Annotated in this window: 53 protein-coding genes and 1 pseudogene (2 of these 54 only partly in view); 31 read left to right on the top strand and 23 right to left on the bottom strand. The window is 71.9% G+C overall.

What is annotated here, in order from left to right:
• Window positions 1–870, top strand: the 3' portion of a protein-coding gene (locus AB0L45_RS30135; RefSeq protein ID WP_365845472.1) for a serine hydrolase domain-containing protein. The gene continues 585 nt to the left of window position 1, outside the view; 870 of the gene's 1,455 nt are visible here — the last part of the coding sequence; its start codon lies off the left edge, out of view; it ends in the stop codon at window positions 868–870.
• Window positions 871–1,059: 189 nt separating this feature from the next.
• On the opposite strand, the gene AB0L45_RS30140 is transcribed toward AB0L45_RS30135, so the two are convergent.
• The 7 genes and pseudogenes from AB0L45_RS30140 to AB0L45_RS30170 all read right to left on the bottom strand — a co-directional run.
• Complete coding sequence (locus AB0L45_RS30140; RefSeq protein ID WP_365845473.1) at window positions 1,060–1,794, bottom strand: DUF4328 domain-containing protein; 735 nt, start codon at window positions 1,792–1,794, stop codon at window positions 1,060–1,062.
• 159 nt (window positions 1,795–1,953) lie between these two features.
• Complete coding sequence (locus AB0L45_RS30145) at window positions 1,954–3,471, bottom strand: transferase (RefSeq protein WP_365845475.1); 1,518 nt, start codon at window positions 3,469–3,471, stop codon at window positions 1,954–1,956.
• Window positions 3,472–3,586: 115 nt separating this feature from the next.
• Complete coding sequence (locus tag AB0L45_RS30150) at window positions 3,587–4,492, bottom strand: methyltransferase domain-containing protein (protein ID WP_365845477.1); 906 nt, start codon at window positions 4,490–4,492, stop codon at window positions 3,587–3,589.
• Complete coding sequence (locus tag AB0L45_RS30155; protein ID WP_365845479.1) at window positions 4,470–4,592, bottom strand: hypothetical protein; 123 nt, start codon at window positions 4,590–4,592, stop codon at window positions 4,470–4,472. Before AB0L45_RS30155 ends, AB0L45_RS30150 begins: the two co-directional genes overlap by 23 nt.
• 91 nt (window positions 4,593–4,683) lie before the next feature.
• Window positions 4,684–5,259, bottom strand: a complete 576-nt coding sequence (locus tag AB0L45_RS30160) for a restriction endonuclease (RefSeq protein ID WP_365845481.1) — start codon at window positions 5,257–5,259, stop codon at window positions 4,684–4,686.
• 177 nt (window positions 5,260–5,436) lie between these two features.
• Window positions 5,437–6,096 carry a LysR family substrate-binding domain-containing protein gene (locus AB0L45_RS30165; protein WP_365845640.1) on the bottom strand — a complete coding sequence of 220 codons (660 nt, stop codon included), beginning with the start codon at window positions 6,094–6,096 and terminating at the stop codon, window positions 5,437–5,439.
• Window positions 6,097–6,111: 15 nt separating this feature from the next.
• Window positions 6,112–6,324: pseudogene (locus tag AB0L45_RS30170) on the bottom strand (LysR family transcriptional regulator); the annotation flags it as partial.
• Between the two features lie 544 nt (window positions 6,325–6,868).
• On the opposite strand from AB0L45_RS30170, the gene AB0L45_RS30175 reads away from it, so the two are divergent.
• From AB0L45_RS30175 to AB0L45_RS30220, 10 genes are all read left to right on the top strand, one after another.
• Window positions 6,869–7,651 carry an alpha/beta hydrolase gene (locus AB0L45_RS30175; protein WP_365845483.1) on the top strand — a complete coding sequence of 261 codons (783 nt, stop codon included), beginning with the start codon at window positions 6,869–6,871 and terminating at the stop codon, window positions 7,649–7,651.
• The gene (locus AB0L45_RS30180; RefSeq protein ID WP_365845485.1) at window positions 7,648–9,222 is read left to right on the top strand and encodes an amino acid adenylation domain-containing protein; all 1,575 of its coding nucleotides are present in this window, start codon (window positions 7,648–7,650) and stop codon (window positions 9,220–9,222) included. Before AB0L45_RS30175 ends, AB0L45_RS30180 begins: the two co-directional genes overlap by 4 nt.
• Window positions 9,219–9,482 (top strand): acyl carrier protein, encoded by a 264-nt coding sequence (locus tag AB0L45_RS30185; protein WP_365845487.1) that lies wholly within the window; start codon window positions 9,219–9,221, stop codon window positions 9,480–9,482. The genes AB0L45_RS30180 and AB0L45_RS30185 overlap by 4 nt, the downstream gene beginning before the upstream one ends.
• Entirely contained in the window at window positions 9,479–10,639 is a 1,161-nt protein-coding gene (locus AB0L45_RS30190) for an acyl-CoA dehydrogenase (protein WP_365845489.1), read from the top strand. The genes AB0L45_RS30185 and AB0L45_RS30190 overlap by 4 nt, the downstream gene beginning before the upstream one ends.
• A gap of 44 nt (window positions 10,640–10,683) precedes the next feature.
• Window positions 10,684–11,874, top strand: coding sequence for an acyl-CoA dehydrogenase family protein (locus tag AB0L45_RS30195; protein WP_365845491.1), 1,191 nt, complete (start codon window positions 10,684–10,686; stop codon window positions 11,872–11,874).
• Entirely contained in the window at window positions 11,868–12,386 is a 519-nt protein-coding gene (locus AB0L45_RS30200; RefSeq protein ID WP_365845493.1) for a flavin reductase family protein, read from the top strand. The genes AB0L45_RS30195 and AB0L45_RS30200 overlap by 7 nt, the downstream gene beginning before the upstream one ends.
• A 79-nt stretch (window positions 12,387–12,465) precedes the next feature.
• On the top strand, window positions 12,466–12,882 hold the full coding sequence (panD, locus tag AB0L45_RS30205) for an aspartate 1-decarboxylase (protein WP_365845495.1): 417 nt from the start codon (window positions 12,466–12,468) through the stop codon (window positions 12,880–12,882).
• A 31-nt stretch (window positions 12,883–12,913) separates the two neighbouring features.
• The gene (locus AB0L45_RS30210; RefSeq protein WP_365845497.1) at window positions 12,914–13,648 is read left to right on the top strand and encodes an SDR family oxidoreductase; all 735 of its coding nucleotides are present in this window, start codon (window positions 12,914–12,916) and stop codon (window positions 13,646–13,648) included.
• A gap of 72 nt (window positions 13,649–13,720) precedes the next feature.
• Window positions 13,721–14,533, top strand: coding sequence for a phytanoyl-CoA dioxygenase family protein (locus AB0L45_RS30215; protein ID WP_365845499.1), 813 nt, complete (start codon window positions 13,721–13,723; stop codon window positions 14,531–14,533).
• On the top strand, window positions 14,530–15,636 hold the full coding sequence (locus AB0L45_RS30220) for a zinc-binding dehydrogenase (RefSeq protein WP_365845501.1): 1,107 nt from the start codon (window positions 14,530–14,532) through the stop codon (window positions 15,634–15,636). Before AB0L45_RS30215 ends, AB0L45_RS30220 begins: the two co-directional genes overlap by 4 nt.
• A 158-nt stretch (window positions 15,637–15,794) precedes the next feature.
• Here the strand turns inward: AB0L45_RS30220 and AB0L45_RS30225 are convergent, their stop codons facing one another.
• Window positions 15,795–16,616 carry a helix-turn-helix transcriptional regulator gene (locus tag AB0L45_RS30225; RefSeq protein ID WP_365845503.1) on the bottom strand — a complete coding sequence of 274 codons (822 nt, stop codon included), beginning with the start codon at window positions 16,614–16,616 and terminating at the stop codon, window positions 15,795–15,797.
• Between the two features lie 160 nt (window positions 16,617–16,776).
• Between AB0L45_RS30225 and AB0L45_RS30230 the strand changes: the two genes are divergently transcribed.
• Window positions 16,777–18,084 (top strand): MFS transporter, encoded by a 1,308-nt coding sequence (locus AB0L45_RS30230; RefSeq protein WP_365845505.1) that lies wholly within the window; start codon window positions 16,777–16,779, stop codon window positions 18,082–18,084.
• 91 nt (window positions 18,085–18,175) lie between these two features.
• On the opposite strand, the gene AB0L45_RS30235 is transcribed toward AB0L45_RS30230, so the two are convergent.
• Together AB0L45_RS30235 and AB0L45_RS30240 are read right to left on the bottom strand one after the other, a co-directional pair.
• Window positions 18,176–19,144, bottom strand: a complete 969-nt coding sequence (locus tag AB0L45_RS30235) for an NAD(P)-dependent alcohol dehydrogenase (protein WP_365845507.1) — start codon at window positions 19,142–19,144, stop codon at window positions 18,176–18,178.
• 213 nt (window positions 19,145–19,357) lie between these two features.
• Window positions 19,358–19,831: an ArsI/CadI family heavy metal resistance metalloenzyme gene (locus AB0L45_RS30240; RefSeq protein WP_365845509.1), complete on the bottom strand. Its 474-nt coding sequence runs from the start codon at window positions 19,829–19,831 to the stop codon at window positions 19,358–19,360.
• An 84-nt stretch (window positions 19,832–19,915) separates the two neighbouring features.
• Here AB0L45_RS30240 and AB0L45_RS30245 point away from each other — a divergent pair, with 84 nt between their 5' ends.
• A complete protein-coding gene (locus AB0L45_RS30245; protein WP_365845511.1) occupies window positions 19,916–20,350 on the top strand; it encodes a metalloregulator ArsR/SmtB family transcription factor in 435 nt (144 codons plus the stop codon).
• Complete coding sequence (gene arsB, locus AB0L45_RS30250; RefSeq protein ID WP_365845513.1) at window positions 20,347–21,468, top strand: ACR3 family arsenite efflux transporter; 1,122 nt, start codon at window positions 20,347–20,349, stop codon at window positions 21,466–21,468. The genes AB0L45_RS30245 and arsB overlap by 4 nt, the downstream gene beginning before the upstream one ends.
• Before the next feature lie 183 nt (window positions 21,469–21,651).
• Here arsB and AB0L45_RS30255 read toward each other — a convergent pair whose 3' ends face one another.
• Complete coding sequence (locus AB0L45_RS30255) at window positions 21,652–22,347, bottom strand: SDR family NAD(P)-dependent oxidoreductase (RefSeq protein WP_365845515.1); 696 nt, start codon at window positions 22,345–22,347, stop codon at window positions 21,652–21,654.
• Window positions 22,348–22,720: 373 nt separating this feature from the next.
• Here AB0L45_RS30255 and AB0L45_RS30260 point away from each other — a divergent pair, with 373 nt between their 5' ends.
• The 4 genes from AB0L45_RS30260 to AB0L45_RS30275 all read left to right on the top strand — a co-directional run bounded on the left by AB0L45_RS30260 (window position 22,721) and on the right by AB0L45_RS30275 (window position 27,249).
• Window positions 22,721–23,611, top strand: a complete 891-nt coding sequence (locus AB0L45_RS30260; protein ID WP_365845517.1) for a LysR family transcriptional regulator — start codon at window positions 22,721–22,723, stop codon at window positions 23,609–23,611.
• A gap of 242 nt (window positions 23,612–23,853) precedes the next feature.
• Window positions 23,854–24,894: a vWA domain-containing protein gene (locus AB0L45_RS30265; RefSeq protein WP_365845519.1), complete on the top strand. Its 1,041-nt coding sequence runs from the start codon at window positions 23,854–23,856 to the stop codon at window positions 24,892–24,894.
• 196 nt (window positions 24,895–25,090) lie between these two features.
• Window positions 25,091–25,981, top strand: a complete 891-nt coding sequence (locus AB0L45_RS30270; RefSeq protein WP_365845521.1) for an AraC family transcriptional regulator — start codon at window positions 25,091–25,093, stop codon at window positions 25,979–25,981.
• A gap of 59 nt (window positions 25,982–26,040) precedes the next feature.
• Window positions 26,041–27,249: an epoxide hydrolase gene (locus tag AB0L45_RS30275; RefSeq protein ID WP_365845523.1), complete on the top strand. Its 1,209-nt coding sequence runs from the start codon at window positions 26,041–26,043 to the stop codon at window positions 27,247–27,249.
• Window positions 27,250–27,258: 9 nt separating this feature from the next.
• On the opposite strand, the gene AB0L45_RS30280 is transcribed toward AB0L45_RS30275, so the two are convergent.
• The 4 genes from AB0L45_RS30280 to AB0L45_RS30295 all read right to left on the bottom strand — a co-directional run bounded on the left by AB0L45_RS30280 (window position 27,259) and on the right by AB0L45_RS30295 (window position 29,482).
• Entirely contained in the window at window positions 27,259–27,402 is a 144-nt protein-coding gene (locus AB0L45_RS30280; protein ID WP_365845525.1) for a hypothetical protein, read from the bottom strand.
• 44 nt (window positions 27,403–27,446) lie between these two features.
• The gene (locus AB0L45_RS30285; protein ID WP_365845527.1) at window positions 27,447–27,803 is read right to left on the bottom strand and encodes a histidine phosphatase family protein; all 357 of its coding nucleotides are present in this window, start codon (window positions 27,801–27,803) and stop codon (window positions 27,447–27,449) included.
• 42 nt (window positions 27,804–27,845) lie between these two features.
• Window positions 27,846–28,559, bottom strand: a complete 714-nt coding sequence (locus tag AB0L45_RS30290) for a phenylalanine--tRNA ligase beta subunit-related protein (RefSeq protein ID WP_365845529.1) — start codon at window positions 28,557–28,559, stop codon at window positions 27,846–27,848.
• Window positions 28,560–28,645: 86 nt separating this feature from the next.
• A complete protein-coding gene (locus AB0L45_RS30295) occupies window positions 28,646–29,482 on the bottom strand; it encodes a DMT family transporter (protein ID WP_365845531.1) in 837 nt (278 codons plus the stop codon).
• 116 nt (window positions 29,483–29,598) lie between these two features.
• On the opposite strand from AB0L45_RS30295, the gene AB0L45_RS30300 reads away from it, so the two are divergent.
• Window positions 29,599–30,198: an XRE family transcriptional regulator gene (locus AB0L45_RS30300; protein WP_365845533.1), complete on the top strand. Its 600-nt coding sequence runs from the start codon at window positions 29,599–29,601 to the stop codon at window positions 30,196–30,198.
• A gap of 70 nt (window positions 30,199–30,268) precedes the next feature.
• Here the strand turns inward: AB0L45_RS30300 and AB0L45_RS30305 are convergent, their stop codons facing one another.
• The 5 genes from AB0L45_RS30305 to AB0L45_RS30325 form a co-directional block, all read right to left on the bottom strand.
• Complete coding sequence (locus tag AB0L45_RS30305) at window positions 30,269–30,739, bottom strand: peptidoglycan-binding domain-containing protein (protein ID WP_365845535.1); 471 nt, start codon at window positions 30,737–30,739, stop codon at window positions 30,269–30,271.
• A gap of 263 nt (window positions 30,740–31,002) precedes the next feature.
• On the bottom strand, window positions 31,003–31,347 hold the full coding sequence (locus AB0L45_RS30310) for a hypothetical protein (protein WP_365845537.1): 345 nt from the start codon (window positions 31,345–31,347) through the stop codon (window positions 31,003–31,005).
• A 130-nt stretch (window positions 31,348–31,477) separates the two neighbouring features.
• Entirely contained in the window at window positions 31,478–32,743 is a 1,266-nt protein-coding gene (locus AB0L45_RS30315; RefSeq protein ID WP_365845539.1) for a cytochrome P450, read from the bottom strand.
• A gap of 126 nt (window positions 32,744–32,869) precedes the next feature.
• A complete protein-coding gene (locus AB0L45_RS30320; protein ID WP_365845541.1) occupies window positions 32,870–37,432 on the bottom strand; it encodes an amino acid adenylation domain-containing protein in 4,563 nt (1,520 codons plus the stop codon).
• A 124-nt stretch (window positions 37,433–37,556) separates the two neighbouring features.
• Entirely contained in the window at window positions 37,557–38,030 is a 474-nt protein-coding gene (locus AB0L45_RS30325) for a pyridoxamine 5'-phosphate oxidase family protein (protein WP_365845543.1), read from the bottom strand.
• A 418-nt stretch (window positions 38,031–38,448) separates the two neighbouring features.
• On the opposite strand from AB0L45_RS30325, the gene AB0L45_RS30330 reads away from it, so the two are divergent.
• Both AB0L45_RS30330 and AB0L45_RS30335 read left to right on the top strand, forming a co-directional pair.
• Window positions 38,449–39,039 carry a hypothetical protein gene (locus AB0L45_RS30330; RefSeq protein WP_365845545.1) on the top strand — a complete coding sequence of 197 codons (591 nt, stop codon included), beginning with the start codon at window positions 38,449–38,451 and terminating at the stop codon, window positions 39,037–39,039.
• Between the two features lie 179 nt (window positions 39,040–39,218).
• A complete protein-coding gene (locus tag AB0L45_RS30335) occupies window positions 39,219–39,857 on the top strand; it encodes an SRPBCC family protein (RefSeq protein ID WP_365845547.1) in 639 nt (212 codons plus the stop codon).
• Window positions 39,858–39,912: 55 nt separating this feature from the next.
• Here the strand turns inward: AB0L45_RS30335 and AB0L45_RS30340 are convergent, their stop codons facing one another.
• Complete coding sequence (locus AB0L45_RS30340; RefSeq protein ID WP_365845549.1) at window positions 39,913–41,046, bottom strand: amidinotransferase; 1,134 nt, start codon at window positions 41,044–41,046, stop codon at window positions 39,913–39,915.
• A 316-nt stretch (window positions 41,047–41,362) separates the two neighbouring features.
• Window positions 41,363–41,866 (bottom strand): ATP-binding protein, encoded by a 504-nt coding sequence (locus AB0L45_RS30345; protein ID WP_365845551.1) that lies wholly within the window; start codon window positions 41,864–41,866, stop codon window positions 41,363–41,365.
• A gap of 196 nt (window positions 41,867–42,062) precedes the next feature.
• Between AB0L45_RS30345 and AB0L45_RS30350 the strand changes: the two genes are divergently transcribed.
• Together AB0L45_RS30350 and AB0L45_RS30355 are read left to right on the top strand one after the other, a co-directional pair.
• Complete coding sequence (locus tag AB0L45_RS30350; protein WP_365845553.1) at window positions 42,063–42,305, top strand: DUF397 domain-containing protein; 243 nt, start codon at window positions 42,063–42,065, stop codon at window positions 42,303–42,305.
• Window positions 42,306–42,395: 90 nt separating this feature from the next.
• Window positions 42,396–43,310: a helix-turn-helix transcriptional regulator gene (locus AB0L45_RS30355; protein WP_365845555.1), complete on the top strand. Its 915-nt coding sequence runs from the start codon at window positions 42,396–42,398 to the stop codon at window positions 43,308–43,310.
• Window positions 43,311–43,367: 57 nt separating this feature from the next.
• Here AB0L45_RS30355 and AB0L45_RS30360 read toward each other — a convergent pair whose 3' ends face one another.
• A complete protein-coding gene (locus tag AB0L45_RS30360; protein ID WP_365845557.1) occupies window positions 43,368–44,183 on the bottom strand; it encodes an SAM-dependent methyltransferase in 816 nt (271 codons plus the stop codon).
• Between the two features lie 459 nt (window positions 44,184–44,642).
• On the opposite strand from AB0L45_RS30360, the gene AB0L45_RS30365 reads away from it, so the two are divergent.
• The 8 genes from AB0L45_RS30365 to AB0L45_RS30400 all read left to right on the top strand — a co-directional run.
• Window positions 44,643–45,884, top strand: coding sequence for a glycosyltransferase 87 family protein (locus tag AB0L45_RS30365; protein WP_365845559.1), 1,242 nt, complete (start codon window positions 44,643–44,645; stop codon window positions 45,882–45,884).
• A 246-nt stretch (window positions 45,885–46,130) separates the two neighbouring features.
• Window positions 46,131–47,138 carry an alcohol dehydrogenase catalytic domain-containing protein gene (locus AB0L45_RS30370; RefSeq protein ID WP_365845561.1) on the top strand — a complete coding sequence of 336 codons (1,008 nt, stop codon included), beginning with the start codon at window positions 46,131–46,133 and terminating at the stop codon, window positions 47,136–47,138.
• A gap of 53 nt (window positions 47,139–47,191) precedes the next feature.
• Window positions 47,192–48,466: a DegT/DnrJ/EryC1/StrS family aminotransferase gene (locus AB0L45_RS30375; protein WP_365845563.1), complete on the top strand. Its 1,275-nt coding sequence runs from the start codon at window positions 47,192–47,194 to the stop codon at window positions 48,464–48,466.
• Between the two features lie 69 nt (window positions 48,467–48,535).
• Window positions 48,536–49,696 (top strand): 2-deoxy-scyllo-inosose synthase, encoded by a 1,161-nt coding sequence (locus AB0L45_RS30380; protein WP_365845565.1) that lies wholly within the window; start codon window positions 48,536–48,538, stop codon window positions 49,694–49,696.
• A 72-nt stretch (window positions 49,697–49,768) separates the two neighbouring features.
• Window positions 49,769–51,016 carry a glycosyltransferase family 4 protein gene (locus tag AB0L45_RS30385; RefSeq protein ID WP_365845568.1) on the top strand — a complete coding sequence of 416 codons (1,248 nt, stop codon included), beginning with the start codon at window positions 49,769–49,771 and terminating at the stop codon, window positions 51,014–51,016.
• Window positions 51,013–52,827, top strand: a complete 1,815-nt coding sequence (locus tag AB0L45_RS30390; protein WP_365845570.1) for an ABC transporter ATP-binding protein — start codon at window positions 51,013–51,015, stop codon at window positions 52,825–52,827. Before AB0L45_RS30385 ends, AB0L45_RS30390 begins: the two co-directional genes overlap by 4 nt.
• The gene (locus AB0L45_RS30395) at window positions 52,827–54,719 is read left to right on the top strand and encodes an ABC transporter ATP-binding protein (RefSeq protein ID WP_365845572.1); all 1,893 of its coding nucleotides are present in this window, start codon (window positions 52,827–52,829) and stop codon (window positions 54,717–54,719) included. Before AB0L45_RS30390 ends, AB0L45_RS30395 begins: the two co-directional genes overlap by 1 nt.
• An 18-nt stretch (window positions 54,720–54,737) precedes the next feature.
• On the top strand, window positions 54,738–55,292 hold the start of the coding sequence (locus tag AB0L45_RS30400) for a GMC family oxidoreductase (RefSeq protein ID WP_365845574.1). 1,086 nt of this gene lie beyond the right edge of the window; the window shows 555 of its 1,641 coding nt (coding positions 1–555); it begins with the start codon at window positions 54,738–54,740; its stop codon lies off the right edge, out of view.

Consider the following 55,292-nt stretch of genomic DNA (forward strand, 5'->3'; position numbering starts at 1 on the left):
AAGGTCTGGGACCAGGCGCTCGACGACCTGCTCCTGACCCCGCTCGGCCTCACGCACACCGTGACCCTGCCTGAGCAGGCGCTACGGTTCCGCGCGGCGATGGGACACCTGGGCGAGCCGGGCCGGATGCCGGAGGTGGCACCGCAGTGGGACCTGATGCCGCGCTCGGCGGGCCCCTACGGCCGGGTCATCGCCAGCGCCGGAGACCTCGCCCGGCTGGCGCGGATGCACCTGGCCGGCGGCGTGGCCGAGGACGGTACGCGCGTGCTCGACCAGGAGGCCGTCGCGCTGATGCAGCGCCGGGTGGCGGACTGCCCCGACAAGTGGTCGGTCAGTTCGGACGGTTGGGGCCTGGGCTGGACGCTGTACGACTGGAACGGCGTGGCGGGCTACGGCCATGACGGCGCGTCCATCGGGCAGTACGGCTACCTGCGCGTGGTGCCGTCGGCAGGCGTCGCGGTCGCGCTGCTGACCAACGGCGGCGGGGCGCGGGAGGTGTACGCCGCCCTCTACCGCGAACTGCTCGCCGAACTCGCCGGCGTGACCATGCCCCGGCCCTTCGCCCCGCCGGCCCAGCCGCCCGCGGTCGACTTCGCCCCGCTGACCGGCACCTACCGACGCGAGGGCGTCCTCATCACCGTGACCGAGCGGAACGGCGCGGGCCACCTGCTGTACGAATTCGTCGACGGCATGAAGGACTTCTCGCAACCCCTCCAGATCGATCTGCTGCCGGTGACACCGACGGTCTTCGCCGGTACGGGAGTGGGCGCGGCGTTCAGTGAGGACTACATGCCCGTGGTCTTCGCCACGCTGCCCGACGGCACCGGCTGCGTCTACATCGGCATGCGCTGTGCTCCCAAGGTCGCGTAAGCCGGTTGCGGCAGCCGAGTTCAGGTGAGCTGCTTCCGAGTTCAGCTGAACTGCTTCGCCGGGACGCCGGCTCGGCCGAGCGGGCTCCGCTCGATCGTCGTACGGCGACAGGGTACTTCGAGGGATCCTCGGCCCTCAGGCCCCAACCCCCAGGCCCAGGCCCCTGCCGCTACTCGACGAGCCCTTTTCTCACCCCGTGTTCCGGACATGCCCCTGGGTCTGCCACGCGGTGATGCGCCTGATGATGAGGACGACCAGCAGGCCGGCAGCCAGGTAGAGCCCCGTGAGCAGGGTGGACAGGTACGCGTTGGTCAGCACGTCCTGCTCGTCGGCGAACTGCGCGGCCATGCGCCATTGGATCGGTTTCACGATGAAGGTCGCGGCTGCGAACAGTACCCACCAGGCGGTGACCAGGGTGACAGGGGCGGAGCGCCGGGGAGCGCCGGCCCGCCAGATGTCCGACACGACCTGGTACGGCACCCACAGGTTGGCCACCGGGGCGACCCAGCCGCCCACCACCCAGCTCCGGGACCGGCGGTGCGCGGCGGCGCCGCTGGTCAGCTCGGCGTTGAGCCGGGCCCGTCGCAGCCAGACGATGAACACCACACCGGCCGCGAGCCAGATCAGGAACGACGGCCAGGAGGCCAGGGTCGCGAGGGTGTCGGTGTCGGTGGCCTCGACTTCCGCGGCCGTCACCCGACCGGCCAGGTAGTCGTGGACGACGAGGTACAGACGCCAGTTGCCCGCCGTGACCACCGCGTCGCGCACCACAGCCAGCGAGATCAGTACCGTCGCGGCTGTGGCCGCACCGGACAGGGCCTTGAACTGCCCCGCGCCGGCCGGGTTCACGGCTGCCGGCGTGCCCTGCTGAGACACACCCTGCGGCGCGCTCCGCTCCGGGATGCCCTGCTGGGAACCGTCCATCGTCTTCCCCCGAAGATCGTTGGGCCGCTTCGTGTCGCCTGTGCGCCGTGTGCGAGGGGCAGGGTGGCGTGAAGCGCTGCCCCGTTGTTTCCCCAGTTTCCCGGGACATCATGCGCGACTGCCGTCACGCAGTGGCGCTGTCGGAGGCCGGACAGCCGCCTATCGGATGCCGAACAGCTGGAGCGTCCGGACCGCCGGCCAGGCCAGCAGGCCCAGGGCCGTGACCAGAGCCATCCCCTTCCACAGCGACTTCTGCGTCGCGAGGACGGTCCGGACAGTCATCGTCCGTCGCCGCACTCCTACGGCCGCCATGGCGGCCTTCAGAGCGCGGGCCAGGTAGTGCGCGGGGGTGAACTCGGTCGTCGCTGCCACGACGGCCCTCCAGAACGACACCGCGCGGCGCACGAGCGCGTTCCGCCGGGACGTGGCACGGGGCGCCGGCCCCACCGGGTGCACATGCGGCGTCCAGTCGGGAGCGAAGGTGATGACGGCGGAGGTCCAGACGTCGCTTCCGACCACTTCGTCCAGCCGGGACGGGACCGGCAGGTGTTCGTCGAGCCGTTCGGCCGCCTCGCGCGGTCCGCACGGTGCCAGCAGGACGAGCTTGTGCGCGGGCTGGGTGGCGCGGGCCTGCCCGAGCTCCCACCACAGTCCCTCGCCCGGGCCCAGGCGCAGCACGATCAGCTGCGACAGTTCCATCAGCCGCAGCACCGTGGGCTGCCAGTCGTCGAGCGGCAGGTAGAAGCGCGCCGCTCCGAGTCGCGGCAGCGGTTCCCCGGGCCTGCCCACCGTGATCACCGGGCCGACGGCACCCAGGGCCCCGGCGAGCTGTTCCTCCCGCGAGTGCAAGCTGATGTACGAGCCCGCGTCGTCGACCTGGGCCGCGGCGTCGTCGTCGGCGAAACTGCGCAGGTAGAGCACGGGTTCACGGCCGTCGGCCAGCAGCGCCTGGACCGCGCCGCGGGCCGAGCGCGGCCGGGCCCAGCGCAGGATGACGACCCCGGCTCCCAGCGCGGCCAGGCCGCCGATGAGCAGCAGTACGAACGCCGGCGGCGACAATGCGGTGCCCTTGCGCTGCGCCGCACCGGCGACGAGGAAGCCACCCGCGAACAGCCCGTACCCGAGGCCGTCGGCCGCGAGGAACACCGGCCGCCGCCACCACGGCCGGCGCGGCGCGAACCGGCCGACCACCTCGATGATCGCTGCGGCGCCCGCCCGGCGGCGACGCCGCAGCCACAGCGCCGGCACGCACAGCACCACGGCCGCCGCCGCCCCGTACAGCGCGGCCGCGTCCGACGAGCCCCGCTCCCGGCTCAGCCCCGCCCGTTCCCTCTCGACGTCGGCAGCCAGCCCGGCGACACGCTCACGGGCAGGCGGGAACCGGCCCTCCAGCGCATCGCGAGCGGAAGCGGAGACCAGCAACCGGCTCTCCCCCGCAGGGACGTTCTGGTCGAACCACGCGGCGCTCCGGCGGATTTGGGCGCGTGCCGATGCGTCCCCGGCGGCGTAGTACTCCACTGCGGCGGTGAACGCGGCCGCCTGTGCGGGGGCGTCTCGGAAGCGGTCGTAGGCCTGCCGGTCCATGGCCGCGGTGACCGCCAGGTGCAGCGCGACGTAAGCCGCGACGACCGCGGCCGACGTGACGAGCCGAGCCGACGTCCGTTCCCCCGTAGGCATGTGGCCCCCGCCTCGCCTGTTCACAGTGCTCGGTGCCCGCCCCGGCCGGGTCCGCGGCGCGCTGCGCAGGTCCGGGACCGTACGCAGGCGTCTGACGCCGCAGGGGACTTGCCGGTCAGGGTGTGCGGATACGTTGTCCTTCGGGGCCGGCGGTGACCTGGTAGTCGCTCCACAGGGGCCAGCCCAGTTCACTGTAGGGCCGCCGCTCGCGCTGGCCACGCACTTTCATGAAGTCCAGGCCGCCCACCATCCGGCCGGTGGCGTTGCCGCGGCCGTCGCACACCAGCCGGCACAGGCCGTCGCAGTGGAACGGGGTGTCGACCGGGGTGACGATCACGCCGCCCGGGCGGACCTGGCGCAGCCAGGCCTGGGGGATCTCGCGGACGGCGGCGGTGGACAGGATGCCGTCGAAGGGCGCCGCCGGCGCGTAGCCCTGTTCGCCGTCGCCGGTGACGACGGTCGGTGTGATGCCGAGGTGGGCCAGTTTGCTCTCGGCCTGTTCGGCGAGGGCCGCGTCGATCTCGACGGTGCAGAGGCCGGCGGCGCCGACGCGGTGGGCGAGCAGGGCGGTGTTGTAGCCGCTGCCCGTCCCGATCTCCAGGATCCGTCCGCCGGGGCGCGGGTCGAGGTGGTGCAGCATGCTGATGACGGCGGCGGGACACGAGAGGGAGCTGGTGAAGTCGCCGCAGTCGCTCGGTCCGTCCTCCGGCCGGATCTCGCCGAAGGCGATCTGGGTGATGAGCGGGGACAGCGGCCGGTAGACGCGCTTGAGCCACGCGTGGGGCCGCTCGGCGCGGTCCAGCACGGTGAAGCGGCCGTCCTGCCGGGTGGTGGTCCAGTAGCGGTCGGGGACGAAGTGCTCGCGCGGGGTGTCGAGGAAGGCCTGCCGCAGCCAGGGGCGGTCCTGGAAGTAGCCCGGCCCGTAGGTGTCGATCGTCGCCGCGCACTGCCTGCGCAGTTCGGCCGCGTCCGGCCGGCGAGGGGGGCGAGGAGGGGTCTCAGGACTGGTCTGCGTCGTCATCGCGGTCTTCGTCGTCGCCTTGCGGCGCGGGGTTGCCCGGATCGCCGGGGCTGGAGTACAGGCCGCCGACCTGGCCGTCGCCCTCCTGGCGGTGTTGCATGGCTGCTCTCTTCCCGCTGGAAGTGGTTACGGACAGTGTCCTCGGCCCGCCGCGTGCGCACCAGACCCCCCAGCGGTGATCCGGGGGCGCCTCAGTCGTCCGGGTCGATCTTGCGGTGGTTGCCGGACCGGCCGATGTCGAGGTCCAAGAAGGCTGTCAGCGGGGTTCCGCCGTTCCAGAACCCGAGCAGGTTGACGTCGATGAGTACCAGGTGGTGTCTGGCGGCGAAGGCGCGTGCCTGTTGCGTGAAGACGCACGAGGTGACGAAGACGGGGACGTCGGCGCCGTGTTCGTCGCGGGCGGTGCCGTTGAAGGTCTGCAGGTCGCGGCTGCCGACCGAGCGGTGCTTGGCGTACCGCTTGCACTGGACGACCAGTTTTCTGCCGTCGGGCAGGAGGCCGGTGACGTCCGCGCCGAGGTCGCCGGAGCCGCCGACCCGCCGCACCTGGGTGCAGCCGTCGCGGCGGCACAGCCCGGCCACGTACTCCTCGAACTGCCGGCCGCTCATCTTCCACACCGCGGCCAGCGACCGCCGCGCCGCGCGGCGTTCTTCTTCCTGCTGCCGCGCCCGCTCAGCGCGTGCCTCCCGACGCCCGGCACGCACCAGGCCCGCGACGGCCACGGCCACCGCCGCGCCGGCCACGAGCAACAGCACCAGCGTCACCATGCGGTCCCCCTTCGACGATGCGCACGCTGCCGCTTCCTCCCCCGTGCGTACGGAAGTATCCACCCGGGCCGTCGGCGCCCGCGCGCTGTCGCTGCCCTCGGCCCGGGACGCCCGTGCCGAGGCCGGCTGACGCGTGCTGTCCCGTGACGAGAGCGCACCCGTCAGCCGGCTTCGCCCTCACATCTGCAGTTCGTCGGCCGCCCGCCAGGCCTGGTCGGCGAAGCGCGCGGCTTGCGGGTGGGCGCCGTGCGAGGGGTGGGCCAGGTAGGCGGGGACGGTGGGTGCGCCGGTCAGGGGGACGAGGCGGACGGAGGGGTGGGTGTAGCGGCGGGCGGCGGAGACCGGTGCCGTGCCGACGCCGAGGCCGACGGCCACCTGCTCCAGCCACTCGTCGAAGTTGCGGCACTCGGCGCCGACCACCGGCCGGCGGCCGGCGGGCCACATGTCGGGGAAGGTGGTGCCGCTGACGGTGTTGATGATCAGCGGCAGGTCGGCGAGCTCCGCCCAGTCGAGTGCGGTGCGTTCGGCCAGCTGCCAGCTCGCGGGCACGGCCGCGATACGGGGCTCCTCGTAGAGGAGGACGCTGCGCAGCCCCTTCGGCAGCGGCGTACTGCGCAGCAGGCCCAGATGCGTCTGGCCGGTGTCGAGTCCGGCATGGGGGGTGTCACAGCGGACGAAGGCGACTTCGACCCCGGTCTCCTCCGTGAACCGGGTGGCGAGTCGCGAGAAACCCTCGGGTAGACCCCAGTTGAACCCGATGCGCAGTTTCTCCCCATTCTGTAATTCCTGCAGCACCGAGTCGAGCCGGCGCAGCAGCGGGGCGACAGCCTCCTGCAACGTCCTCCCTTTGTCGGTCAGCTCCGTTCTGCGTGTGCTGCGTTCGAAAAGCCGCACCCCCAGGGACTCCTCAAGGGCCCTGATGTTGCGGGTCAGGGTCGGCTGAGAGAGATGCAGACGATGACTGGCGGCCGTAAACCCTCTTTCTTCGGCTACGGCCAGAAAACACCGCAAATGACGCAGGTCGATGCTCATTCGTCGAGTGTATAAGTGATGCAGCAATGGCATTTCTCCAGCCTCGGCAAAGTGCCTAGTCTTCTTGGTGTCGCCGAGCGGACGGCACGCCCCGGGAAGCCCGGGCGCAGGCCAGGCAGCGTCGGCGGGCAGCCATGTACTTAACGGGGGTTAACGTGCGGGAACACTGGTGTGCGCCGTCAATCGGCGTAGCGCAAAAGTTGCTCAAAGAAGAAGCAAAGAGTTCCGCGTCCGAGCGGACCACTCGCCGGGCGTCCGCGCCCAGAGGCCCTTTCTTTGCAGCCGCCGACAAGGCTTCGTAAATCAGTTGCCGGCCGCCACTCATTGCTGATTCAGGGTGCGGTACGGAGTATGGGCGATTCGTTGTGATGCGGTGCGAAGCGTCGTCGCGCACGGGCACCGCAACACCAACCCGCCGGTAACTGCCACCCGCTCATAGTTGCTTTCTCAACTTCTGTTGCCGTCTTTCCGGCCCGTCCTGCGTTCCGCCCGCGTCACAGCAGGTCGTCGCGGGTCAATGCCGACCGGACTCTCCGGAATGCCCGTTTTCTGTCGTACCACCGAGAAGGGTTTTGCTGTGCCGGTAATCGAGCTGCGCAACGGTCCTCTTGAACATGTCGTCATCGACGGTGACCCCGGCCTGGCGCCCCTGGTCTTCCTGCACGGCGGGCTCGGCTGCCTCGCCGCCTGGGGACGCTTCCCCGCCCGGCTGGCCGCCGCGACCGGGCGCCGCGCGCTGGTGTACTCCCGCCACGGCAACGGCGGCAGCGGCCCCGACCCGGAGCCCCGCACCCCCCGCTACATGCACGAGCACGCCCAGCAGGTACTGCCCGAACTGCTGGACGCGCTCGGCATGCACCGCCCCGTCCTGGTCGGCCACAGCGACGGCGCCTCCATGGCCCTGCTGTACGCCTCGGCGCACCCCGTCGAAGCGGTCGTCGGGATGGGCCCGCACATGTACTTCGAGGACGAGAACCGCGTCGGCATCGAGAACGCCCGCGCCTCCTACGAGGCCGGTCCGCTCGCCAAGAAGATGGCCATGGTGCACGACGACCCCCGGGGCGTCTTCGACCGCTGGAGCGGGGTCTGGCTCTCCCCTGCCTTCCGCAGCTGGTCCATCGAGAACGACCTCGACGTCACCGCGCCGGTGCTGATGATCCAGGGCGACGCGGACGAGTACGGCTCGATGGGCCAGGTCGACGCCGTCGAGCGCGCGGTCAGCGGCCCGTTCCGGCGTCTGGTGCCCGAAGGCTGCGACCACTACCCGCACCTGGTCTGCCCGGAACTCGTCACCGAGACCGTCTGCGGCTTCCTCGCCGAGCACACCGAGGAGAGCCGGTCCGTGGAGGCCGCCCGATGACCGCCCGGACACCCGTACGCCTGGACGCCCTGCTGGCCCGCTCCGCCCGGGTCCACCCCGGCCGCACCGCCCTGGAAGGGGCCGGCGAGAGCTGGACGTACGCGCAACTCGACAGCGCCGTCGACGCGTTGGCGGCCAGGCTGACCGCCGACGGTGTCGCGCCGGGCGACCGGGTCGGTGTCTACGCCCCCAAGGCCCCCGCCACCGTCATCGCCCTGTACGCGGCGCTGCGGGCCGGCGCGGTGGCCGCGCCTCTGGACGTGGCCGACCCACCGGAACGTACGGCCCGCATGATCCGTAACGCGGGGCTGTCCCTGCTGCTGACCACCGACCGCGCCCTGCCCGGGGCCCAGCGCGCCGCCACCCGCGCCCGCTCCGGTGCGCCGGCCGGCGAAGCCCCCTTGGAGCACGGCCTGCACCGGCTGCGGATCCTGGCTCCCGAGGAGCGGCCCGAGCCGCTGCCCGCGCCCACCGACTCCGGCGGCTACATCCTCTTCACCTCGGGCAGCACCGGCTGGCCCAAGGGCGTGCTGCTCTCGCACGAGAACGTCGCGCACTACGCCCTGTGGGCCGCCGGCGAGTTCGGCCTCACCCCGGAGGACCGGATCGGCTCGCAGGCCGCCCTCACCTTCGACCTGACCACCTTCGACCTGTTCAGCGCCGCCGCCGCGGGAGCCTGCACGGTCCTGATGCCGGACGTGCTGCGGGCCTTCCCGCGCGATGTCGTCGGATGGCTGACCGAGCAGCGCATCACCGCCTTCATGGCGGTGCCCTCCCTCTACCACAACATGCTCCAACAGGGCGGTATCGCCGACGCCCCACCGCCCTCCCTGCGCATCGCGGCCTTCGGCGGCGAGGCGTTCGCCCCCGAGCTGCTGGAGCGCTATCTGCGGCTGCTGGACGGGGTGCCCTTCTACAACCTGTACGGGCCCACCGAGACGAACGCCTGCACGTACTACCGGGTGCCGGCCGACTGGACCGCCGACCAGGAGCTGCCCATCGGGCGCGGCATCGGCGGCGTCCACATCGAGGTGCTCGACGAGGACGGCCGGCCCACCGACGGCGAGGGCGAGATCCACATCGCGGGCCCCGTCGTCTTCCAGGGCTATCTGCGCGGCGGCGCGCCCGAGGACCCCACCGTCACCGTCACCTTCCGCGACGGTGTGGCCCGCCGCGCCTACGCCAGCGGCGACCTCGGCCGGATCACGTCCGACGGCCGGGTCTTCCTGCGCGGCCGGCGTGACCACCAGGTCAAGAGGCGGGGTCACCGTATCGACCTGATGGACGTGGAGAACGCCGTCCTGGAGCTGCCGCAGGTGGCCACCGCCGCGGTCGTCGCCAAGGACGGCCCGTACTCCGGCCAGATCTGGGCCTACGCCCAGACCGACGCCACCGAACGCGAGGTCCTGGCCGCGCTGCGCGACGTGCTGCCCAAGCGGATGCTGCCCGACCGGATCGTTTCGCTCGCCAACCTGCCCACCACCACCAGCGGCAAGGTCGACCGCCGTGCGCTGAGCGCCGCCGCCGATCCCGCCGCCGGCCCCGTACTCCCTGAGGAGATCACCGTATGAACAGCGTCGAAGAACTGTGCACCCTGATCGGCAGCCGCATCAGCTGGGGCCGCGGCGAGGACGCCGGCTCCCTGAACGCGGACACGCCGCTGCTCGAAATGGGTCTGGTCGACTCGCTGGCGATCATGGAGATCGTCGCGGCGCTGCACAAGGAAGCCGGTATCACCCTGCCCGACACCGAGATCGTCGCCGCCAACTTCCGTACGCCGAAGGCGCTCTGGGCCGCCATCGAGGATCTCTCCGGCGAGGGCCGCAAATGAGCGCGGTGGCCACCGCGGCGCTGCGCACCGGCGCACCGGAGACCGAGCAGCTCGTCGACACCTACCGTGACCTGGCCGCACCGGTGGTCGAGCGGATCGCGGACGCGGACTTCACCACCCAGTGGCAGGCCATGGCCGACCTCGGGGTGCTCCGGCTCGCCTCGCCGGACGCCACGGCGCCCGGCCCGGTCACCCGGTCGCTCGCCATGATCGAGGGCATCGGGCTGGCCGGCATCGACCCCGGGCTGTGTTACGCGCTGGCCTCGCAGATCTTCGGCATGCAGTTCCCGCTGCGGGACGCCCTCGGCGCGGACGTCTGGCGCGCGGTCGCCGACGTCCAGCAGGGCCGGGAACTGCTGTGCCACGCGCTGACCGAGCGCGGCGGCGGAAGTGACCCGTTCTCCATGCAGACCCGCGCCCGGCGCGACGGGGACGGCTTCGTGCTCGACGGCGCCAAGACGTTCATCACCGCCGCGCCCGTGGCCGACCGGGCGATCGTCTTCGCCCGTACCTCCGAGGGGCGTTCGCCGTTCGCGCTGTCCGCCTTCCTCTTCCCGCTCGACCTGCCGGGGATCCGCCGCGGCGAGACGTTCACCAAGACCGCGCTGCCCACCGTGCCGATGGGAGAACTCCTCTTCGAGGGCGCCCGGCTGCCGGAGAGCGCGCTGCTCGGCGAAGAGGGGTCGGGGCTGGCGGTGATGGCTTCCACCACCGCCTGGGAACGCTCCGTCATCCTCGGTTACGCCCTCGGCCCGATGCAGCGCCTGCTGGCCCGTACCGTCGACTGGGCCAGGGACCGCGACCACTTCGGCCGCCGGATGGGAGCGAGTCACCAGGTCGCGGGCCGGGTCAGCGACATGGCACTGGCGCTGCACCGGTCCCGCGTCCAGCTCTACGCGATGGCCGCCCGGCTCGACGCCGGTACACCCGCCCGGCAGCTGGCCGCCGAGGCCGCGCTGACCAAGATCTCCGTGTCCGAGGACTACGTACGGATGACCGAGCACGCCACCGCGCTGTCCGGCGTCCGGGCCTTCCTCCCCGGCTTCGACCTCGCCGCCGACCTGGCCGGCCCCATGGCGGCCCTCACCTACGCCGGTCCGAACGACCTGCTGCGGGTGGGTGTCGCACGGCAACTCGGCTTGCCTGTCGAGAACTGACCGGCCGTGACCCGACCGGCCGCCCACCGACCCGAAGGATTTCGATGGCGTTGCTGACCCCCCTCGACGACCTCCTCAAACTCGCCGCGCAGACGGGCGAACGGATCGCCCCGCTCGCCGCCGGCACCGACGCCGGACGCGACACCGGCCACGAGGCCTACCGCATCCTGCGCGAGTCCGGCCTGCTCGCCCTGCTCGTCCCCCAGGAGGCGGGCGGCGCCGGCCTGGGCTTCGGTGACTACTGGCGGGTGCTGGCCGAACTCGGCTCGTACCACGGCGCCGCCGCCCTCGGTTTCAACATGCACCACGTCGTCATCGGCGCGCTCGCCGATGCCGCCGGCACCCGGCTGCCCCCGGCCGCCGAGGCGTTCCGCGCCTGGATGCTGGACGAGGTCGTCAACGGCCGCAAGCTGTTCGCCTCCGCCACCTCCGAAGCCGGCCGCGGCGCCAAGCTGCGGGGCATGCGCACCCGTTACCGTCTCTCCGAGGACGGCACGCACTACATCCTGAGCGGCAAGAAGTCCTTCGTCTCCCTGGCGGGCGCCGCCGATTACTACGTCGTCGCGGCGGCCGCCGAGACCGGCGACGAGGACACCGGCGAGGTCTCGCACTTCGTCGTCGCCGCCGACGATCCCGGCGTGAGCTTCGAGACCGTGCAGCACATGTCGGCGATGTACGGCACCAGCACCGCCCCGATGACGCTGGACGAGGTCGCGGTGCCCCGCTCCCGTCTCTACCTCGGCGTCGAGGGCATGTCCCTGTTCAAGGTCGTACGCGAACCGCACTGGATGGTCGCCGGCTACACCGGCGCCTACCTCGGTATCGCCGAGGCAATCTTCCGGCACACGGTCGAGCATGTCACCGCCTCCCCCGCCCGCGCCGACTCACCCGTCGTGCAGCAGGAGCTGGGCCGGATGTCCGCCCGGCTGCGGGCCGCCCGTGCCCTGGTGCACGAGGCCGGTGACCTGGTCACCGCGCAGCGCGGCAGCCTGGAGGCCAACGCCATGGTGCACGCCGCCAAGTACGTCGTCGGCGAGGTCGGCCCGCAGCTCGCCCAGGACGCGCTGCGGCTGTGCGGCTCGGCCGCCGTCAGCCGCAGTCACCCCTTGGAGCGGCTGATCCGTGAGGCCCAGTTCGCTCATGTGATGCCCGCCAAGCCGATGGAGTGCCTGGAGTACCTGGGCAAGGCCGCGGTCGGCGTCAACCTCTACAACGCCCAGGCGTTCGCATGGTGACGCCCGTCCAGGACGCGCCCACGGTGACCCGCGACGCCTTCCGGGCCCTGATGGGCTCCCACCCCAGCGGCGTCGCCGTCATCACCACCGCCGATGTGCAGGGCACGCCGTACGGCTTCACCTGCACCGCCCTGTGCTCGGTCTCCCTGGACCCGCCGCAGCTGCTGGTGTGCGCGGGCAACAACGGGAGCACCCTTCCGGTCCTCGCCGCCCGCGGGGCCTTCACCGTCAACCTCCTGCACAGCGCCGGGCGGCGCGCGGCCGAGGCGTTCGCCGGGCCCGCCGCCGAACGGTTCAGTTCCGTCCCCTGGCAGCCCGCGCCCGCCACCGGCCTGCCGGTGCTGCCCCAGGACGCGCACACCACCGCCGAGTGCCGCGTCACCCGGCTCATCCCGGCCGGTGACCACACGATGGTGATCGGCGAGGTGCTGGCCACCCAGACCCACGCGCCGGCCACCGAGGAGGCGCCGCTGCTGTACGGCATGCGCCGGTACGCCACCTGGCCGGCCTGACCGGGCCGCGCCGCGCCGGCCGGCCCCGCCCGGAGCCGCGCCGGACCACCACTCATCCCACCGAATGTGAGGATTCCGCATGTACCGCACCCTGATGAAGTCGAAGATCCACCGCGCCACCGTCACCCAGGCCGACCTGCACTACGTCGGCTCGGTGACGGTCGACAGCGACCTGATGAAGGCCGCCGACCTGATGGCCGGCGAGAAGGTCGACATCGTCGACATCGACAACGGCGCCCGGCTGTCCACGTACGTCATCGAGGGCCCGGCCGGCTCCGGCGTCATCGGCATCAACGGCGCAGCGGCCCGGCTCATCAGCCCCGGCGACCTCGTCATCCTCATCGCCTACGCCGCCATGACGGACGCCGAGGCCGCCTCCTTCGTCCCGAACGTCGTCTTCGTCGACGAGCACAACACCATCGCGGGCGTGGGCGGCGACCCGGCCGAGGTCCCCGAGGGCTCGGGGCTCAAGCGCGGCGACCTCGTCGCCAACTGACCGTCCGCCCAGCACATCTCAGGGAGTTGTCATGACGATCTCCGTGGTGAGCGGCGGCACCCGCGGCATCGGAAGGGCGCTGAGCCTGCGGCTCGCCGCCCTCGGCCATCAGGTGATCGCCCTCTACCGGGGCGACGACCTCGCCGCGCGGGAGACCACGAAGGCCGGCGACGGCCGGATCGAGACGCTGCGCTGCGATCTCACCCGGCCCGAGGAGATCCGGTCGGTCTGTGACGGGATCACCGACGCGTACGGCGCCCCGTCCGTCCTGGTCAACAACGCCGGGGTGAACCGCGACCGGCCGTTCCTGTCGATGGCCGCCGAGGACTGGGACACGGTGCTGGCCACCAACCTCTCCGGCCCCTTCCACCTCACGCGGGCCCTGGCGCCCGCGATGGCGGAGGCCGGGGGCGGCAGCATCGTCAACGTCGCCTCCACCACGGCGATCCGGCCCCGTGCGAACGGCGCCAACTACTGCGCGAGCAAGGCGGGCCTGCTCCAGCTCACCAAGTGCCTGGCCCTCGAACTCGCCCCGCGCATCCGGGTGAACGCCCTGCTCCCCGGATTCACCGACACCGAAGAGGTCACCGAGCGCTACCGCCTCGACGACCCGGAGCGGCTGGCCGCCATCCTGGACACCATCCCCGGCGGCCGGCTCGGCTCGGCCGAGGACATGGCCGACGCCCTCGAATTCCTGGTCACCGCGCGCAGCGGCTATGTCACCGGACAGCAACTCATCGTCGACGGCGGGCACTTCATGGGGTGATCCCCCACCACCGGTCTCCTCGCGCCCCGGCCCGCCCCGACGGATTTCCTCACCTCTCAGGAGAAGAAGCACATGCGACTGACCCAGCAACAGGCCGACCAGTATCACGAGCAGGGCTTCCTCCTGCTCGAATCCCTCCTCGACCCCCAGGAGGTGGAGACGCTTCGCGCGGCGCTGGAGCGCGACGTGAAGGTACCCGGCCCGCAGGTGGTGACCGAGGACGGCGGCACCGAGGTGCGCGCGGTCTACTCCTCGCACCAGCGGCAGCCCGAGTACGCCGGTCTGATCCGTGACCCGCGCATCCTGGAGCCGGTCCGGCAGCTGCTCACCGAGGACGTCTACATCTACCAGTTCAAGATCAACGCCAAGCCGGCGTTCGGCGGCGAGAAGTGGGCCTGGCACCAGGACTTCCTCGCCTGGCGGCTCGCCGACAACCTGCCCGCCCCGCGCCAGGTCAACATCGGTGTCTTCCTCGACGACGTCACCGAGTTCAACGGTCCGGTCATCTTCCTGCCCGGCTCGCACCGCAACGGCCTGGTCCACGAGGGCCGCTCGGCCGCCGCCAAGTCCGAGCAGCACCTCGACCCGGACGACATCTCCCTGTCGCCGCAGCAGCTCGCCGAACACGTCGACCGGCACGGTATGACCAGCCCCAAGGGCCCCGCCGGGTCCGTCGTCCTGTTCTCCCCGGAGATCGTGCACGGCTCGTCCCCCAACATGTCGCCCTTCGCCCGCCGGCTGCTGATCGCCACGTACAACGACACCGCCAACCTGCCGCGGCCCACGGGCCGGCCCCGCCCGGACTACGTCGTGTGCCGCGACACCGAGCCGCTGCGCCCGCTGGCGGCCCCGTTCTCCCAGGCCCTGGGCACGGTGATGGCATGACACAGCGCACCGGACGCGCCGTCGTCCTGGAGGAGTTCGCCCAGCCGCTGCGGCTGCGGGAGTTCCCGCTGCCCGCGGCCCCCGACGGCGGCATGATCGTCGCCTGCGGGTACGGCGGTGTCTGCGGCACCGATCTGCATCTGCAGCAGGGCCACTTGGACATCCCGCTCCCGCTCGTACTCGGCCACGAAGGGCTGGGGGTCGTACGGGAGCTGGGCGCCGGCACCCACCAGGACGCCACCGGGGCGCCGCTCGCGGCCGGCGACACGGTGATGTGGGCCTCCTCCATCGCCTGCGGCGTCTGCCCGCCCTGCCGGCTGCACCGCGAACCGACCCTGTGCGAGCGGCGCCGCACGTACGGCGTCAACCGTGCCCTGACCGACGGCCCGGAACTCTCCGGGGCCTGGGCCGACCACATCGTGCTGCAGCCCGGCACCACCGTGGTCAAGGTGCCCGACGGTACCGACCCGCTCGCCGCCATGTCGCTGGCCTGCGCCGGGCCCACCGTGGCGCACGCGCTGTACGAGAGGCGGCCGGTGCGGCTGGGCGAGACCGTGGTGGTGCAGGGCAGCGGGCCGGTCGGGCTGGCGGCGGCCGCGTTCGCGCAGCTGGCCGGGGCCGCCAAGGTCGTCGTCATCGGCGGTCCGGCCGGCCGGCTGGACCGGGCCGCCGCGGCCGGCATCGGCGATGTCCACCTGAACATCGCCGACACCGCCGACACGGCTGAGATCCTGCGCGAGGCCCGGGCCGCCGCCGGCGGGGACGGCGCCGACCTGGTGATCGAGTGCGCCGGAGTGCCGGCCGCCGTCGGGCAGGGCCTCACCCTGGCCCGCCGGGGTGGCAGCTACCTCATCATCGGCCAGTACACGGATGCCGGGGACACGCTGATCAATCCGCACCAGATCGTCCACCGGCAGCTCGACGTCGTCGGCTCCTGGGCCTTCACCGGCGCCCACCTGGTCGAGTACGTACGGCTGCTGCCGGCCCTCACCAGCCGGTTCGACCTGGCGAGCCTGGTCACGCCGTTCCCGCTGGAGCAGCACGCCGAGGCGCTGACGGCGGTCGGTGACGGGTCGGTGATGAAGGCGGTGCTGACTTCCTGATTTTCCGGGAGCCGGTGGTCGGCTCCCGGCGCACCCGTCGCGCGGTGGCGGGTGGAGGTGAAGGTGGCGGCCCGACAGCAGCTTCGAGCGCGGTCGGGCCGTCACCGCTGCCTGCTTCCCCGTTCCTCCGGGAGCCGGCCCGCGGGGCCGGCTCCGGCTCACCCGACGAGCGTTCCCAGCGCCTCTTTGGTCGCGTCGTTGTCGGGAAGGTAGGCCAGCAGGTGGTGGCCGGGCTCGTCGACGGCGGCGAGCTTGACGTACCGCAGCTGCAGATCGCCGGCCACCGGATGCCGGAAATGCCGTACGGCGGGGTGGAACGCCGAGGTCTCCCGGCGGTCGTACCAGCGGGCCGCGTCCGGGTCGGCCAGCAGCTCCTCGGTGATCTCGGCGTACCGGGGGTCCTCCGGGTGCCGGGCCGCCTTCGCGCGGAACTGGCCGAGCAGGCTCCGTGCCTCCGGCTCCCAACTGGCCAGCAGCGTACGGGCCGGTGGCCAGCGGAACACCAGCCACAGCAAGTTGCGCTGCTTGGGCGTCAGCCGCGCCAGGTCGGTGAGCAGCGCGGTGTAGCCCGGGTTCCAGGCCAGCAGGTCCCAGTGCGGGTCGAGCACCACGGCCGGGTTCGGCGTCAGTGATTCCACCAGCGACAGCAGGTTCCGCGACACCCACCCCGGCGGCTGTTCGGCGGTGCCCGGGCGCTCCACGAACGACAGCACGTGCGCGGTCTCGTCCGCGTTCAGCCGCAGCGCCCGCGCCACGGACCGCAGCACCTGCTCCGACGTCCGCACCCGGCCCTGCTCCAGCCACGCGTACCAGGAGCTGCTGACCCCGGCCAGCTCGGCGGCCTCCTCGCGCCGCAGCCCCGGGGTACGGCGCCGCGGTGAGCCCGGCAGCCCCACGTCGGCGGGTGCCAGCCGCTCGCGGCGGGACCGCAGGAACGCGCCCAGTTCGCGGCGTGGGCCGCTGGGTCCGCCCCCGTTCACGTGCCACTCCTTCCTCGAACCACCGATCCGGTCCTGGGGCAGCGCGCCGCGCCCCAGGGTGTGAGCAAGGGTAATCGGCTACGGGGCCCCGCCGGCCGGCCGGGGTGATGGGCTGGAACCACCGGTTCGGAAGAGCCGGCCAGCACGACATAGGAGCCCCATGGACACCACCGATACCACCGACACCACCGGCTCACAGCACACCGCCGCCACTCCCCCACCGGCCGCCGCCACTCCTCCGCCGGCCACCGCCACCGGGCCCGGCAAATCCGCCGCCCCCACGAGTCCGGCCGACGCCACCGGTCCGACCGGCCCGGCCGCCCCGCCGCTGCCCGCCGCGTCCCTGCGCCTGCTGCGCACGGCCGGGTTCGTCAGCAACTTCGACCGTTTCTGCATCACGCCGATGCTGCTGCTCATCGGCGTCCAGCTCGGTGTCCCGCTGACCACGGTGATGCTCGCCGCCAGCGGTTACTTCCTCGCCTACGGTCTGATGCAGCCGGTCTGGGGCCTGGCCAGTGACCGGCTGGGCCGGGTGCGGGTCATGCGGATCTCGCTGACCGGGGCCGCCCTCGCCGCGCTCTGCTCGGTGATCGCGCCCGGCGCGACGATGCTGATCGTGGCCCGCGTCGCGGCCGGCGCGTTCTTCGCCGCTTCCATCGCCGCGTCCATCACGTACGTCGGGGACACGGTGCCCGCCGCGGTGCGCCAGCGCCCGCTCAGCGAGCTGATGACCGCCTTCGCGCTGGGCACCGCCGTGGCCACCGTCGTCGCCGGGGCGCTGGCGCACTACGTCAGCTGGCGGCTGGTGTTCGCCCTGCCCGGCCTGGTGGCCGCCTATCTGGTCGTGGCGCTGCGCCGGCTGCCCGAACCGCCGCGGGCGGCATCGGGTGCGCTGCTCGCCCCGTTCAAGATCGTATTGAGTTCCCGCTGGCAGTGGTACGTCATGGCCGTCGCGATGCTCGAAGGCGCCACCCTGCTCGGTTTCTTGACGTACATCGCGCCGGCGCTGGAGGCCCAGGGCGCCTCGGCGACGTTGGCCGGCGCGGTGTCCGCGCTGTACGGCGTGGGCTCGATGGCCGCGGCGCAGGTGGTCAAGCGGCTGGTCGGGCGCTGGACGCCGGTGCGGCTGATCGTGGTCGGCGGGGTGCAGATAGCGGTGGCGTTCGGCCTCGCCGCGGCCAGCCAGTCGGTGCCCGCGCTGGTCGGATGCTCTCTGCTGCTCGGTGGCGGCTGGTCGTTCATGCACTCCACGATCCAGTCCTGGGCCACCGCGCTGTCGCCGGCGGCCCGCGCCACCGGTGTCGCGATGTTCGGTGTGGCCCTCTACGTCGGCAGCGCCCTGGCCAGCGCCTTCGCCGCCGGCCCCGCGGAAGACCACGCCTATCGGGGCATGTTCCTGACGGCCGCGATCCTGACCGTCCCGCTGACCGTGGCCGCCGCCGTGGGCCGCGCCCGCTATCGGGGCTGACCCGGCTGGGCCCCGGACGAAGCAGGTCGCGCCGGGGTGGCCGTACTCGTCCGCCATCGCCGCGGCCCGATCGCGCGATGGCGGGCAGCCGTCAGACGGTGACGACGAGCTTGCCCCGAGGGTGGCCGTGCCTCAGATGGTGGAGGGCCGCGGGTGCCTCGGCGAGGGGGTAGGTGCGGTCGATGACCGGGGTGATCTGCTTCTTCTCGGCGAGGTCCTTCAGGGCCAGGAGGTCCTCGCGGCGGGTGAGGGAGATGAGGTTGCGGAGGTTCTGGGTGCGGAAGGGGGAGAGCAGGACGGCCCGGAGGTCACGGCTCATCCCGCCGAGGAAGCCGCTCCCGCCCTCGCCGCCGACGATGACGAGAGTGCCGCGCGGTGTGAGGGCCCGGCGGAGTACGGGCAGCGGCCGGAGTCCCGCGTTGTCGACGATGACGTCGTAGCGGTACGGGCCATCGGTGATCTCCTGACGCGTGTAGTCGATGACGTGGGTGGCGCCCAGGGACCGGACGAGGTCCGCGCCGGCGGGACCGCAGACGCCGGTGACCTCCGCGCCGTACACCGTGGCGAGCTGGACGGCGTACGTTCCCACGCCGCCGGACGCACCGATGACGAGGACCCGTTGACCGGGCCGGGGCCGGGACGTGCCGCTGAGCGCCTGGAGGGCGGTCATGCCGGAGACGGGGAGGGCGGCGGCCTGCTCGAACGTGAGGTCGGCGGGCTTGAGCACCACCCTGTCGGCCTTGGCCCGCGCGTACTCGGCGAAGGACCCCGGGCAGGTGCCGAACACCTCGTCCCCCGGCCCGAAGCCGGTCACCTTCGCCCCGGCCGCCACGACCCGCCCGGCCCCGTCCCAGCCCCGGACGGGGTTCCTGGGCCTACGCAGTCCGAGGACCGCCCGGGCCACGTACGGCTTGCCTGTCATCAGGTGCCACACCTCGGGCCCCACACCGGCCGCACGTACCTCGACGAGCACCTCGTCGTCGCGCGGTACGGGACGGTCGATGTCCCGCAGGACCAGGACGTCCTCCGCCCCGTACGCATACTGAACGATCGCCTTCATGGCCGTAGCTCCCCTCCGCGGTCCCCGGGGCCGGACGACCCCGGTCGCGCTGAGCGTCCCGACGGGTCGGACACCTGACGAGATTCCTGGGTACGGTCTTGGCCCCGGGCGCAATGAGTTGCGCTACGGCGGACGCCCTACCGGCCACGCCCCGGCGGCCTGGCCGGCGGGACTTCGACGGTGAGCGGCCGCGTTCTTCGCCGTGCCGGCGGGTCAGCCGCCGCAGGAGCAACCAGCGGCAGCCTGGGCGGACTCAGCAGCCGCGCTTTCGCCGGCGCAGCAGGCATCACCGCCCGGGGCGGGGCTCTTGCCCATCCGGTCGGCGTCGGCCTTGACGACGTAGACCTCCCAGGGCTCCTTGCCGGGACCGGTCACCCAGACCTTGTCCTGCAAGGCGTAGCAGCAGGAGGTGTCGTTCTCCTCGAAGGTCGCCAGACCGGCCTCCTTGAGGCGGTCGGTGGCCGCGGTGACCTCCTCGGTGGAGGTGACCTCGACGCCGAGGTGGTCGAGCCGGGTCTCCTGGCCCGCCTCGCCCTCGATGAGGACGAGCTTCAGCGGCGGCTCGGTGACGGCGAAGTTGGCGTATCCGGGGCGGCGCTTGGCCGGCCCGACGCCGAAGAGCTTGGAGTAGAAGGCCACCGACGCCTCCAGGTCGGCGACGTTGAGGGCGAGCTGGACACGGGACATGGCGTCCTCCCTGTTCTCATTGCATCGACGGTTTTCGATGCAGGCCAGCTTGCGCCCTGGATAGGCGTTCGTCAATATAGAGGGATGTCGAAACAAGAGCCTGAGGCGCCCGTCGGGAACCAGGAGTGCGAGATTCGGGAGGGCGGGGTCCAGGAGGTCGGGATCCAGGAGTGCTGTCCGGGGTTGCTGACCGCTCCGCTGGACGAGGACCAGGCCACCGCGCTGGCGAAGGTCTTCAAGGCGCTCGGGGATCCGGTGCGGCTGCGGCTGTTGTCGATGATCGCCTCCCGAGCCGGTGGCGAGGTGTGCGTGTGCGACCTGACCCCGGCCTTCGGCCTGTCCCAGCCGACGATCTCCCACCACCTCAAGCTGCTGCGCCAGGCCGGCCTGATCGACTGCGAACGCCGTGGAACGTGGGTGTACTACTGGCTGCTGCCCGAGATGACCGACCGGCTCGCCGGCGTCCTGACCCGCCCGGCGGGGCAGCCGCTGCCCGAGCCGACCGGGGCCGCCTCATGACCGCCGAAACCGGCCCAGCCGCCGGGTCGGTCGCCGCCCGGCTGTCCTTCCTGGACCGCTTCCTGGCCGTATGGATCCTGCTGGCCATGGGCCTCGGCCTGGGACTGGGCCGCCTCATCCCAGGGCTCGGGGACGCGCTGGCCAAGGTGAGCGTCACTGGCGTCTCCTTGCCGATCGCGCTCGGCCTGCTGGTGATGATGTATCCGGTCCTTGCCAAGGTCCGTTACGACCGCCTGGACACCGTCACCCGCGACCGCCGCCTGCTGATCCCGTCCCTGGCGATCAACTGGATCATCGGCCCGGCCGTCATGTTCGCCCTGGCCTGGATCTTCCTGCCCGATCTGCCGGCATACCGGACCGGACTGATCATCGTCGGGCTGGCCCGCTGCATCGCCATGGTCATCATCTGGAACGACCTGGCCTGCGGCGACCGCGAGGCCGCCGCCGTCCTGGTCGCCCTGAACTCCGTCTTCCAGGTGCTCGCGTTCTCCGCGTTGGGCTTGTTCTATCTCCAGGTGCTGCCCGGCTGGCTGGGTCTGGACCAGACGACGCTGGACATCTCGGTGTGGGAGATCGCCCGCAGCGTGCTGATCTTCCTCGGCATCCCGCTCGTCGCCGGGTTCGCGACCCGCCGGATCGGCGAGAAGACCAAGGGACGCGCCTGGTATGAGACCAAGTTGATCCCGAGGATCGGCCCGTTCGCCCTGTGGGGGCTGCTGTTCACGATCGTCGTCCTGTTCGCCCTGCAGGGAGATGCGATCTCCTCCCAGCCTCTGGACGTCGCGCGAATCGCGCTGCCCCTGCTGGCGTACTTCGCCCTCATGTGGGCCGGGTCCATGGCCCTGGGCCGCGCGGCCGGCCTGGACTACCCACGGGCGACGACGCTGGCGTTCACCGCCGCGGGCAACAACTTCGAGCTGGCCATCGCGGTGGCCATCGCCACCTTCGGCGCCACCTCCGGGCAGGCGCTGGCCGGGGTGGTCGGCCCCCTCATCGAAGTGCCCGTACTGATCGGCCTGGTCCATGTCGCCCTCGCCGCCCGCCGCTTCTTCCCTGACACCACTGCCGCGGCCGACAGGTCGGCCGGGGCCCGGGAGCCGGCGCCGTACCGAGCCTGATACGCGCCGGTCCGGTCGATCCGGCCGGTCGGTGCTGGAGTTCGTGCCTTCGCCCATGGCCAGAGGTACGCGGCTTCAAGGGTTGGTGTCGGCCCCACTTGAGCCGACCGACGCCGAACGCCCGACCGGGTACGGCCGGGGCGAGGGCGTCCGGTCGGTTCCGGCCCGTCCCGGCCGCAGAAGCTACCAGGGCACCACTTGCCCCTGATGGTCGACGAAGTGGAGGCCGGTCTTCCCTCGGTGGCGCTCCATGGTCTCCGCCACCCCCGGGACGCTCTCCTCGACGCTGAGATCGGCCTCCATCCCGCCCAGTTCGGTGCGTACCCAGCCCGGGTCCATGAGCAGCAGCGTCCGCGTGTCGGCGGCGTGGCGGGCGGCGTAGCTGCGCATGAGCTGGTTCAGCGCGGACTTGCTGGCCCGGTACAGGTCCTGTCCGCCGTCCGTGTTCAGGGTGATGCTGCCCTGGTCGGAGGACATGACGCCGATGGTTCCGGCCGGCGCGACCAGCGGGCGGAGCCATTCCAGGACGCGCATCGGGGCGAGCGCGTTGGTGACCATGACCTCGGTGAACATGTCCGTCGGGACCTCGCCGATCGGGAGGTCGCCGCGCGTGATGGCGGCGTTGACGAAGAGCAGGTCGAGGGTGCGCGTTTTCAGTCGGTCGCGCAGGGCCGCTATCTGTTCCGGATCGGTCATTTCCAGCGACTCGACGGTCAGCCGCCCGTCGGAGGCTTCGGCCAGGTCGTGCAGTCCGGTGCGCCGGGCGCCCCGGACCGTACCGATGACGTCCCAGCCGCGGCGCAGGTACTCGGCGGCCAGCCCGAGTCCCAGGGTCCGGGAGGCCCCGACGATCAGAGCGGTCTGGCGGGTGTCGGTCATGTGCATCCTGTTCATGGGTGAGGGCTGACAAGGTGGCAAGGGACACGGCCGGCGTCGTCGGCGGTGGTTCGCCGGCGGTGGTTCGCCGGCGGTGGTTCGCCGGCGAACGGCCATGTCGGGAGCGGTCGCGGCAGCGGGTGGTGCGGGAGCGGCCGTCCTCAGCCGAAGGGGGCCGTTTCGGTTCCGACCACGTGCTCGTGCCCGTGGGTGGGTGGCCGATCGGCCGTGGGCCGCAGGGTACGGGCTCGCCGGGCCGACCGGCATGCTCGTCCTCGCCGCTCGTCCTCGGCGCGTCGGCTGATGACACGGCAAGTCTCCGAGGGGTCCGACCGGACGTCCAATACCCTTCCGTCCGCATTGATACCGTCAGGGCATGGATCTCGATCTGCGCAAGCTCCGCTACTTCGTCGCGGTGGCCGAGCACCGGCACTTCGGCCGGGCGGCCCAGGCCCTGTTCATCGCACAGCCGGTCCTCAGCCGGCAGATCCGCGCGTTCGAACAGGAGCTGGGGTGCCGGTTGTTCACCCGGACCACGCGCAGCGTCGAGCTGACCCCCGCGGGCCGGCAGCTGTACGACGAGGCGCCGCGGATCACCACAGTGGTGGACGCGGCGCTGCGGCGCGTCCACGAGGCCGAGCAGGGCGAGCAGCGGCTGGTCATCGCCTTCTCGCCGGGCCTCCATGTCGCGGACGCGATCCGGGCGTTCACCGCGGCGCACCCGGAGGCCATGATCGACGTCTTCCCACTTCGCTGGTGGGAACAGGACGCACCGCTGCGCGACGGCCGCGCGCACGTCGGGTACCTCAGGCGCCCCTTCGACGACTCGGGGCTGCACACCGTCCCCATCGGCCACGAGACCAAGGTCGCGTGCCTGCCCGTGACGCATCCGCTGGCCGGGCGTGGCGCCCTCACGTCCGCCGACCTCGAAGGCGAGCCGGTCCTCGACGTCAGGACGCGGCGTACGTCCTCCCTGGAGGAGAAGTTCGAACTCATCGCCTCCGGGCAGGGCATCGCCCTCGTCCCCCTCAGCGTCGCGGGCTCGTACTCCCGCCCCGACCTCGTCCATCTGCCCGTCACCGACGCTCTGCCGGTCGGAACCTGCCTGGCGGCACCGGAGAGCAACTGCACGGGTGCCGTACGGGACTTCCTGGCGACCGCCACCGCGGTACTGCGCCGGGGCCGCGGTGAGGGACGGGACGTGCCGTCACAGCGGCAGGAGCGGGAGCGGGAGCAGGAGCAGGAGCAGAGGCAGGGGCAGGCGTAGGGGGCGGTCCCCTGGTGCGGTGGGGCCGGCGGCCGTCCTGCGATCTCAGTGGTCTCTGTGGTCTCTGTGGTCTGCGATCTCTGTGGTCCCTGCGGTCCCTGCGGTCCCTGCGGTCCGTGCGCCTCCTGCGCTTCCTCCTCTCTCCCGCTACCTGTGCTGCCTGTGCTCCCTCCGCTCCAAGGCCGATTGTCAGTGGTGGGTGAGAAGGTGGGAACACCGAATCAGAAGAGGGGGAGCCGCTCATGTCCGGAAACCAGAACTACATCAATCACGTCGCTCTCGTGCTGGATGCCAGTTCGTCCATGTCACACCTGAGCCGTAAGGTCGTCGATGTCGCCGATCAGCAGATCGCGTATCTGGCCCGCCGGTCGCAGGAGCTGGGCCAGGAAACCCGGGTCACGGTGTATGCCTTCGCGGACATGGTGGAATGCGTCATCTATGACAAGGACGTGCTGCGGATGCCGTCCCTGAAGCAGCTGTACCGGGTCGGTGGAATGACGGCTCTGCTGGCGGCCACGCTGAAGTCGCAACGGGAGCTGGCTCAGACGGCGCAGCTGTACGGCGACCACAGCTTTCTCACGTTCGTGCTGACCGACGGGCAGGAGAATGCGAGTCACCACTGTCCGGACGCCCCCGGCAAGGACCCGCGTGAACTGGTCCAGGCCGTGGCCAAGATGATTCAGACGCAGCAGGACAACTGGACGCTGGCCGTCCTCGTGCCGGACCAGATGGGCAAGCGCGAAGCCATGCAGTGCGGCTTCCCGAAGGACAACATCGCCATCTGGGACGCCACCAGCACCCAGGGCCTGGAGGAGGCCGGGCAGGTCATCCAGCAGGCCACCGAGAATTTCATGGTGGGCCGGGCCCAGGGCATCCGGGGATCGCGTGCGGTCTTTTCCACGGGCGCGGATGCGGTCAATGAGGAAACCATCAAGGCCGCCGGCCTCACTCCGGTGGACCCGTCGAAGTACCAGCTGATTCCCGTGGCCCGGGCAGCGGCGATACGGGACTGGGTCATCGAATGCGGGCACAGTTACCGTACCGGTTGTGCGTTCTATCAGCTGAGCAAGTCGGAGAAGATCCAGGCACGGAAGCAGATCGCGGTACTGGAGAAGAAGACGGACCGGGTGTACACGGGACCGGAGGCCCGGTCTCTGCTGGGTCTGCCGGATGCGGAGGTCCGTGTCAATCCCGACCGTAATGACGACTTCACCATATTCGTGCAGAGCACCAGTGTGAACCGGAAGCTGGTTCCGCACACGCGACTTCTGCTCATGCTCTGAGGCGTTGAGGGTTGGGGGCTGGGGACTGGGGGCTGGGGACGCCGAAAGCGATGGCGCCCCAACCCGCGAAAGCACCAGTCTGTGACGAGAGCCTTGGCAGTCGCATCACAACCGCGGCCGCCAAGGCGCACCGCCCAGCCGGCGATCGGCCTGTTCACGGGGTCCAGTGCACCGGCTCTCCATTACGCTCGGCCGCATGGTGTTCAATTCCGCTCATTTCGACCTCCAGCCCTACACCGGGTTCGACATGGATGCCTACGTCCGGCGGACCCACTGCAGTTGGGAAGACGCCGGCTGGCAGTCGTTGCTCGTCCAGCGGTTCCATCACGTCCCGGTGGTCGAGAGCATGGAGTTGCCGGCCGCGGCGGATCTGCACCTGGTTCTGCCGGTGGGCGGCCAGGCGGTGATGGAGACGCGGGCCGATGGTCGATGGCACCGTCACGCCTGGGCGCCGGGCCGGCTCGAACTGGGAGTTCCCGACCGGCCGGTGCTGCGCCGCTATCGCGGGGACGGGCCCTTGCGCAGTGTGCAGGTGCACATCCCGCGCGGCACCGTCGAGCGGGCCGCGGCGCAGCTGGGATGCGGCGCGGTGGACTACGAACGCATGGCGGCCTCCGTGGCCGCCGGGGATCCGCTGCTCGTGGAGGCGGTCCGTGCCGTCGGCTCGGCGGAGGAGACCGGGGACCTGTACGCCGAGGCCTCGGCCGCCTTCCTGGCCGTACACCTGCTCACCCGCCACTCCCGGGCCCCGGGCGGGCACACCCCCGCGCGGGAGGACGCGCGTGTCCGCGCGGCGGTCGCGCTCATGCGTGACCGGCTGGCCGAGCCGCTCACCCTGTCCGATATGGCGGACGAGGTGCATCTGAGCGTCTTCCACCTCGTGCGCGTGTTCCGCCGGGCGACGGGAGAAACGCCCCACCGGTACCTCATCCGCCTGCGCATCGAGGAGGCGAAACGTCTGCTGCGGGACACCGACTTCACGGTCGCCCGGATCGCGCCGCTCTGCGGGTTCGCCGACGCCGGCGCCCTGTCCACGGCGTTCCTGCGCCACACCGGCGTCCGTCCCTCGGCGTACCGCAATTCCTGACCACGGCGCGGCAATCTCACGCATGGGCCCAGGCGGTGGCGGTACCTACGGTTTCGTACATGTCTGGAAGCACGGCGACAACGCCTGAGAACGCGCGCATCGAGCCCTACCCCATCCACATTCCTGACCGCGAGCTGGCCCTGCTGCGGGCCCGTCTGGACGAGGTCCGGCTCCCGGAGCCGGAGACCGTGCCGGACGCCACCCAGGGCATCGAACTCGACCGGATGCGGACGCTGCTCAGCGCCTGGCGACAGCACGACTGGCGGGCCACGGAAGACCGCTGGAACGCGATCCCGCACTACCGCGCCCGCCTCGACGGCCTGAACATCGCGTTCTGGCATGTGCGTTCGCCCGAGCCCACGGCGCTCCCCTTGGTGCTGACCCACGGCTGGCCAGGTTCCGTACTCGAATTCGAGAACATCCTCGGGCCCCTCACCGATCCCGTCGCTCATGGCGGTTCCGCCACCGACGCGTTCCACGTCGTCGTACCGGCGCTCCCAGGGTTCGGGTTCAGCGAGCGTCCGCGCGAGCGCGGCTGGCAGCCTGCCCGTACGGCGCGGGCATGGGCCGAGCTGATGACCGCGCTCGGGTACGAGCGGTTCGGCGCGCACGGCGGTGACTGGGGTGCCTACGTCAGTACGGAACTGGCGCGCCAGGTGCCCGAGCGGGTCGCCGGTCTGCACCTGACGATGCCGCTCGCCTCTCCCCTGCCGGAGGACCGGAACACGCCGGACCCGGCGGAGCAACGCATGCTGGCACGACGCGACACCCATCTCGCGGACGGTTACGGCTTCGGAATGATCATGGCGACGCGTCCGCAGACGCTCGGCTACTCCCTGCTCGACTCCCCCGCCGGTCTCGCGGCGTGGCTCGGTGAGAAGTTCGCGGCCTACTCCGACACCCGGCCCGAGGCCGGCGGCGGGGTGAGCGTGTCGCAGCAGGTGGACAACATCGCCCTGTACTGGCTCACCGGGACCGGCGCGTCCAGCGCCCGCTGGTACTGGGAGACCATGCGGTGGGTACCCCGCAGCGCCGAAGAGGAGAACGCGCAACCGGTGACGACGCCCACCGCCTGCTCACTGTTCCCGGCCGAGCCATGGCCGACCGCACGGCGCTGGGCCGAACGCCGCTATCTCGACCTCCGGTCATGGCACGAGATGGATCACGGCGGCCACTTCCCCGGCCTGGAACAGCCGGATCTGCTGGTCACCGAGGTCCGGGCCGCGTTCCGGCACACACGTCACCGTATGGGCGGCCTGGTGCGGTGACGGGACCAGTCAGCCGGGACGGATGGTGTCGAGGTGGCGGGCGTCGCCGAGGGTTGTGACCTGGCGGTTGTGGAAATAGTGGTCCTCGCGCAGGGTGGTGATGCTGCCGGAGGGGGCCAGGAAACTGGCGTAACCGGCTGATTCGATCGGCATGTTGATCCACGCAGCTACGACGAATGTCAGCGAGCCGCCGTGCGTCACGATGACCTGGTGCTCGCAAGAGGTACGGCCGGCGGTGGGACGAAACGCCGGTCCAGCCACTCCTGCGGCCTTCCTTCCGCCTCACCGTAGGACTTCTCCCGCAGCCTGCGGTCCAGTATCGGTTCTGAGTGGAGCAGTCCTGCTATGGGCTCGGCCGTCTGTACGGTGCGCCGTAGGTCCGAAGAGAAGAGCTCCACCTCTGCGCCGAGCGGGACCTTGGACCGTATCGCCTGGGCGAGGGAGGCCGCAGCGCGGACGCCGGCGGGTGTCAGCCGTGAGTCATGCCATCCGCCGACGACGTTCTCGACGTGGTGTGTCGCTTCCGGGTGGGTGACCACGTAGAGAGTGCGCATGGATGCTCGCCTTTCGGGGTTCGGGCTGGTGGCGGCCTTCTCTCAGGAGTTCGTCGGAGAGGCCGTGGGCTGGGACGGGGTCAGGTAGTGCACGGTGGTGTGTTCGGTGTGCGGGGTGAGGAGGTCCTGGAGTTCGTGCGCGGCGGTCTTGAGGAGGTGGCCGTCGCGGGTGGCGTGGAGGGTTTCGAGGACGAAGGTGACGTGGGTGGAGTTTTCGGTGACGCGGGTGCGGTGAGCGTCACGATGATTCCAGTGGCGCGTGAGGACGCGGGTGGTGTCGGCGTAGATGATTTCACCGGGCTCGGGGTGCTCGGTGGTGTCGGGTTCGCCGAGCGGGGTGAAGGTCTCGGTGCCGTCCGCGTAGCGGATGTCGACATCGCCGGTGACGTGGCTCAGGTCGAAGGCGCCGGCGGGCAGGCCGTGCCGGACGGAGACCGCGTTGTAGGAGTCGACGGCCGGGTTGATGCGCGGCAGGGTGCCCTTCTTGGCCATACGGCGGCCGAGCGCGTCGACGCTGGGGCGGATGCGGCGGGGGTTGGTGCCGAAGGAGCGGTAAGCGGTGTGCCACGCCTCGATACGGGGGTCGGACTCGTCGGCGGGCTGCCAGGTGCCCGCGGCGAGTCGCTGCTCCAGGTCTTCGAGAGCGGCCGTGGTGGCGGGCCAGGGTTCGTGGCCGCGCAAGCCGGTCGCGGTGACCAGGGCGATGAGGGTGCCGGGGAAGGCGTCGGCGACGGCGGGGCTGAGGTGGAAGGGCATGGGTGGGGGCTCCGTTCCTTGAAGAGGTCAGACGAGGTCGGAAGAGGTCGGGGTGAAGTGCGGAGGGAGTGCGGGTGGGGCGGGGTTCAGGTGAGGGCGAGGAGGCTGACGGCGACGGCGGCGGTGCCCAGGCCGACGAGCTGGCCGCGGTGGATGCGTTCAGCCAGCACCCCGCGGGCGAGCATGACCGTACCGGCCGGGTAGAGGGCGGTGATCACGGCGACGACGGTCAGGTCGCCGCTGCGGGAGGCGAGCAGGAACAGCAGGTTCGCCAGGGAGTCCAGTACACCGGCCGTGGCCGACAGCGCGTAGGCGGGCTTCTCGGGCCCGAGCCCGCGGCGCATCAGACCGGCCGCGGTCAGGGTGACGGCCGAGGAGACCGTCCGGCCGATGATCAGCGGAGCCACTCCGCTGTCGGACGGCGCCTGGTGCAGGAAGACGAGCTGGAGGGCGATGGCGGCACCCGCGCCGAAGGCCAGCAGCAGCGCCGTACGGGAAGGGCGCGCGGCCCCGGCTCCGTGCCCGGCGCTGACCAGTACGACCGCCACCAGCGCGAGGGGCAGGCCGATCAGCCCGGCCGTGGCCAGCCGCTCGCCCTGCAGCAGGCCCACACCGACGGGCAGCGCGGCGGAGATCAGCGCGGTCACGGGTGAGAGGACGTTCATCGGGCCGATCGCCAGGGTCTTGTAGAGCAGTGCGAACGCGGCGGCCGAGGCCACCCCGGAAGCGGCGCCCCAGCCCAGGGCGGCGGGGCTGAAGGAGGCACCGAGCACCGGCCACAGCAGCAATTCGACCGCGAGACTGGCCGGAGCCGCGATCATCACGGTACGCAGCACGTGCGCCTTCCGGGCGCCGAGACCGCCGAGGAAGTCGGCGCATCCGTAGGCGAGGGAGCTTCCGAGGGCCAGCAGTAGAGCGATCACAGCACCATCCCTTACGCTTCAATGGAACGACTAGACCGTACATCGAAACGACCGGGGAATGTCAACCGAATGACCGAGTGGTGCATTCGATTGGTTCAGCTGTGGAAGGTGATCAGATGGCCGAGACGGCCGCAGCCCTGCGGGCACTCGCGCAGAACGTCAAGGCGGCCCGTGCCCGCGCGGGCCTGTCCCTGGACGAACTGAGCCGGCGGGCCCAGGTCAGCAAGGGAGCGCTGGTGGGACTGGAGAAAGCCCAGGGCAACCCCAACTTCTCGACCTTGATCCGGCTGGCCGACACGCTCGGCGTCTCGGTGTCCGCCCTGATGGAGGGGGCACCCGAAGGCCGTGTGCGGGTGGTGGACGCGGGGGCGGTCACACCGCTGTGGGCCGGCGAGCGGGGCAGTGAGGCCCGGCTCATGCTGACGACCTCGGGCCCGGCCCCGGCCGAGATCTGGCGCTGGCGGCTGGAACCGGGTGAGGAATATCCCAGCCACCCCCACCAGGCCGGAGTCGTGGAGACCGTCAGCGTCACAGCCGGCTGCATGACGTTGACCGTGGACGGCGCCGAGCACACGGTCGAAGCGGGCCAGACGGCGACCTTCGACGGTGACAAGGCGCACACCTATCGCGGCGCGGGGGAGGCGACGTGCCATCTGATCATGACGGTTCACCTGCCGGCGGGGCCGGTGTCGGGCGGTCCGGCCGCTGCCGTCTGACGTGCCCGAGCGGCGCCGCGTGGAGGGCGCCGCTCGGCCGGTTCCGCTACGGATGCGGTTCCGGAGCCGCTCAGCAGTGCGGCCGGGAATCAGCCGCGAAGTCCTTGAACGCGGCCTTGGTCTTCGCCCCGGCGATGCCGTCGATGTCGCCCGTGTAGCCGTGGTACTGCTTCAAGTTGCGCTGCAGTGCCTTGATGGTGTTCGTGCCGACGATGCCGTCGATGTTGTCGTTGTAGCCCCAGTGCGTCTTGAGGAAGCGTTGCATGGCCTTCCAGCTGTCGGTGCCCAGCTTGCCGTCGAGGGCGCCGTTGTAGCCGTAGTACTTCTTGATCCAGCACTGGACCCAGGTGGCCTCGCTGGAGTTCAGTCCGAGATTGTTCACGGCGAGCGGCGCGATGTGGCCGGCGCTGACCGTCGCCTGCGCAGGGCGGACGGGCTGTGCGGACGCGGACGCGGCGGTGGCGCCGGCCAGGCCGCCGGCGGCGATACCGGCGACTGCGGCGAGGCTGACGAGGGTTCTTGTCACGGCGTTGGGTCGCATGTCTTCCCCCTGTTGTCGGGTTGCTCGGGCTGCTGGGTTCCGGGGTGCAGAGGTGCTGCGGTGCAGAGGTGCTGCGGCACAAGGGGTGCAGGGGTGCTGCGCTACAGGGTTGATTCTGGGGGGCTTGGCCAGGTTCGGGAAGGGCGTGCATTTGTGCGGTACACGGGGCGACCGACGCGTCCGCCGAAAGCCCTGACAGCTCTCCACTGCGAAGGCTTTCGGCGGTCTTGCGATCGCGAGCGCCAGGACGGCTCGCTGCCGGGTCAGCGCACGAGGACCACGGAGTTGATCGGCGTCATGTCGTACGGCGCGTATTCGCCCACGTAGCGCACCACCGGGTAGCAGTTGGTGCCGTTGTACCCGCGGCAGATCTGGAAACCCGCGCCACCGGTCTGGTTGTTGACCATCACGCGTACGCCGGTCACGTTCGACAGGTTGTGCGCGCCGTAGCTGTAGAAGATGTTCTTGTTCAGGATGGTGCCGTTCGTCTCACGGATGCAGACCGCTCCGCTCGGACAGGGCGTCGCCGCCTCGGCGCTGGGTGCTACGGCAAGTCCAGCGCCCAGGGCGAGGGAGAGCCCTGCGGCGGCTGTTGCGATCTTGCGCATACTTTTGCCCCCTTCTGTGTCGATCACGACTCGCGTCGTATCCAAGCCGCTCCGCGCCGCGTGGGCCACCCCCTTTTCCGCCGCTACCGTCCGTATCCGCCGTACCGGCCGAATCAACTGCACGGTTCGTTCACCAGGTCACTGGGACCTCGGCCGGCATGATGGCCATGCGGTTCGGGTGCCAGGGGACCTCGGCCGGGGGCACGGCCAGGCGGATGCCGGGCAGGCGGTCCAGGAGGACGCGGAAGGCGATGTCGGACTGGCGGCGGACCAGGTGGGCGCCGGGACAGTGGTGACGTCCGTATCCGAAGCGCAGGTGCGGGTTGGGGGTGCGGGTGGGGGTGAAGGACGTGGGGTCCGGGAAGGCGGCGGCGTCGTAGTTGACCGCGTCCAGGGAGAGCAGGATCATCTCGCCCTCCTTCACCCGCGCCGGTCCGAGGTCCGCGTCCTCGGTGACGAAACGGGGGATCGCGTTGCCCAGGACGACGCTGCACCGCAGCAGCTCCTCCACGCACTGCGGCATCGTCTCCGGCCGGGCCCGCACCGCGCTCATCACCTCGGGGCGCTGGAGCAGGTTGAACGCCGCGACACCCAGGAAGCTCGCGAAGTCCTCGTAACCACTGACGAACAGGACGGCCAGGATGTTCGACAGCTGCCGCCACGTCAGCCCTTCGTGCGTGGCGTTGAGGTCGGCGAGGCGGTCCGCGAGGCCGCGCGGCCGGCCGGGGTGGCGGCCGGCCATGTGCGCTTCCATGTACGCACGGATCTCCTCCCAGTTGCGGGCGAGCTCCTCGGGGGTCGGGGTGACCATGGTCAGGTCCAGGTCGGCGCGTACGGCGAGCCAGTCGCGGTCCGCGAAGGGCAGGCCGAGCAACCGGCACAGGCACTGGCCGGCGACCCACTCCGCGAAATGGCGCTGGAGGTCACCGGGGCCGCCTTCGCGAACCATGGCGTCCAGGCCCTCACCGGTGATGTCCGCGACCCAGTCGGCGGGCAGTTCGGGCTGGTCACGGCCCAGGGCCCGGAGTACTTCGTCGCGCAGGCCGGCCTGGTGGAGGTGGTTCATGGCGTCGAGCAGTTCGGGGGCCAGGATGGGGGCGTCCTGGGCGGGACTGTCCGCCTCGGCCAGGACGGAGCGGGCGAACGCGCGGTCGCGCAGGACGTTCCGGGCCAGTTCGTAACCGGTCACCAGCCAGGCCTGTTCACCCGAGTTGGTACGGACCCGGGCCACCGGGCAGCGGGCGCGCAGCTCGTCGAGTTCGGGCGCGAGCCGGTCGCCGCGGGTACTGAAGGGGTAGTGCGGGAGGGGCTCCTCGGTCGGAAGGGGCGCATCGGTCGGAAGGGGCGCGTCGTGCGAGGCCGGGTCGGGGGTGGTCGTTTGCGGTGGCTTGGTCACGTGAAGTGGGCCTTTCCCAGTGTCGGAGTCGGCTCGGGACGGTGGGGGCTCGGGACGGTGGGGACTTCGGAGGGGGGAGTCCGCGTGCGGGGCGTGGTTGTCAGCGGTATCGGGCGATACGGGGACTCACCAGCGCACGGGGAGCCGGGCCGGTGCGCGCAGTGGGGTGGATTCGTCCCAGTCGATGCTCTCCGCCGGAACGGCCAGTTCGATGCCGGGCAGGCGTTCCAGCAGCACCTGGATCGCGATGGCCAGCTGCATACGGGTGAGGTGCCCGCCGGTGCACGCGTGGGGGCCGTGCCCGAAGGCGACGTGCGCGTTGGGGGTCCGGGTCAGGTCCAGGCGGTCCGGCTCGGTGAACGCCTCCGGATCGCGGTTGGCGGACGCCGGTACGGGCACGACCGCGTCGCCGGCGCGGATGTGCCGGCCGTGCAGGGTGAAGTCCTCGGTCGCCACGAGGATGTTGATGGCGTTCATCAGCGGGACGTGCCGCAGCAGTTCCTCCACCGCGGTGCCGATCCGCTCGGGCGCCTCGCGCAGTGTTCGCAGCTGCTCGGGGTGGGTGAGCAGGGTGAGCAGGGCGTTGCCGGTGTGCTGGATGTTGGTCTTGTAGCCCGCCATGAGCATGGTCACGACGAAGCTGACCACATCGTCCCGGGTGATCTCGCCGTCGGGACGACGGGCTCGGTCCAGCAGCAGCTGGATGTAGTCCTGATCTCCGCCCTTCCCCTCGCCCTCGCCCTCGCCCTCGTTGCACCGCTCCTTGCGGTCGATGAGGTCGGCGGCGTAGTCCTGCAGCGCGTACAGGGCGGCGAGCACTTCCTCCATCGTCAGGCCGGACGCGCCCAGGAGTGCGAGGGTGTGCGGCAGGTAGCTGTCACGGTCCTCGTACGGCAGGCCGACGGTCTCGCACAGCACGCGCAGGGGCAGTGGTTCGGCGTACGAGGCGACGAGGTCCGCGGTGCCGCCGTCCGCTCCGGCCACCATCGCGTCGATGAGCTCCCCGGCCATCGCGCGGATCCGGGGCTCCATGAAGGCCAGTTGCCGTCGGCCGAACAGGGGCAGGACGGTACGCCGTACGCGCTCGTGGTGCGCCCCCGTCATCTCCAGGAAGGTCGGCAGGCACGGTGGCGGGGCGTCGGCGCCCTCGCGGGGCGGCCAGGCCGACAGCAGCGGCCGTACGAGGCGGGGGTCGGCGAACGCGGCTCGTACGTCCTCGTAGCGGCTCAGGAGCCAGCCCGTCTCGCCGTTGGGCAGCTTGGCCTTGACGACGGGCGCTTCGCTACGCAGGCGGGCGTAGGCGCACGGCGGACCGGCGGTACCCGGGTCGACCTCCGGAACCGGGATGGGTTCGTCGGAGACGGCCGGAGAGCCGGCCGAGCCCGGAGAGGTGGCCGAGGCAGAAGAGTCGGCCGAGTCTGAAGAGATTGTCGAGTCCGAAGAGGCGGTCAGGGCCGAAGAGGCGGCCGGGGCCGCAGCGGTCGCCAAGGCCGAACCGGGCCGCGCCAAGTACCCCGAGCGGAAGAAGTACTCCAGATACTGGTCCAGCAGTGCCGGGTCGACCGGTGGGCAGTGCAGTCCGCTGCCGGCCAGCGCCTCCTCGGCGTTGCGCCGCCCCAGGACGGGGAAGGTGCCCTTGAGGTACATCTCCTTGACGGACATGTCGGCGGCGCGGCTGCGGTCGACGCACAGGGACACGAACGGCGCCGTGGCGCTCGTCGGGTTCTCGGCGACATGGCGGACCAGTTCGCCGACCCAGGCGTCGTACGGCAGGGTGCGCAGGGCGAAGCCCGCCGCGCGCATCCGGTCCAGGACGTCCGACAGCATCGCGGGGCGCGGGTTGGTGAGGTGGTAGACCCGGCCGTCGGCCGGGCGGTGGGTGGCGATGTGGACCAGGGACTCGGCGAGGTGGTCGACGGGGACGAAGTCCATCGGCAGTTCGATGTCGGGGGCCAGCCCCGTGTCGGCGATCATCTTGAACAGCGAGCAGATGGCCGTCTCGGTGTTGCACACGCCGTGCACCCGGTCGCCGGTGACCTCGTACGGCCGGTACACGGCCACCGGCAGGCCCTGGGCGGCCGCGCGCCGCAGCACCCCTTCGGCGACCCACTTGCTCTCGGCGTACCCCATGGTCAGCCCGTCCGCGTGGGCCGGCGGCAGGTCCTCGTCCACCTCGCGTACCCCGGCGGTGCCGAACCCGGCGACGACGGCGACGGTCGACACGAAGTGCACCGGCACCCGGCGGGGCGCGGCGATCCGGACGACCTCGCGGGTTCCGTCGACGTTCGCCGGGCGCAGCTGCTGGTAGGGGTAGAGGAAGTTGACCCGGGCGCCGTTGTGCACGATCAGGTCCAGGCAGCGGGCCAGCGCGTCGGCGTGCTCGGCGCCGAGTCCGAGCCGCGGCTGGGTCAGGTCACCGGGGAAGCACTCCACGCGCCGCCAGTCGGCCTCGTCGAGGTGCAGCCCGTAGCGGCTGAGCGCGGTCCGGATCCGCTGCCGGGCGTGGGGGCGGCTCGTGGCCCGTACGGGGCAGTGGACGCGGGCGGCCGTCGCGCGCAGCAGACGGTGCAGCAGGAACGCGCCGACGAACCCGGAAGCGCCCGTGAGCAGGATGTCCGTCGCGTCGTGCGGGCGCGGTGCCGGGCCTTCGGCGGGCGGGAGGGTGAAGCCGAGTGCGGTTTCCTCCTCGAAGTCGACGGGCGCTTCCGTTCCGCCCGCCGGTCCGGTGGCGCCGCCGCGGGCTTCGCGTACCGCCGCGGTGAAGTCTTCGAGGGTGGGCGCGGCCAGCAGGGCCCTGATGAGGGCGGAGCCCAGTGCGGCGTCGAGGCCGAGGACGGCGAGGGTGCGGGTGACGGCCTCCGAGGCGAGCAGGGAGTCTCCGCCGAGGAGGAAGAAGTCGTCCTGCGGGACCGGCCGCACGCGCAGTACCTGCTGCCACACTTCGGTGAGGAGGCCGAGCAGGCCGTCGGACGATTCCGGTTCGCGCGGGTTCGGCGCGGCTGCGGCGTCGAGGGTTTCGGTGCCGGGGCTGCCGGTGCCGGGGTTTGCCGTGCCGGGCCTCCCGGCGCCGGGGCTTTCGGTGCCGGGCGGCAGTGGAGCGGCTGACCGGTGGCGGGTGCGGCGGTCCGGGCCGGGAGACGGTACGGCCGGGCGCCCCGGGGCGGACGAAGGCGCGGCGGATTTCAGGCGGGTGCGGTCTATCTTGCCGCCGCTGGTCACCGGGAAGCGGTCCAGCGGCACCAGGGCGGGGACGGCCTGGGGAGGCAGCCACTCGGCGCAGTACGCGCGCAGGGCGGGCAGCGGTAACGGGCGGTCGGGGGCGGTGGCCGTTATGTAGGCGGTCAGGGAGTGGGCGTCGACTTCGACGGCCGCTTCGCCGACCTCGGGGTGTGCTCGTAACCGGGTCTCCACCTCGTCCAGTTCGACGCGTGCGCCGCGCAGTTTGACCTGGCGGTCGAGCCGTCCGCGGTACTCCAGCAGCCCGTCGGCGTGCCGTACGGCACGGTCGCCGGTCCGGTAGAGCAGCCCGCCCGGTTCCACCGCGGGCAGGGCGACGAACCGTTCGGCCGTCAGCTGCGGGTCGCCGAGGTAGCCCAGCGCCAGCCCGTCCCCGCCGACGTACAGTTCCCCTTCCTCACCCGGCTGCGCGGGCGTTCCGTCGGACCGCAGCACATGGCAGGTGGAGGCGCCGAAGGGGCGGCCCAGGGGGACGTGGGAGGCGGTTTCGGGGAGGGGGCCGAGTACGTGGGCGGTGGAGACCACGGCGTTCTCGGTCGGCCCGTAGAAGTTGACCACCTGGGTGCCGGGGCAGGCCGCGAGGACGGCGCTCGCCAGGCGCGGGTCCATCGCCTCCCCGCCGGCGGAGACGAAGCGCAGCGGGGCCAGGGCCTGGGGGCGCGTCCGGGCGACGAGGTGGAAGACGCTCGTCGTCAGGTACGCGACGGTGACGCCGTGCTCATGGAACAGCCGCTCCAGGGCGGCCGGCGAGAGCAGTTCCTCCCGGTCGGCGATGACCAGGCAGGCGCCGGTCAGCAGCGCGCCCCAGATCTCGATCGTCGAGGCGTCGGAGGACAGACCGTAGGCGTGCAGCACTGCGTCCCCCGGCGCGGGCGGGGCGAGGTCCGGGTCGGACAGTACGAGCCGGACCACGCCCCGGTGGGACAGTGCGACCGGCTTGGGGCGGCCGGTCGTACCGGAGGTGAAGGCCACGTAGGCGCAGTCGGTGGCGGCTCCGGTGGGGGCGGGGACGGGGCGGGTGACTTCGGGATCGGCGGGGGCAGGGCCGGCGGGCCGGTCCAAGGAGCCGACCTCGACCGACACGCGCAGACCGCGCACCCGGCGCGCACTGCCCGGCAGGGTGACCGCGGCCCCCAGCCCCGCGTCCTCGGCCATGGCCCGTAACCGAGCCGGGGGAAGATCCGCGTCGAGCGGTACGTACGCGCAACCGGCCTTGAGAATACCCAGCAGCGCCACCAGCGCCTCCAGCGAGCGGCTGCCGCACACGCCGACCAGGTCACCTGGCCGGACCCCGTGGGCGGCCAGCCGAGCGGCCAACGCGTCGGCGTGGGCGTCGAGCTGCCCGTAGGTCATGGTGCGCTGCCCGTGCCGGGCCGCCAAGGCGTGCGGCATGGCGGCGGCCTGCGCCTCGAACAGCTCCGGGATACGGCTGTCCCGGGGGTAGCCGGTCACCGGTGCGCCGACGGTCCGTGCCCGGGACCGGGATAACGGGCGTGCGGAAACGTGCGTGTGGGTCATCAGGTCTCTCTCGCTCCAACGGCTTTCGTGAGATACGGCGTTACGCGGGCGGGCGCGCTCAGTCGGTGGCGCCCCCGCCGGTGTCCGCTTCGGCGAAATCGGCCGCGAAGGCGGCGAAGTCGGCACTGCGCCAGCGCTGCGGACGCATACGGAAGGTGATGTCGTCCGCCAGCTGGCCGGCGGTGGCCGCCAGGTATCCGCGGGCCTCCTCGGCGTCCAGGTACCGGTGGGCCAGGGCCTCGCGGAGGGCCGGGTCGACCGGGTCGTCGACCGCCGTGACGGGCCCCTCGACGCTGACGTACCGGTAGGGGCGGCCCTCGTCCTGCACGCAGAGGCTGAACCGCCCGGCGGCGCGCAGGAGTTGGCCCTTGACGGTGTGGCGGCCGGTCTGGACGGTGATCTCGCCGCCGGGCTCGTAGCCGTACCAGACCGGCACGATCAGGGGCGCCCGGTCGCCGTCTCTGGAGTCCGTCACACCCAGGACGCCCACGCGCGGTTCGGCGAGGAAGCGTTCACGGTCGGTGCGCGACATGGCGGGAAGCATGGGCGGGCTCCTGTCTCGGAACTGCGGCTGAAGTGGTGGTGTTGCGGTGCGTTCGCCGCGACAACAATCTTGAGAGCGAGGAGATCACTCCCCTGCCGTATGACCCGCAAACACACCGTTTAGACGGTTTTAAGCCCCTTCTCCAGGGGGCGGTGGAGCCGAAGTAAAGGGCATCCGCTTGCCGGACACCGCGGGCGACGGCAGGGCCTGCGGACCGGTCACGAACGACGGGAGGGCCGCCGGCTGGGCGGGATGCGCGCGCTCCCGCAGGGCCTGAGTCCGGCGCGGTCCCGCCTCTTCCGCCTTGCGGGAAATCGGCCGAAAGACGCTTGGGGTGCCGCCGCCTGCCGCCACGGGCGTGCGGCGGGAATTCTTCGGCAGGCTCGATGCGGCCCATACTTTCCGGGTGGACACCGATCGGACGGACACCGAGTCGTCGGCCGCCCCGCCGGCCCCCGCCACCGGGCTCCGGCCAGAAGACCGCGAACACCGCGTCGACGCGCGGGAGGTGGCAGCCGATGAGCGCGAGCAGCTCGCCGACACCCGGGAGAGCGCCGCCGACGAGCGGGAACGGCTCGCCGACGCGCGGGAGGACGCCGCCGACGTGCGGGAGGAGGCAGCCGACGTACGGGAGGAGGCAGCCGACGTACGCGAACGGCTCGCCGACGCCCGGGAGAGCGCCGCCGACGAGCGGGAACATTCCCTCGACGCACGGGAGGACCTCGTGGACCAGCGGGGCCGCCTCGCGGGAGAGAAGGTACCCAGCCGCCGCCGGCGGTCCGTGGAGGCGATCGGCCGGGAACGGGCCCTGCTCGCGGCCGGCCAGGCGCGGCTGGACCGCAACGAAGCGGCTCTGAGCCGCGCGGAAGCCCGTGACATGCGTGAACAGCGCAGCGTCGAGCAGGAGATCGCCGCTTCCGTGCGGCGCCTCCAGCGGCTCTCCGACGACGACCCCTCACGAGAGGTCGCGGACGGGGAGAGCCCAGAGGCCCGTTAGAGGCTCTCGCCAACCTTTACCGACCCTCAGCCGACCTGTTGACCCCCCACCCTCTCGTAGTTATAACCTGTAACTAACGCGTGAGCTTCTATCCCGTGCGTCAAGTGCACAGCACAGGCCGCCCGACCGCCCGCCCGACCGCCCGACCGCCCGACCGCCCGCACGACAAGGGGAACACCATGTCCACCACCCGCAACACCACCCTCCACGCCGCCCTGTTCACCGTCCCGCTCGCCCTCGCTCTTCTCGGGGCCGCTGCCGTGCCCGCCGGGGCCACCGGCCCGCACCATGCCGGCACGTCCCTCACCTGCCGCGGAAAGGGCGTCGACCCCGACGCGCGCGTCCGCCACCGGACCGAGACCGTGGTTCACGCGCCGCTGCACACCCTTTGGAAGCTCCAGACCGACGTCGAGCGCTGGCCGTCCTGGCAGCCGCCCGTCAAGACCGCGGAACGGCTCGACCACGGCCCGCTGCACAAGGGGGCGGCGTTCCGGTGGACGACCCCGATCCCGCCCAACCCCGCGACGCCCGCCACCACCTTGGACATCACCTCGACCGTCGAGCAGCTCAAGTGGGGTTCCTGCATCCGCTGGACCGGTCCGGCGGTCGCCGCAGGGCTGCGCATCGACGGTGTGCACGTATGGAACTTCACCCCGGTCAGGGGCGGCGTCCGGGTGAGCACCGAGGAGACCCACACCGGTGACCAGGTGGAAGCGGACGTTCCCACCGCGACCAGAATGCTCCGCGCAGGCCTCGAAGGCTGGTTGCGCGACCTGAAGACCGCCGCCGAAGCCCGCGCCCACCATCGGACGCACTGAACCGCGTCACGCCCCGCGGCACCTCCCCCTCGCTACCCCGGCGCGTCCGGCGCGGTCACCCGGCGTCGTGGTCGACGTACGACTCAAGTCCACCACGACGCCGGACGTCGAGGGTCGCGCAGTGGAACGAACCGCCGAACGGCGCGTAGTGCAGCAGGTCGCACGGGATGGGTTCGAAGCCCCACTTTTCGAGGGCGCGCAGCATGCCGGTGTGGTGCCGTTCCGCGATCACCCGCTTCTCGTCGAGCATGAGGACGTTCATGCTGAGCCACTTGCCGCACATCGAGGTGAGCTTGAGCAGGCGGCCGTCGATCGGGGTGGGTTCCGGAGCGACCAGGACGTCCCAGGAGGACAGGACGTCGGGGAGGCGGTCGACGTCGATGTATTCGGGGTTGATCAGCACCTTGCCGGGCGCGAGCAGGACGAAGGTGGTGTCGATGTGCATGGGGGTGCGGCAGCGGCTCTCGATCTCGTGGATGCGGTAGCCGGGGCCGAGATGACGGCGCAGCCAGTCGATGCCCATCCGGTTGGTGACGTTGCTCCGGGTGACGAACAGGTCGCGTCCGGCGCGTACAAAATCGGCCGCGTCGAACACCGGCTCGAACTCGGTGAGGAGGTAGCGCATGGGCTCGCCCTCCTCGGGGACGCGGAACTGCGCGTCGAAGAGTTCGTCGGTGAGCTGCGGTCGCGGTGCCGCCGTCCAGCGCGCGCCGCGCCGGAAGTAGTCCTTGACGACCGTGCGGTAGGAGTGGCTCTCGAAATACCGGCACGGCCAGGCCATCGGGGTCTCGATGATCTCGTCACCGATCACCAGCAGGCTGTCCCGCGGGCAGGTGTTGCAGAAGCCGCGCGAGGACCAGTCGGGGGTGGCGAAGCGCCGCCGGTGGTCGACCGCGTCCGGGCGCCGGACGGTGACGTCGAAGGACTCCAGGAGAGCGATGAACCCGTCGAGTTCGTGCTGGGCCCGTTCGACCAGCATGCGCGGGTACTTGTGGCCGGCGGCGAGCGCTTGCAGCCGCGCCGACCACGGCGGGATGTTGCACGAGACGACCGGGTGGTCGGAGGGGATCGTCGCACCGTCGAGGCGCCCCACGATGATCTCTTCCAGCGGATCCCACTCGTTGTGGGAGCTGACCGGTGAGGTGAGGGGCTCCTGGGTGCCGGCGGGCGTGGCCGAGGGTGCCGTCATCCGGCGTGGCCCATGGCCCGTACGCGGGCGTCGGTGTCCGCTGTCGTCACGATGCCGGGCTGCCTCCGCACCACCGCCATGCTCAACCGCCTTCGGTCGCGAACATCAGGTACCTCCCAGTGAACGCATGGGACAGGTCCGCGTCAACGAGCAGCGCCGCTCGCCCTGCTTCTGACGGTGGCGAATGCGTCAGGCCGGGTGGCGGGTACGTGCGGGAAGCGGACGACGTACGCCCGTGAAGCCGCCTCCGCTCGTCACCGGGCGTGCTCCCGCCGCGGACGTCGCGTCAGCGGGAGGGGCGGTGTGCCGACTTCGCTCAGGCGTCCGGCCCCGGGACCGGGAGCTGGGCCCAGACCGTCTTGCCCGTGTGGTCCGGGTGGGTCCAGCCCCAGGACTCGCTGAGCCGGTCGACGATCCACAGTCCCCGCCCGTCCTCGGCGAGCAGGTCCGGGGACGCGAGGACGGGGACCGTGCGGCTGGAGTCGGACACGGCGCACAGGACGCCGGAATCCTGGTGCGCCAGCGCGAGCCAGGCCGCGCACACCACGTCCGGCCGCGCAGCTTCCGCGTCCCGGGGGGTGGCGTGGCGCAGGGCGTTGCCGGCCAGCTCCGAGACCACCTGGACCGCGTCCGCGACCACCGACGCGTCGATGCCCCACCCTTCGAGGGTGGCGGCGGTGAAGCGGCGGGCCTCCGCGACGGCGCTGTAGGCGCCGCTGAGCGCGCACACCGCGAAGGCGTTGAGGCCGGTCGTCGGCTCTTCCTCACCCGCTTCCTCGTGGAGGACGTCACGCACGGTCGGTGCCGGGTGTGTAGTCATCACGATCTCCGCCATGGGGCTTTTCGAGGGCTGGGCCGTGCAGTTCAGGAGGGCTAATATCCTCGTCGGCGGCCTTCCGCTGCAAGTACATCTGCAATTGCATCGGTAAGGACGGCCGCGCGGGGCCCGTTTCACGCCACCGAACGTACGGGTCCGTACCGGGCGGAGCCACATCCTCCAGTAAGGAGAACGTCAGATGCAGTCATTGCCCAACGGCATATGCGCCAGCGCCATCGAAGGTGCGGTGTGGCGCAAGAGCTCCCGCAGCAACCCCAACGGGAACTGCGTGGAGCTGGCCGTTCTCGCCGACGGCGGGGTCGCGGTGCGCAACTCCCGGCACACGGGAGGGCCGGCATTGGTCTACACCCGCGACGAGATCGCGGCCTTCGTCCAGGGCGCCAAGGACGGGGATTTCGACGACCTGGCCGGGCTCGGCTGACGCATATGTCGGCCGGATAGTCACCTCAACTGTACGAACAGTTGAGGCGGTGGGACACTGAGCGTTCATCCGACCAACAGGGGAGTCACCATGGTCGCCGCGCAGCCGGGACGCATCCCGCCCCCGCGCCGTCACATCGAGCATCCCCGGGGCGGCCCCACGGTCCTGCGGATCATTCTGGGCACGCAGTTGCGCCGGCTGCGGGAGGCGGCAGGCGTCACCCGTGAGGCGGCCGGACACGCCATCCGCGGCTCGCACGCCAAGATCAGCCGGCTGGAACTGGGCCGCGTCGGCTGCAAGGAACGCGACGTGGCCGATCTGCTGACGCTCTACGGGGTCACGGACGAGCAGGAGCGCGCCGAGTTCCTGACGCTGGCCCGCGGTACCAGCACACCCGGGTGGTGGCACCAGTACAACGACGTACTGCCCGGCTGGTTCGAGACCCTCCTCGGCCTGGAGGAGGCCGCCTCCGTCATCCGCACCTACGAGGTGCAGTTCGTGCCGGGCCTGTTGCAGACGGCGGACTACGCCTACGCGGTGTGCCGGCTCGGGAATCCGCAGGCGTCCAGGAAAGAGGTCGACCGGCGGGTCGAACTGCGGCTGCAGCGGCAGGCGTTGCTCACCGCGCCCGGCGCGCCCCGGCTCTGGGCGGTGCTCGACGAGGCGGCCCTGCGGCGGCCGCTCGGCGGTCCGGACGTCATGGCGGGCCAGTTGCGGCACCTGCTGGACATGGCGCGGCTGCCCAACGTCACCGTACAGATCGCCCCGTTCCACCTCGGCGGGCACGCGGCGGCGGGCGGGCCGATCACGATCCTGCGCTTCCTGGAGCCGGACCTGCCCGACATCGTCTACCTGGAGCAGCTGACCAGCGCTCTCTACCTGGACAAGCGCGACGACGTCGACCGCTACCTCGCCGTGATGGACCGGCTCAGCGCCCAGGCCGAGTCGCCCCGCGGCAGCCAGGCCATCATGGAGGAACTGATCAGGGGGGCGGAGAAGGGCTGAGCGGGGCGGCGCGCCGGGGCGCGCCACGGCCCGCCGCAGCCGCTACCGCTCGCGGGGCTACCGCTTGCGCGCGACCCCGCCGTACTCGATCCACTCCAGGGTGCGCTGCTTCGGCCCGATGTCCGCGTCCGGCTTCCAGGTCGACACCTCCACCAGGCCCGGTTCGAGGATCTCCAGCCCGTCCAGGAACGCGGCCAGTTCGGCGGCCGTACGGACCCGGCCCCACTGGCCCTGCGTACTGACCCGCATGAACTCGGTGACGAAGTCGCGGGTGGCCCGGTCCTCGCTGACCAGCTGGCACACGACCAGGAAGCTGCCGGGGACCAGGCGCTCGGCGACCCGCCTGACCAGGCCGGCGGGATCGTCCTCGTCCGGGATGCAGTGCAGGACGGACACGAACAGCGCGGCCACCGGCTGGTCGAAGTCGATCAGCCGCACCACCTCGGGGTGGCTCAGGATGCCCTCGGTGTCGCGCATGTCGGCCTGGATGACCGCGGTGTTCTCGTTCTCCTCCAGCAGCGCGCGTCCGTGGGCGAGCACGATGGGGTCGTTGTCGACGTAGACCACCCGCGACTCGGGGGCGACCCGCTGGGCGACCTGGTGGACGTTGTCCTGGGTCGGCAGGCCGGATCCGTGGTCGATGAACTGCCGTACGCCCTGCTCCTGCGCGAGCCAGCGGACCACCCGCCGCAGGAACCGGCGGTTGTTGACCGCCAGGACCTGGGTGCTCGGCACGACCTTGTCCAGTTCCTCGCAGGCCGCCCGGTCCACGGCGTAGTTGTCCTTGCCGCCGAGGTAATAGTCGTACATCCGCGCCACACTCGGGATGCTGACGTCGACGGTGCCGGTCTGTGGTCGCGCGTCCTGGCTCATTCCCTGCTCTCCCGTCGCTCGGGCACCTCACCGAGGCACCACGACCGGCCGCTCCACGGGATGTGACCGTGCCGGTACGGCGTCCAACATACCCAGGTACGGGCGGGTGTTGCAGGCCCGCGTACGGAGTCCGTCGCGTATCGGACGGTCACACCGGGGGAACGGCCGGGCGATCCGCCAGGGCCGAACGGTCCCTACTTCGCGTCCTGCGCGGTCTGCGGACCGCGGGGATCCGGCCAGGCAGGTCGCGCCGTCCGGTCGGGAGGGAAATCCGCGCCGCCGCCGGTGCCCACCCGGGAGGGCGAGCCGGTCGCACAGGGGGTGGCGGCCGTGTGGCGGCCGTGGGCCGCGTCCGTCGTGGCGGGCAGGCGCTCTCGTCAGATCCGTGGGGCATGTGCGAGGCTTCCTCCGGTCGTCGGCCGATCATCAGGGCGAACCATGCCCCCGCAGGGAGGACCGGTGCCGCGTCTCCGATCCGCCGTCTCCGTCCCGCCGTCCACCGGGAGTTCTCCGGCCCGGCTGTCGTGCGTCCTGTCGGCGGTGGCGCTGGTGCTCGCTCATGGGTACGCGCTCGCCTGGGCGTTCGTGCCTGGTGTCGGTACCGACGACCCGCTCCTGTACGACCTGGACGTGTACCGGTCGGCGCTCGCCGAGCGGGCCGCGGGGCGTTCGCTGTACGACTACGCCACCGGCGAGGGCGATGTCTTCAACTACCCGCCGTTCGCGGCGCTGGCGCTGTGGCCCCTGCACTGGATGGGCGAACGGGCCGGTGCGGTGGTGTGGTCCGTCCTGTCCCTCGTGGCGACGACCCTGGCGGTGCTCGTGCTCTGCCGGGCCGCCCCGGGCCGTCGGCAGCGGCGGTCCTTCCCGTTGTGCGCGCTGGTGCTGGTGCTCGTGCTGGTGAGTTCGCCGAGCCTGTCGACCCAACTGTGGGGCCAGGTCGGCGCGTTGCTGACCGTACTGGTGCTCGTCGACGCGCTGGGGTACGTGCCCCGGCCGTTCGGCGGTGCGCTGGTGGGGCTGGCGGCGGCCGTGAAGCTCGCGCCCTTGATGTTCGTTCCGTACTTCCTGATCCGCAGGCGGTACCGGGAGGCGGTCACGGCCGGTGCGGTGTTCCTCGGGGCGGCCCTGCTGGCGTGGGCCGTCTTTCCCGGGGACTCGCGTCGCTTCTGGCTGTCCGAGACGTTCCGGATGCGGGAGCGGGTGTGGGACATCGCGGATCCCGCCAACCAGTCGCTGTTCTCCTTCGTCTTGAGGTTCGGGTGGGGTGAACCGGCCACGGACGCGGTGTTCGCGGTGGTGGCTCTCGTGGTCCTCGCCGTGTGGGCCCTGTGGACGTACCGCCTCCGCACCGGTGATCCGGTCCTCGCCGTCCTCGTCACCGGGTGCACCTGGCTGCTGTTGGAGCCCGTCACCTGGGTGCATCACATGTACTGGACCGTGCTCGCCGGGGCGTGGCTGGTGCTGCGCCACCGCGGTCTGCCGCGCTGGGCCGGTGCGGCGGTGCTGCTGGTGATGCTGCGGCCGATGGCGTGGGACGAACCGCCGGTCGCGCACAGCGTCCGGGACCTGCTGTTCATCAATTCCTGGCTGGTCGTGACGGTCGCGGTGGTGGTGCTGCTGCCGTCGCCGGCCGTGCGGGCCACACGGAGTGCGGGGCCGGAACTGTCTCTGCCGCCGGCCGGGGGCTCCCGCCGGTAGACGGCGCCCCCGGGCGGCCGAGCGGGCGGTTTCAGCCACGAAAGACCCCTCCCCCACTGCGCGCGCCAGGCGCCCGTGTTCGCTCTGTCGATACGTCAGCAACCCCAGCGCCCGCTTTAGTTGACAAACGCCCCACAGGCTGGCGTACGCTCCCCGGGCGCTTCATTCGCTGGAGCGGACGCTACTCGTGACGCTCGACACCCGTTCGGTCCCGTGGACACGGAGGTCTGCACGATGAAAGCCTTGATGTTCAAAGCCCCCTTGCAGGCCGTGCTCACCGAGCGCGACGTACCGGAGCCCGCGCCGGGCGAGGCACTCGTACGGCTCGCCTACAACTCGATCTGCGGCAGCGACCTCTCCTTCTACAAGGGGGTCTGGCACGGCTTCACCTACCCCGTGGTGCCCGGGCACGAGTGGAGCGGAACCGTGGTCGAGGCGGGCGGCGACGCCCGTGAACTGATCGGCCGGAACGTGGTCGGCGACCTGACCGTGGCCTGCGGAAGCTGCCGGCACTGCACCGCCGGCAAGCCCACCCTCTGCGCCGACCTGCAGGAACTGGGGTTCACCCGGGACGGCGCGTGCGCCGAGTACATGACCGTGCCGACCGGCAACCTGCACCGGCTGCCCGAGGGCCTGGGGCTGCGCGAAGCCTGCCAGGTCGAACCGCTGGCGGTGGCGCTGAACGCCGTCGACCGGCTCTCGGTCGCCGCCGGCGAGAAGGTGGCGATCACCGGTGCCGGCGGGATCGGGCTGCTGCTCGCGCAGGCCGTCCGGCTGCGCGGCGGCGAGGTCACCGTCCTCGCGGAGCCGGTGCCCGAACGCCGCCAGGCGGCGCACGCGCTGGGCGTGCCGCACACCGTCGGCGGTGACCCCGGCGAGCTGGTCGGGTTCGTCGAGAAGCACCCCGAGCTGACCCCCGACGTCGTGCTGGAGGCGTCCGGCTACCCGCTGGCGGTCCAGGAGGCGGTGGAGGCTGTCCGCTCCGGCGGACGCATCGGCCTGATCGGATACCGCATCGAAGAGGCCGCGACGATGGCGCCCCACCACATCGTGGTCAAGGTCCTCTCGCTCCAGGCGTCGATGGGCCCTGGCGACCGGTTCGGCGAGGCCATCGAGCTGCTGGCCGCCGGGGAGGTCGACGTCGACGCGCTGCTGAGCCACGAGTTCGGCCTCGCCGATCACGCCCAGGCGCTGGACGTGGCGCTGCGCCGCGCCGACGGCAACACCCGCTCGTACTTCAACCTCCGCGCCTGACCGCCCGGCCGTTCTCCCCCACCCCCAGCCCCGTGCTCAGGAAGGACGATCAGATGACCCGGTCCCTGGCCGTGCAAGGCGGCAGCCCGGTACGCACCCGCCCCTGGCCCCTGTGGCCGCAGCCCGCCCCCGGCGCGGCCCGGGCGCTGGAGGGGGTGCTCGCCTCCGGCCGCTGGTCGATCAGCGGCCCCTACCGGGGCGCCGAGTCGCAGGAGCGGCGTTTCGCGCGGGCCTTCGCCGCGTACCACGGGGCCGAGCACTGTGTGCCCGCCGCCAGCGGCACCGCCAGCCTCATGCTCGCCATGGAGGCGTGCGGCATCGGCGCCGGTGACGAGGTCATCGTCCCCGGGCTGTCGTGGGTGGCGTCCGGCTCGACCGTGCTGGGCATCAACGCGGTGCCGGTGTTCTGCGACGTGGATCCCGACACGCTGTGCCTGGACCCGGCCGCCGTGGAGAGCGCGCTGACCGAGCGCACCAAGGCGATCGTCGTCGTCCATCTGTATGCGGCGGTCGCGGACATGGACGCGCTGCGTGCCGTGGCCGACCGCCACGGGCTGCCGCTGATCGAGGACTGCGCGCAGGCGCACGGCGCGGAGTACCGGGGCGCCAAGGTCGGCACGCTGGCCACCGCCGGCACCTTCAGCATGCAGCACAGCAAGGTGCTGACCAGCGGGGAGGGCGGTGCCGTGATCACCCGGGACGCGGAGTTCGCCCGCCGGGTGGAACACCTGCGCGCCGACGGGCGCTGCCTGGCGGGGCAGCCCGTCGGTGACGGGCAGATGGAGCTGGTGGAGACCGGCGAGCTGATGGGTTCCAACCGCTGCGTGTCGGAGTTCCAGGCCGCCCTGCTCGTCGAGCAGCTCGGTGTGCTGGACGAGCAGAACGAGCGGCGGCGGCGCAACGCCGCGCTGCTGGACACACTGCTGGCCGAGGCGGGCTACCGGCCGCAGCCGACTTCCGAGGGCACCACCGCCCGTACGTACTACACGTACGCCGCGCGGCTGCCCGAGGGCGAGCTGACCGGTGTGGACCTGGCCACCGTCACCGAGGCGCTCACCGCGGAGCTGGGTTTCGCCGTCGCCCCGTGCTACGCGCCGATCACCCGTAACCGCCTGTACGACCCCAGGAGCCGTGGCCGTTTCGCGCTGGGCGTCCAGCACGAGAGCCGTACCGATCCCAAGCGCTTCGAGCTGCCCGTGTGCGAGGAGGCGGCGCGGCGCACCGTCACCGTCCACCACGCCGCGCTGCTCGGTGACGAGAGCGACATGCATGACATCGCGGCGGCCTTCACCAAGGTCGTGCGGCACGGCGCCCTGCTGACCGGCTGAAGGCGGCGGGCGTCACACGGCCCGTCGGAGAAACCGTCCCGCGACCCGCCCAACGAAATCGGGGAGACCATGCACGTCACGGCCATCACCATGGAAGACACCAGCTTTCCCTACCGGATCGGTACCGAGTGCGTCGAGGAGATCGTCGCCCGCCTCGGCGCCCGCACGGCCGGCCGCTACCTCGTGGTGTGCGACACCACGGTGGCCGCGCTGTACGGCCGCGACCTGACCGCCCGGCTGGAGAAGGAGGCCGGTCCCGCGGTCCTGCTGACCCACCCGGCCGGCGAGGTCCACAAGCGCGTCGGCACCGTCGGCGACCTGGCCGAGCAGGCCCTGGCCGCGGGCGCCGACCGGCGCAGCGTCGTGGTGGCGCTGGGCGGCGGCATCACCGGCAACATCGCCGGGCTGCTGGCCGCGCTGCTCTTCCGCGGCATCACGCTGGTGCACGTGCCCACCACCGTGGTGGCGATGCTGGACTCGGTGCTGTCGCTCAAGCAGGCGGTCAACGCCAGCTTCGGCAAGAACCTCGTCGGCACCTTCTACCAGCCCGCCGAGGTGCTCGCCGACACGGCGATGCTGCGGACGCTGCCGGCCCGCGAACTGCGGTCGGGCATGGGTGAGGTGGTCAAGAACTCCCTGGCCATCCGCCCGTCGATGATCGAGCGGCTGTCCGCCGAGCTGCGGCCCGACGCGCGCTACGAGGACGCCGCGATGCGGTGGATCATCGAGGAGAGCGTGGCGGCCAAGGCCCAGGTCACCCACGCGGACAAACACGAGCGCCGGGACGGGCTGGTGCTGGAGTACGGGCACACCACCGGGCACGCCGTCGAGCACGCCGCGCGGGGCGAGGTCGCGCACGGCGCGGGGGTGGCCATCGGCATGATCGCGGCGGCCGAGGTGTCCCGGCGGCTGGGGCACGCCTCCGCCGACCTGGTGGCGCTGCACCGTGAACTGGTGGCCAAGGCAGGTCTGGAAGGGTCCGTACCGGCACTGGTGGACCCCGCGGACGTCAAGAACTGGCTGACCTACGACAACAAGCGCGGCTATCTGCCCTGCCCGCCGGCCAGCACCCCGATGGTGCTGCTGTCCGCGCCCGGCCAGGTGCTGCGTACCGGCCCGCTGCCGCTGGTGCCGGTGCCGCTGGAACTGCTGGGCGAGGCCGTCGACGCGCTGGCGGCGCCCGTACGGCAGGCGGCCCGTACGGACCGTCTCTCGCCCGCCCCGGCTTGACCGGCGGCGGGCCGTGCCCCGGTCCCCGTTCCGCCCGCCGTCCGTCTTCTCTCGTGTGGAGTTCTAGTGCGTGTGCTGCGGCTGACCCCGTTCTTCCACCACGACCAGGTCGAGAGCTGGCCCGCCGAGTACGACGCCGTCGGCGGGATGCAGGTGCAGATCCTGCGGCTGTCGCGTGAGCTGGCGGCCCGCGGCGTCGAACAGCAGGTGCTGACCGTGGGCTTTCCCGGTCTGCCGAAGCGGCGTCTGGACCGGCCGGGGCTGGTGGTGCGGGTGACCCGCGCGCCGCTGCCCCGGATCCGGTCGCAGCTGACCGGGCTGGTCGGCCTCAACCAGGCGTGGCTGGCCGGTGCGCTGGCCGCCTGTGTGCGGCTGCGCCGGCGGTGGCGGCCGGACCTGATCCATGTGCACGCCGACGGGCAGTTGTGGGCGCTGCTGGCCGGGCCGCTGGCGGCGCGGGTGATGGGTGTGCCGTACTGCCTGACGCTGCACTGCTCGCGGCTGTCGGTCTACGAGCCGATGTCGCGGGTCGACCAGGTGCAGCACCGGCTGGTGCGCGGGGCCGAGCAGTACGCGGTGCGGCGGGCGGCCCGGGTCTCGGCCCTGACCTCCCGTACCGCCGGTGTCGTCGCGCGGGCCCTGGCGATGGACCCCGCACAGCTCGACGTCGTGCCCGACTCGGTCGGCGACCTGTCGCCCCGGCCCGCCGGGGAGGTGGCGGAGCTGCGGCGTGCGCTGGAGATCCCGGACGGCGCGGCCGTGGTCGGGTACGTGGGGCGGGTCGCGCACGAGAAGGGGTGGCGGGACTTCGTCGCGCTGGCCCGGCGCTGGCAGACCCTGCCCGGGTCGCCGCCCGCCGTGTTCCTGGTGGTCGGTGACGGTCCGCAGCGTGAGCGGATGGGCAAGGCCGTCGCCGAGGCGGGCCTGACCGACCGGTTCCGCTTCACCGGTTTCCTGCCGCACGCCGACATCCCGGTGGTGATGACCACGCTGGACGCGCTGGTCATGCCGTCCGCCCACGAGGAGCTGGGCGGCAGCGCCATCGAGGCCATGATGTGCGGCACGCCCGTCGCCGGTTACGCGGTGGGCGGGCTGCGGGAGACCGTGGGTACGGTCACGCCCGCTCTCCTGGTGCCGCGCGGGGACGTGGCCGCCCTCACCGACGCCGTACGCGGCGCCGTGGCGGAGCCCGACGGTCCCCGGGAGCGCGTGGCCGGTGCCCGGGAGCGGCTGCGTTCGGCGTACGGCAGCGGGTCGGCCACCGACCGGGCGCTGGAGCACTACGCCCACGCGCTGCGTGCCGCGGGGGCCGCGCGATGAGCGCCCCGCCCGCCCGCACCGGGTCGCTGTGGCGCTGCGCCCGCTACCTGCGGCCGCACCGCTGGCTGATGGCCGCGGCCTGTGCCGCCGCCCTCGGTTCGATGCTCGCCGGGCTGTCCATGCCGCTGGTGCTCCAGCGGCTGGTGGACGGGCCCGTCGCGCACCAGGACATGGCGGCGCTGCCGTGGACCGTGGCCGGCTTCACGCTGCTGGGTGTCGTGGAGGCCGTACTGCTGGGGGCCCGCCGGCTGCTGGTCGTGCGGCCGTCGACGCGGCTGGAGACGACGCTGCGCGCGGACCTGTTCCGCCATGTCCAGCGGCTGCCCTCCTCGTTCCACACCCGCTGGAGTTCGGGGCAGTTGCTGTCCAGGACGGTGTCCGACATCGCCGAGCTGGGCCGGTTCTTCGCGTTCTCCGCGGTGTATCTGCTGGTCAACACGGCGGCGTTGGTGGCAGGGCTGGCCGTACTGGCCTGTCTGTCGCCGTTCCTCGCGCTGATCGTGCTGGTGACGTATCTGCCGATGGTGCTCGCCACCATCCTCTTCGAGAAGCGCTTCCACGTGGCGGCGCGCTCCGCGCAGGACCAGAGCGGTGATCTCACCACCACCGTGGAGGAGTCGGTGCTCGGCATCCGGGTGCTGAAGGCGTTCGGCCGCGGCCCTGAGACCGTACGCCGCTACACCGCGCAGGCCCGCGCGCTGCGCGGCACCGAGCTGCGAAAGATCTCCCTGACCGCCGCCCTGTGGTGGCTGATCACCGCGCTGCCCGAGGTGGGCATCGTCGCCCTGATGGGATTCGGCGGTTACGGCACCGCCACCGGCAGCCTGACGCTGGGCACCCTGATGGCGGCGATCACCGTGGCCACCTACATGCGCTGGCCCGCCGACACGCTGGGCTGGCTGATCGCCGACGCCAGCACCGCGGCGTCCGCCGCCGACCGGTACTGGCAGCTGCGGGACGCCCCGCTCGCCGTGTGCGAACCGGCCGCGCCCCGCCCGCTGTCCCGCCCGGTGCGCGGTGAACTGCGCGTCGAGGACGTGCACTACCGGCTGCCGGGCGCCGGCGAACCCGTCCTGCGGGGTGTCGACCTGACGGTGCGCCCCGGCACCACCCTCGCCCTCGTCGGCGCCACCGGCTCGGGCAAGTCCACCCTCGTCTCGCTGCTGTCCCGGCTCGACGACCCCACCCACGGCCGGATCACACTGGACGGCACCGATCTGCGCGACCTCTCGCTGGACGCGCTGCGCTCGGTGGTGACCTGCGCGTTCGACGATCCGGTGCTGTTCTCGGGGACCGTACGGGACAACGTCGCCCTCGGTCTGCCGCCCGAGGAGCACGACGACGCCCGGATCTGGGAGGCGCTGCGCCTGGCGCACGCCGCCGACTTCGTCGCGGCCCTGCCCGACCGGCTCGACACCCGGGTCGGCGAGGAAGGCGTGGGCCTGTCCGGCGGGCAGCGGCAGCGGCTGGCGCTCGCCCGCGCCGTGCTGCCCCGCCCCGCCGTACTGGTCCTGGACAACGCGCTGTCAGCGCTGGACGTGCACACCGAGCGGGAGGTGGAGGCCGCGCTGCGCACCGTGATGGCCGAGGTCACCACCGTCCTGGTCGCCCACCGCCCGGCCACCTTGCGCGCCGCGGACCAGGTCGTGCTCATCGCCGACGGGCGGGTGGCCGCCACCGGCACCCACGACGAACTGATGGCCACCGACCGGCGCTACCGCCACCTGCTGCGCTCCCCGGTCGACGACCTGGTGCCGGACGGGCCGCAGGGCCCGCGGCGCCAGGACCCCGCACGGAAGGTACGAGCCTGATGCCCGAGGACCGACAGGACGACCGCACGGCCGCCCCGGGGCTCTCCGGCACCCTCGAACCGGACGTGGACCGGGCGGCGGACGAGGCCGACGGCAGGCCCGACGACCGGCTGTTGCGCGACCGCCGCAACCAGCTGCTGCGTACCCTGCTGGGGCCCGAGCGGCGCCGGCTGACCCGCGCCGTCGCCCTGGCCCTGCTGGAGAACGGCTGCGCGCTCGTCACCCCGCTGCTGATCGCCGCCGCCATCGACCGGGGCGTTCCCGCGGCGGCGGACGGCCGCTGGGGGCCGCTGACCGCCTACGCGGCCCTGGCGCTGACGGCCGGGGCGGCCGCCGCCACCCTGAAGTACGGCTTCCTGCGCTACTCCGGGAACATCGCCCAGGCCCTGCTGTTCCGGCTGCGCTGCCGCACCTTCGCGCGCGCCGTGCGGCTGCCGCTGTCCTACCACGAGGCCGCGCCCTCGGGCAGCGTCGTGGCCCGGCTCTCCAGCGACGTGGAGTCGGTCGAGGAGGTGCTGGAGATGGGCCTGGACGGCCTGTTCTCCGCGCTGTTCTCGATGGTCGGGACGGTGGCCGTGATGCTCTGGCTCGACCTGCCGATGGCCGCCGTCGTCCTCGCGCTGTTCGTTCCGCTGTACCTGCTCACCCGCTGGTTCCGGGACCGTTCGCGCCGCGCCTACCGGCGGACCCGGGGCGCCACCGAGCGGATCGTGCAGCACACCGGTGAGACGTACAACGGCATCCGCGCCGTGCAGGCGTTCCGCAAGGAGGGCGCGAACACCGCGCGGCTGCGGGAGCTGGACGCCGGGTACGCCACGGCGCGCGCCGCCTCGGGGCGGGTCAGTGCCTGCTTCAGCGGCGGCGTCAAGCTGATCGGCAACCTCTCGCTGGCGCTGCTGCTGGCCCTCGGCGCGTTCCGCATCGCGCAGGGGCAGCTGGAGGCGGGCGCACTGACCGCGTTCCTGCTCTACGTGCACCGGCTGTACGACCCGATCGACGAACTGGCCTCGTTCGCCAACGCGTTCTCCGCGGCGTCGGCCGGCCTGGAGCGGATCGGTGTGCTCTTCCACGCGCCCGACACGCTGCCCGAGCCGGCCCGGCCCCGGCCGCTGCCGGCGGTGCCCGCGCCCGGCCGGGTCCGCTTCGAGGACGTGCGGTTCCGCTACACCGCCGGCTCCCCGCACGTACTGGACGGGCTGGACCTGGACCTGGCCCCCGGTGAGACGGTGGCGCTGGTCGGTACGACCGGGGCGGGCAAGTCGACGCTGGCCAAGCTGCTGGCGCGGCTGTACGACCCGACGGGCGGCCGGATCACCCTGGACGGGGCCGACCTGCGCGAGCTGGCCGACGCGGAACTGCGCTCCGGTGTCTGCATGGTCACCCAGGAACCGTTCCTCTTCTCCGGTTCCGTGGCGGACAACATCTCTCTCGGCCGGCCGGACGCCACTCGCGCGCAGATCACCGCGGCCGCCGAGGCCGTCGGCGCGCACGGCTTCATCAGCGAACTCGCCGACGGGTACGACACCGACGTCCGCAAGCGCGGCGCGGGCCTGTCGGCCGGCCAGCGCCAGCTGGTGGCACTCGCCCGGGTGATGCTGGCCGCGCCCCGCGTGCTGATCCTCGACGAGGCCACCTCCAGCATGGACGCGCCCACCGAGCGGGCCGTGCACGCGGCCCTCCACCGGGTGCTCACCGGCCGTACCGCCCTGATCATCGCGCACAGCCTGACCACGGCCGCCATCGCCGACCGGGTGCTGGTCCTGGAGAACGGCACGGTCGTCGAGGACGGGCCGCCCGCCGTACTGGCGGCGGGTGACGGGCCCTTCGCGCACCTCTACCGGGGGTGGCTGTCCGCGACCGGCGGGCACCCCCACCACCCCGCGCACCACTGACCGAAAGGCAAGCACGCCATGGAGCACCTACGGGGACCTTCGCCGCTGGCGAATCCCGGCGCCCGCCATCCGGAACTCCTGGGGCCCGCGCACCGCGACGGTTTCGGCGACGAGACCGAGGACCGCGTGTGGGACGTCTGCGTCATCGGAAGCGGGGCCAGCGGTGCCGTCGCCGCGGACCGGCTGGTCCGCCAGGGGCTCGACGTCCTGATGGTCGAGGAGGGCTTCCGGCTCGCCGAGCACGTGGACCTGGACGAGGCCGAGACGCTGTGCCGGCAGGCGGTCGCGCGCGACGACGAGGGCCGCTGGACCGACGAGGGCTGGCCGTGGACCACCTCCAACCTCGGTGGCGGCACGGTCTTCTACGGCGGCGCCTCGTTCCGGTACCAGCCTTTCGACTTCGACCCTGGCACGCGCATCGACACCGGCACCACGGAGGTGCGCTGGCCGTACACGCTCGCCGAACTGGCCCCGTACTACGAGGTGCTGGAGCGGCGGCTGGGCGTGTGCGGCGGCCCGCCGCCCGAGAGCCCGGGCGGCGGCCGGCACAGCCGCGGCCCCGCGCACGAGCCG

The sequence above is a fragment of the Streptomyces sp. NPDC052496 genome, assembly GCF_040679095.1.
In the GTDB taxonomy this organism is placed as follows: Bacteria; Actinomycetota; Actinomycetes; order Streptomycetales; family Streptomycetaceae; genus Streptomyces.

Excerpts from the sequence above, each read along its gene's own strand:
- AB0L45_RS30140 (WP_365845473.1), bottom strand. The coding sequence starts at position 1,794 with ATGGACGGTTCCCAGCAGGGCATCCCGGAGCGGAGCGCGCCGCAGGGT.
- AB0L45_RS30145 (WP_365845475.1), bottom strand. The coding sequence starts at position 3,471 with ATGCCTACGGGGGAACGGACGTCGGCTCGGCTCGTCACGTCGGCCGCG.
- AB0L45_RS30150 (WP_365845477.1), bottom strand. The coding sequence starts at position 4,492 with ATGACGACGCAGACCAGTCCTGAGACCCCTCCTCGCCCCCCTCGCCGG.
- AB0L45_RS30155 (WP_365845479.1), bottom strand. The coding sequence starts at position 4,592 with ATGCAACACCGCCAGGAGGGCGACGGCCAGGTCGGCGGCCTGTACTCC.
- AB0L45_RS30160 (WP_365845481.1), bottom strand. The coding sequence starts at position 5,259 with ATGGTGACGCTGGTGCTGTTGCTCGTGGCCGGCGCGGCGGTGGCCGTG.
- AB0L45_RS30180 (WP_365845485.1), top strand. The coding sequence starts at position 7,648 with ATGACCGCCCGGACACCCGTACGCCTGGACGCCCTGCTGGCCCGCTCC.
- AB0L45_RS30185 (WP_365845487.1), top strand. The coding sequence starts at position 9,219 with ATGAACAGCGTCGAAGAACTGTGCACCCTGATCGGCAGCCGCATCAGC.
- AB0L45_RS30190 (WP_365845489.1), top strand. The coding sequence starts at position 9,479 with ATGAGCGCGGTGGCCACCGCGGCGCTGCGCACCGGCGCACCGGAGACC.
- AB0L45_RS30195 (WP_365845491.1), top strand. The coding sequence starts at position 10,684 with ATGGCGTTGCTGACCCCCCTCGACGACCTCCTCAAACTCGCCGCGCAG.
- AB0L45_RS30200 (WP_365845493.1), top strand. The coding sequence starts at position 11,868 with ATGGTGACGCCCGTCCAGGACGCGCCCACGGTGACCCGCGACGCCTTC.
- panD (WP_365845495.1), top strand. The coding sequence starts at position 12,466 with ATGTACCGCACCCTGATGAAGTCGAAGATCCACCGCGCCACCGTCACC.
- AB0L45_RS30210 (WP_365845497.1), top strand. The coding sequence starts at position 12,914 with ATGACGATCTCCGTGGTGAGCGGCGGCACCCGCGGCATCGGAAGGGCG.
- AB0L45_RS30215 (WP_365845499.1), top strand. The coding sequence starts at position 13,721 with ATGCGACTGACCCAGCAACAGGCCGACCAGTATCACGAGCAGGGCTTC.
- AB0L45_RS30220 (WP_365845501.1), top strand. The coding sequence starts at position 14,530 with ATGACACAGCGCACCGGACGCGCCGTCGTCCTGGAGGAGTTCGCCCAG.
- AB0L45_RS30230 (WP_365845505.1), top strand. The coding sequence starts at position 16,777 with ATGGACACCACCGATACCACCGACACCACCGGCTCACAGCACACCGCC.
- AB0L45_RS30235 (WP_365845507.1), bottom strand. The coding sequence starts at position 19,144 with ATGAAGGCGATCGTTCAGTATGCGTACGGGGCGGAGGACGTCCTGGTC.
- AB0L45_RS30240 (WP_365845509.1), bottom strand. The coding sequence starts at position 19,831 with ATGTCCCGTGTCCAGCTCGCCCTCAACGTCGCCGACCTGGAGGCGTCG.
- AB0L45_RS30245 (WP_365845511.1), top strand. The coding sequence starts at position 19,916 with ATGTCGAAACAAGAGCCTGAGGCGCCCGTCGGGAACCAGGAGTGCGAG.
- arsB (WP_365845513.1), top strand. The coding sequence starts at position 20,347 with ATGACCGCCGAAACCGGCCCAGCCGCCGGGTCGGTCGCCGCCCGGCTG.
- AB0L45_RS30255 (WP_365845515.1), bottom strand. The coding sequence starts at position 22,347 with ATGACCGACACCCGCCAGACCGCTCTGATCGTCGGGGCCTCCCGGACC.
- AB0L45_RS30260 (WP_365845517.1), top strand. The coding sequence starts at position 22,721 with ATGGATCTCGATCTGCGCAAGCTCCGCTACTTCGTCGCGGTGGCCGAG.
- AB0L45_RS30265 (WP_365845519.1), top strand. The coding sequence starts at position 23,854 with ATGTCCGGAAACCAGAACTACATCAATCACGTCGCTCTCGTGCTGGAT.
- AB0L45_RS30270 (WP_365845521.1), top strand. The coding sequence starts at position 25,091 with ATGGTGTTCAATTCCGCTCATTTCGACCTCCAGCCCTACACCGGGTTC.
- AB0L45_RS30275 (WP_365845523.1), top strand. The coding sequence starts at position 26,041 with ATGTCTGGAAGCACGGCGACAACGCCTGAGAACGCGCGCATCGAGCCC.
- AB0L45_RS30280 (WP_365845525.1), bottom strand. The coding sequence starts at position 27,402 with ATGCCGATCGAATCAGCCGGTTACGCCAGTTTCCTGGCCCCCTCCGGC.
- AB0L45_RS30285 (WP_365845527.1), bottom strand. The coding sequence starts at position 27,803 with ATGCGCACTCTCTACGTGGTCACCCACCCGGAAGCGACACACCACGTC.
- AB0L45_RS30290 (WP_365845529.1), bottom strand. The coding sequence starts at position 28,559 with ATGCCCTTCCACCTCAGCCCCGCCGTCGCCGACGCCTTCCCCGGCACC.
- AB0L45_RS30300 (WP_365845533.1), top strand. The coding sequence starts at position 29,599 with ATGGCCGAGACGGCCGCAGCCCTGCGGGCACTCGCGCAGAACGTCAAG.
- AB0L45_RS30305 (WP_365845535.1), bottom strand. The coding sequence starts at position 30,739 with ATGCGACCCAACGCCGTGACAAGAACCCTCGTCAGCCTCGCCGCAGTC.
- AB0L45_RS30310 (WP_365845537.1), bottom strand. The coding sequence starts at position 31,347 with ATGCGCAAGATCGCAACAGCCGCCGCAGGGCTCTCCCTCGCCCTGGGC.
- AB0L45_RS30325 (WP_365845543.1), bottom strand. The coding sequence starts at position 38,030 with ATGTCGCGCACCGACCGTGAACGCTTCCTCGCCGAACCGCGCGTGGGC.
- AB0L45_RS30335 (WP_365845547.1), top strand. The coding sequence starts at position 39,219 with ATGTCCACCACCCGCAACACCACCCTCCACGCCGCCCTGTTCACCGTC.
- AB0L45_RS30340 (WP_365845549.1), bottom strand. The coding sequence starts at position 41,046 with ATGACGGCACCCTCGGCCACGCCCGCCGGCACCCAGGAGCCCCTCACC.
- AB0L45_RS30345 (WP_365845551.1), bottom strand. The coding sequence starts at position 41,866 with ATGACTACACACCCGGCACCGACCGTGCGTGACGTCCTCCACGAGGAA.
- AB0L45_RS30350 (WP_365845553.1), top strand. The coding sequence starts at position 42,063 with ATGCAGTCATTGCCCAACGGCATATGCGCCAGCGCCATCGAAGGTGCG.
- AB0L45_RS30355 (WP_365845555.1), top strand. The coding sequence starts at position 42,396 with ATGGTCGCCGCGCAGCCGGGACGCATCCCGCCCCCGCGCCGTCACATC.
- AB0L45_RS30360 (WP_365845557.1), bottom strand. The coding sequence starts at position 44,183 with ATGAGCCAGGACGCGCGACCACAGACCGGCACCGTCGACGTCAGCATC.
- AB0L45_RS30370 (WP_365845561.1), top strand. The coding sequence starts at position 46,131 with ATGTTCAAAGCCCCCTTGCAGGCCGTGCTCACCGAGCGCGACGTACCG.
- AB0L45_RS30375 (WP_365845563.1), top strand. The coding sequence starts at position 47,192 with ATGACCCGGTCCCTGGCCGTGCAAGGCGGCAGCCCGGTACGCACCCGC.
- AB0L45_RS30380 (WP_365845565.1), top strand. The coding sequence starts at position 48,536 with ATGCACGTCACGGCCATCACCATGGAAGACACCAGCTTTCCCTACCGG.
- AB0L45_RS30390 (WP_365845570.1), top strand. The coding sequence starts at position 51,013 with ATGAGCGCCCCGCCCGCCCGCACCGGGTCGCTGTGGCGCTGCGCCCGC.
- AB0L45_RS30395 (WP_365845572.1), top strand. The coding sequence starts at position 52,827 with ATGCCCGAGGACCGACAGGACGACCGCACGGCCGCCCCGGGGCTCTCC.